Annotated in this window: 54 protein-coding genes and 1 riboswitch (2 of these 55 cut by a window edge); of the genes, 17 read left to right on the top strand and 37 right to left on the bottom strand. The window is 38.6% G+C overall.

Translation table 11 applies throughout. The features are described from left to right. The 3 genes in view from A379_RS00540 to A379_RS00530 are tightly spaced (each overlapping or abutting the next) and all read right to left on the bottom strand, a layout consistent with a single transcriptional unit that may run on beyond the window. Positions 1 to 263: the 5' portion of an ABC transporter permease gene (locus tag A379_RS00540; protein WP_040724904.1), read on the bottom strand. It extends 538 nt beyond the left edge of the window; the window shows 263 of its 801 coding nt (coding positions 1-263); the start codon lies at positions 261 to 263; the stop codon falls past the left edge of the window. After that, positions 263 to 1,186: a nickel ABC transporter permease gene (gene nikB / locus A379_RS00535; RefSeq protein ID WP_106381673.1), complete on the bottom strand. Its 924-nt coding sequence runs from the start codon at positions 1,184 to 1,186 to the stop codon at positions 263 to 265. The genes A379_RS00540 and nikB overlap by 1 nt, the downstream gene beginning before the upstream one ends. Then, positions 1,183 to 1,710 (bottom strand): L,D-transpeptidase, encoded by a 528-nt coding sequence (locus A379_RS00530; protein ID WP_232744789.1) that lies wholly within the window; start codon positions 1,708 to 1,710, stop codon positions 1,183 to 1,185. Before A379_RS00530 ends, nikB begins: the two co-directional genes overlap by 4 nt. A 231-nt stretch (positions 1,711 to 1,941) precedes the next feature. Then, positions 1,942 to 2,018, top strand: a riboswitch (cyclic di-GMP riboswitch). A gap of 119 nt (positions 2,019 to 2,137) precedes the next feature. Between A379_RS00530 and A379_RS00525 the strand changes: the two genes are divergently transcribed. Next, complete coding sequence (locus A379_RS00525) at positions 2,138 to 2,833, top strand: DUF2202 domain-containing protein (RefSeq protein WP_106381672.1); 696 nt, start codon at positions 2,138 to 2,140, stop codon at positions 2,831 to 2,833. Positions 2,834 to 2,946: 113 nt separating this feature from the next. Here A379_RS00525 and A379_RS00520 read toward each other — a convergent pair whose 3' ends face one another. The 5 genes from A379_RS00520 to A379_RS00500 form a co-directional block, all read right to left on the bottom strand. Further along, positions 2,947 to 4,491 (bottom strand): ABC transporter substrate-binding protein, encoded by a 1,545-nt coding sequence (locus tag A379_RS00520; protein ID WP_040724902.1) that lies wholly within the window; start codon positions 4,489 to 4,491, stop codon positions 2,947 to 2,949. Positions 4,492 to 4,544: 53 nt separating this feature from the next. Beyond that, positions 4,545 to 5,924, bottom strand: coding sequence for a TolC family outer membrane protein (locus A379_RS00515; RefSeq protein WP_232744788.1), 1,380 nt, complete (start codon positions 5,922 to 5,924; stop codon positions 4,545 to 4,547). After that, positions 5,911 to 6,408, bottom strand: a complete 498-nt coding sequence (locus tag A379_RS00510; RefSeq protein ID WP_040724900.1) for a CYTH domain-containing protein — start codon at positions 6,406 to 6,408, stop codon at positions 5,911 to 5,913. Before A379_RS00510 ends, A379_RS00515 begins: the two co-directional genes overlap by 14 nt. A gap of 65 nt (positions 6,409 to 6,473) precedes the next feature. Then, entirely contained in the window at positions 6,474 to 7,367 is an 894-nt protein-coding gene (cysM, locus tag A379_RS00505; RefSeq protein WP_040724899.1) for a cysteine synthase CysM, read from the bottom strand. A 44-nt stretch (positions 7,368 to 7,411) separates the two neighbouring features. Next, a complete protein-coding gene (locus A379_RS00500) occupies positions 7,412 to 8,236 on the bottom strand; it encodes a prenyltransferase (RefSeq protein ID WP_157832328.1) in 825 nt (274 codons plus the stop codon). A 294-nt stretch (positions 8,237 to 8,530) separates the two neighbouring features. Here A379_RS00500 and A379_RS00495 point away from each other — a divergent pair, with 294 nt between their 5' ends. Continuing rightward, positions 8,531 to 11,176 (top strand): methyl-accepting chemotaxis protein, encoded by a 2,646-nt coding sequence (locus tag A379_RS00495; RefSeq protein WP_051144839.1) that lies wholly within the window; start codon positions 8,531 to 8,533, stop codon positions 11,174 to 11,176. Positions 11,177 to 11,239: 63 nt separating this feature from the next. On the opposite strand, the gene A379_RS00490 is transcribed toward A379_RS00495, so the two are convergent. From A379_RS00490 to A379_RS00470, 5 genes are all read right to left on the bottom strand, one after another. After that, the gene (locus A379_RS00490; protein WP_157832327.1) at positions 11,240 to 12,154 is read right to left on the bottom strand and encodes a hypothetical protein; all 915 of its coding nucleotides are present in this window, start codon (positions 12,152 to 12,154) and stop codon (positions 11,240 to 11,242) included. Positions 12,155 to 12,185: 31 nt separating this feature from the next. Continuing rightward, positions 12,186 to 12,851 (bottom strand): glutathione S-transferase family protein, encoded by a 666-nt coding sequence (locus A379_RS00485; protein ID WP_040724898.1) that lies wholly within the window; start codon positions 12,849 to 12,851, stop codon positions 12,186 to 12,188. A gap of 250 nt (positions 12,852 to 13,101) precedes the next feature. Then, entirely contained in the window at positions 13,102 to 13,359 is a 258-nt protein-coding gene (locus A379_RS00480) for a YfhL family 4Fe-4S dicluster ferredoxin (protein ID WP_040724896.1), read from the bottom strand. Positions 13,360 to 13,368: 9 nt separating this feature from the next. Continuing rightward, positions 13,369 to 14,892 (bottom strand): tRNA 5-hydroxyuridine modification protein YegQ, encoded by a 1,524-nt coding sequence (yegQ, locus tag A379_RS00475; RefSeq protein ID WP_040724895.1) that lies wholly within the window; start codon positions 14,890 to 14,892, stop codon positions 13,369 to 13,371. Positions 14,893 to 14,980: 88 nt separating this feature from the next. Further along, positions 14,981 to 15,487, bottom strand: a complete 507-nt coding sequence (locus A379_RS00470) for a DNA-deoxyinosine glycosylase (RefSeq protein ID WP_040724894.1) — start codon at positions 15,485 to 15,487, stop codon at positions 14,981 to 14,983. A 162-nt stretch (positions 15,488 to 15,649) separates the two neighbouring features. Here A379_RS00470 and A379_RS12475 point away from each other — a divergent pair, with 162 nt between their 5' ends. Next, positions 15,650 to 18,376, top strand: a complete 2,727-nt coding sequence (locus A379_RS12475; protein ID WP_051144835.1) for an EAL domain-containing protein — start codon at positions 15,650 to 15,652, stop codon at positions 18,374 to 18,376. Positions 18,377 to 18,476: 100 nt separating this feature from the next. On the opposite strand, the gene rimO is transcribed toward A379_RS12475, so the two are convergent. Continuing rightward, positions 18,477 to 19,850, bottom strand: coding sequence for a 30S ribosomal protein S12 methylthiotransferase RimO (gene rimO, locus A379_RS00460; RefSeq protein ID WP_040724891.1), 1,374 nt, complete (start codon positions 19,848 to 19,850; stop codon positions 18,477 to 18,479). 140 nt (positions 19,851 to 19,990) lie between these two features. Then, positions 19,991 to 20,242: a hypothetical protein gene (locus A379_RS00455; protein ID WP_040724889.1), complete on the bottom strand. Its 252-nt coding sequence runs from the start codon at positions 20,240 to 20,242 to the stop codon at positions 19,991 to 19,993. Between the two features lie 173 nt (positions 20,243 to 20,415). Here A379_RS00455 and A379_RS00450 point away from each other — a divergent pair, with 173 nt between their 5' ends. From A379_RS00450 to A379_RS00435, 4 genes are all read left to right on the top strand, one after another. Beyond that, the gene (locus A379_RS00450) at positions 20,416 to 21,456 is read left to right on the top strand and encodes a Fe(3+) ABC transporter substrate-binding protein (protein ID WP_040724887.1); all 1,041 of its coding nucleotides are present in this window, start codon (positions 20,416 to 20,418) and stop codon (positions 21,454 to 21,456) included. A 69-nt stretch (positions 21,457 to 21,525) separates the two neighbouring features. Continuing rightward, positions 21,526 to 23,154 carry an iron ABC transporter permease gene (locus A379_RS00445; protein WP_040724885.1) on the top strand — a complete coding sequence of 543 codons (1,629 nt, stop codon included), beginning with the start codon at positions 21,526 to 21,528 and terminating at the stop codon, positions 23,152 to 23,154. Beyond that, positions 23,147 to 24,217, top strand: a complete 1,071-nt coding sequence (locus tag A379_RS00440; RefSeq protein WP_040724883.1) for an ABC transporter ATP-binding protein — start codon at positions 23,147 to 23,149, stop codon at positions 24,215 to 24,217. The genes A379_RS00445 and A379_RS00440 overlap by 8 nt, the downstream gene beginning before the upstream one ends. Positions 24,218 to 24,552: 335 nt before the next feature. Continuing rightward, positions 24,553 to 25,662 (top strand): carbohydrate porin, encoded by a 1,110-nt coding sequence (locus A379_RS00435; protein ID WP_040724882.1) that lies wholly within the window; start codon positions 24,553 to 24,555, stop codon positions 25,660 to 25,662. Positions 25,663 to 25,755: 93 nt separating this feature from the next. Here the strand turns inward: A379_RS00435 and A379_RS00430 are convergent, their stop codons facing one another. Then, a complete protein-coding gene (locus A379_RS00430) occupies positions 25,756 to 26,178 on the bottom strand; it encodes a CopD family protein (RefSeq protein WP_040724879.1) in 423 nt (140 codons plus the stop codon). 300 nt (positions 26,179 to 26,478) lie between these two features. On the opposite strand from A379_RS00430, the gene A379_RS00425 reads away from it, so the two are divergent. Beyond that, entirely contained in the window at positions 26,479 to 26,958 is a 480-nt protein-coding gene (locus tag A379_RS00425) for a peptidylprolyl isomerase (RefSeq protein WP_040724878.1), read from the top strand. Between the two features lie 134 nt (positions 26,959 to 27,092). Next, positions 27,093 to 28,178, top strand: a complete 1,086-nt coding sequence (gene apbC / locus A379_RS00420; RefSeq protein WP_081696291.1) for an iron-sulfur cluster carrier protein ApbC — start codon at positions 27,093 to 27,095, stop codon at positions 28,176 to 28,178. Between the two features lie 105 nt (positions 28,179 to 28,283). Here the strand turns inward: apbC and hybE are convergent, their stop codons facing one another. The 9 genes from hybE to A379_RS00375 all read right to left on the bottom strand — a co-directional run bounded on the left by hybE (position 28,284) and on the right by A379_RS00375 (position 37,820). Next, positions 28,284 to 28,964: a [NiFe]-hydrogenase assembly chaperone HybE gene (hybE, locus tag A379_RS00415; protein WP_040724877.1), complete on the bottom strand. Its 681-nt coding sequence runs from the start codon at positions 28,962 to 28,964 to the stop codon at positions 28,284 to 28,286. 2 nt (positions 28,965 to 28,966) lie between these two features. Further along, the gene (locus tag A379_RS00410) at positions 28,967 to 29,479 is read right to left on the bottom strand and encodes a molecular chaperone (RefSeq protein ID WP_051144833.1); all 513 of its coding nucleotides are present in this window, start codon (positions 29,477 to 29,479) and stop codon (positions 28,967 to 28,969) included. Positions 29,480 to 29,651: 172 nt separating this feature from the next. Next, on the bottom strand, positions 29,652 to 30,581 hold the full coding sequence (gene nrfD, locus A379_RS00405; protein ID WP_040724874.1) for an NrfD/PsrC family molybdoenzyme membrane anchor subunit: 930 nt from the start codon (positions 30,579 to 30,581) through the stop codon (positions 29,652 to 29,654). A gap of 3 nt (positions 30,582 to 30,584) precedes the next feature. Continuing rightward, a complete protein-coding gene (locus tag A379_RS00400) occupies positions 30,585 to 31,430 on the bottom strand; it encodes a 4Fe-4S dicluster domain-containing protein (protein WP_081696290.1) in 846 nt (281 codons plus the stop codon). Positions 31,431 to 31,442: 12 nt separating this feature from the next. Next, on the bottom strand, positions 31,443 to 34,256 hold the full coding sequence (locus tag A379_RS00395) for a molybdopterin-dependent oxidoreductase (protein ID WP_040724872.1): 2,814 nt from the start codon (positions 34,254 to 34,256) through the stop codon (positions 31,443 to 31,445). Between the two features lie 277 nt (positions 34,257 to 34,533). Then, positions 34,534 to 35,292, bottom strand: a complete 759-nt coding sequence (locus A379_RS00390; RefSeq protein WP_051144831.1) for a hypothetical protein — start codon at positions 35,290 to 35,292, stop codon at positions 34,534 to 34,536. A gap of 238 nt (positions 35,293 to 35,530) precedes the next feature. Next, on the bottom strand, positions 35,531 to 35,974 hold the full coding sequence (locus tag A379_RS00385; protein ID WP_040724868.1) for a YcgN family cysteine cluster protein: 444 nt from the start codon (positions 35,972 to 35,974) through the stop codon (positions 35,531 to 35,533). 55 nt (positions 35,975 to 36,029) lie between these two features. Next, complete coding sequence (locus A379_RS00380) at positions 36,030 to 36,707, bottom strand: TIGR01621 family pseudouridine synthase (RefSeq protein ID WP_040724866.1); 678 nt, start codon at positions 36,705 to 36,707, stop codon at positions 36,030 to 36,032. Between the two features lie 33 nt (positions 36,708 to 36,740). Next, the gene (locus A379_RS00375; RefSeq protein ID WP_040724865.1) at positions 36,741 to 37,820 is read right to left on the bottom strand and encodes a DNA alkylation repair protein; all 1,080 of its coding nucleotides are present in this window, start codon (positions 37,818 to 37,820) and stop codon (positions 36,741 to 36,743) included. Between the two features lie 167 nt (positions 37,821 to 37,987). Between A379_RS00375 and A379_RS00370 the strand changes: the two genes are divergently transcribed. After that, the gene (locus A379_RS00370) at positions 37,988 to 38,434 is read left to right on the top strand and encodes a hypothetical protein (protein ID WP_051144829.1); all 447 of its coding nucleotides are present in this window, start codon (positions 37,988 to 37,990) and stop codon (positions 38,432 to 38,434) included. Between the two features lie 180 nt (positions 38,435 to 38,614). Here A379_RS00370 and A379_RS00365 read toward each other — a convergent pair whose 3' ends face one another. Then, on the bottom strand, positions 38,615 to 39,520 hold the full coding sequence (locus tag A379_RS00365; protein WP_040724864.1) for a LysR family transcriptional regulator: 906 nt from the start codon (positions 39,518 to 39,520) through the stop codon (positions 38,615 to 38,617). Between the two features lie 165 nt (positions 39,521 to 39,685). Here A379_RS00365 and A379_RS00360 point away from each other — a divergent pair, with 165 nt between their 5' ends. The 3 genes from A379_RS00360 (at position 39,686) to A379_RS00350 (ending at position 43,778) form a co-directional block, all read left to right on the top strand. Beyond that, positions 39,686 to 40,552 carry a pirin family protein gene (locus A379_RS00360; RefSeq protein WP_040724861.1) on the top strand — a complete coding sequence of 289 codons (867 nt, stop codon included), beginning with the start codon at positions 39,686 to 39,688 and terminating at the stop codon, positions 40,550 to 40,552. Positions 40,553 to 40,704: 152 nt separating this feature from the next. Beyond that, positions 40,705 to 42,555 carry a cyclic nucleotide-binding domain-containing protein gene (locus tag A379_RS12470; RefSeq protein WP_051144827.1) on the top strand — a complete coding sequence of 617 codons (1,851 nt, stop codon included), beginning with the start codon at positions 40,705 to 40,707 and terminating at the stop codon, positions 42,553 to 42,555. Next, positions 42,552 to 43,778 (top strand): GNAT family N-acetyltransferase, encoded by a 1,227-nt coding sequence (locus A379_RS00350; RefSeq protein ID WP_051144825.1) that lies wholly within the window; start codon positions 42,552 to 42,554, stop codon positions 43,776 to 43,778. The genes A379_RS12470 and A379_RS00350 overlap by 4 nt, the downstream gene beginning before the upstream one ends. A gap of 76 nt (positions 43,779 to 43,854) precedes the next feature. Here the strand turns inward: A379_RS00350 and A379_RS00345 are convergent, their stop codons facing one another. From A379_RS00345 to A379_RS00335, 3 genes are all read right to left on the bottom strand, one after another. After that, the gene (locus A379_RS00345) at positions 43,855 to 44,355 is read right to left on the bottom strand and encodes a heme-binding protein (RefSeq protein ID WP_040724859.1); all 501 of its coding nucleotides are present in this window, start codon (positions 44,353 to 44,355) and stop codon (positions 43,855 to 43,857) included. Positions 44,356 to 44,382: 27 nt separating this feature from the next. After that, positions 44,383 to 44,709 carry a DUF4156 domain-containing protein gene (locus A379_RS00340; protein WP_051144823.1) on the bottom strand — a complete coding sequence of 109 codons (327 nt, stop codon included), beginning with the start codon at positions 44,707 to 44,709 and terminating at the stop codon, positions 44,383 to 44,385. A 153-nt stretch (positions 44,710 to 44,862) separates the two neighbouring features. Next, positions 44,863 to 45,723 (bottom strand): hypothetical protein, encoded by an 861-nt coding sequence (locus A379_RS00335; protein ID WP_040724858.1) that lies wholly within the window; start codon positions 45,721 to 45,723, stop codon positions 44,863 to 44,865. Positions 45,724 to 46,043: 320 nt separating this feature from the next. On the opposite strand from A379_RS00335, the gene A379_RS00330 reads away from it, so the two are divergent. After that, a complete protein-coding gene (locus tag A379_RS00330) occupies positions 46,044 to 47,135 on the top strand; it encodes an alkene reductase (RefSeq protein WP_040724856.1) in 1,092 nt (363 codons plus the stop codon). A 98-nt stretch (positions 47,136 to 47,233) separates the two neighbouring features. Here the strand turns inward: A379_RS00330 and A379_RS00325 are convergent, their stop codons facing one another. Further along, positions 47,234 to 47,872, bottom strand: coding sequence for a hypothetical protein (locus A379_RS00325; protein WP_040724853.1), 639 nt, complete (start codon positions 47,870 to 47,872; stop codon positions 47,234 to 47,236). A gap of 66 nt (positions 47,873 to 47,938) precedes the next feature. Next, entirely contained in the window at positions 47,939 to 48,676 is a 738-nt protein-coding gene (locus tag A379_RS00320; RefSeq protein WP_051144821.1) for an MBL fold metallo-hydrolase, read from the bottom strand. A gap of 153 nt (positions 48,677 to 48,829) precedes the next feature. On the opposite strand from A379_RS00320, the gene A379_RS00315 reads away from it, so the two are divergent. Further along, on the top strand, positions 48,830 to 49,441 hold the full coding sequence (locus A379_RS00315; protein WP_040724851.1) for a DUF938 domain-containing protein: 612 nt from the start codon (positions 48,830 to 48,832) through the stop codon (positions 49,439 to 49,441). Between the two features lie 66 nt (positions 49,442 to 49,507). Here A379_RS00315 and A379_RS00310 read toward each other — a convergent pair whose 3' ends face one another. Beyond that, positions 49,508 to 50,194 carry a dUTP diphosphatase gene (locus tag A379_RS00310; protein ID WP_040724850.1) on the bottom strand — a complete coding sequence of 229 codons (687 nt, stop codon included), beginning with the start codon at positions 50,192 to 50,194 and terminating at the stop codon, positions 49,508 to 49,510. A gap of 133 nt (positions 50,195 to 50,327) precedes the next feature. Then, entirely contained in the window at positions 50,328 to 51,161 is an 834-nt protein-coding gene (locus A379_RS00305; protein ID WP_040724848.1) for a mechanosensitive ion channel family protein, read from the bottom strand. A 541-nt stretch (positions 51,162 to 51,702) separates the two neighbouring features. On the opposite strand from A379_RS00305, the gene A379_RS00300 reads away from it, so the two are divergent. Continuing rightward, positions 51,703 to 52,566: a delta-class carbonic anhydrase gene (locus A379_RS00300; RefSeq protein WP_040724847.1), complete on the top strand. Its 864-nt coding sequence runs from the start codon at positions 51,703 to 51,705 to the stop codon at positions 52,564 to 52,566. A gap of 124 nt (positions 52,567 to 52,690) precedes the next feature. Here the strand turns inward: A379_RS00300 and A379_RS00295 are convergent, their stop codons facing one another. Beyond that, positions 52,691 to 53,602, bottom strand: coding sequence for an alpha/beta hydrolase (locus A379_RS00295; RefSeq protein WP_040724843.1), 912 nt, complete (start codon positions 53,600 to 53,602; stop codon positions 52,691 to 52,693). A gap of 429 nt (positions 53,603 to 54,031) precedes the next feature. Between A379_RS00295 and A379_RS00290 the strand changes: the two genes are divergently transcribed. Then, positions 54,032 to 54,682: a peroxiredoxin gene (locus tag A379_RS00290; RefSeq protein WP_040724841.1), complete on the top strand. Its 651-nt coding sequence runs from the start codon at positions 54,032 to 54,034 to the stop codon at positions 54,680 to 54,682. Positions 54,683 to 54,825: 143 nt separating this feature from the next. Here the strand turns inward: A379_RS00290 and A379_RS00285 are convergent, their stop codons facing one another. The 3 genes from A379_RS00285 to A379_RS00275 form a co-directional block, all read right to left on the bottom strand. Next, positions 54,826 to 55,275: a DUF302 domain-containing protein gene (locus A379_RS00285; RefSeq protein ID WP_040724839.1), complete on the bottom strand. Its 450-nt coding sequence runs from the start codon at positions 55,273 to 55,275 to the stop codon at positions 54,826 to 54,828. A 52-nt stretch (positions 55,276 to 55,327) separates the two neighbouring features. Next, a complete protein-coding gene (gene amt, locus A379_RS00280) occupies positions 55,328 to 57,160 on the bottom strand; it encodes an ammonium transporter (RefSeq protein ID WP_040724837.1) in 1,833 nt (610 codons plus the stop codon). A gap of 216 nt (positions 57,161 to 57,376) precedes the next feature. Further along, on the bottom strand, positions 57,377 to 57,671 hold the 3' end of the coding sequence (locus A379_RS00275) for an oxygen-insensitive NAD(P)H-dependent nitroreductase NfsB (RefSeq protein WP_040724834.1). Its footprint extends 365 nt past the window's final position; only the last 295 of its 660 coding nucleotides appear in the window; its start codon lies off the right edge, out of view; it ends in the stop codon at positions 57,377 to 57,379.

Raw genomic sequence — 57,671 nt, 5'->3', positions numbered from 1 at the left:
CCACTTAACACGCCAATAGAGGTACCAATAATGGCCGAGAAAAACACAACCCCTATTGCCACAAACAGTGAGGTTTGTGCGCCTAAAATCACTCGCTCTAAAACAGGACGACCAAGCTCATCAGCACCTAACCAGGCCTGGTAAGTTGGTGAAGATAAAAACAAATCCAGTTGTACATTATTGGCACCATCACCAATAAAAAAGCCAGCTATTGCCATAGCCAACCAAGTAAAAACAATAAAGTAGCTAAAGATTCTTAACATTAAGTGGCCACTCTTATTCTTGGGTCTAACCAAGCATAAACAAGCTCAGTTAGTCCGTTGATGGTAATGTAAGCAACGCTAATAATTAAGATACAACCTTGTACTACAGGGTAATCACGACGCTGAATCGATTCAACCAGCAATTGCCCTAAACCAGGCCAGTCAAAAACTACCTCGGTAATTACAGCCCCACCCAGTAAAGTGCCTAACTGAAGCCCTAAAATCGTTACCACAGGCAGTAAGGCATTCAATAGAGCATGCTTGCCATAAACTACGGATGAAGGTAAACCTTTAGCTTGTGCGGTACGAATATAGTCTTCGTGCATCACTTCCAATAAAGAAGCCCTTAACATTCGTGCAAGAATGGCCGCCAAAGCCGTACCCAAAGTAATGGCTGGTAATACCCATGAAAACGGTTGTTCGGCACCACTCACTGGCAACCAAGCTAAACCAAGTGAAAACAGTAAAATCAACATGGGTCCTAACCAAAAATTTGGAATAGAAACACCTATTAACGAGACAGTCATAGAGAGATGGTCTGGCCATTTTCCTGCTCTTAAAGCTGCCCATAACCCAAGAGGAAATGCGATTAGTACAGCCACCAACAGAGCCATCACCGCCAGTTGCAAAGTCATAGGAAAACGTTCGGCAATTAATTCAGATACAGGTTGTTGAAAAAATAACGATTGCCCTAAATCCAAACTTACCAGGCCTGTTAAGTAATGGATGTATTGTGTCCAAATCGGTAAATGCAATCCTAACTGTTCTCTCAATGCCGTTTCATCAGCTGGACTTGCCCAGTCGCCCAACATCACCGCAACGGGGTCACCAGGTACCAGGTGAATTAAAAAGAACACCAATGTCCCAACAATCCATGAGACAAAGAGTACTGAACCGAGCAAACGTAAAATATAAGAAATCAACAGACAATCTCCACAGGAGTGTACACATCAACCAAATCAAATAACGCCACAAGGTCTTTATTATGCATTCGAATACAACCATGCGACAAAGGAATCCCCATAGGCTCACTTTCTGGCGTACCATGAATATAAATATAACGTTGCATGGTATCTACATCTCTTAAACGGTTCACACCGATTTCCGTGCCTGAAAGCCATAAAATACGCGTTAAAATCCAATCTCGATTAGGTTGAGCTTGAGCTAAATCTTCAGAATAGATTTCACCTGTAGGCCTTCTGCCAACAAAGACCGTGTTTAAAGGTTGATCTTGACCTATTTTGGCGCGAATAATATGTCGCCCTAAAGGGGTTCTACCCGAATTTTTATTACAACCCACACCATTCAATGCCGTGCTAATTGAATAGCTTTTTAACGGATTTTCTATTGAAGGAGAACCTATTGAAGAATCTAAATCATTCGCTAAAGGTTTTGCAAAAACCTCTAACATTTGCTTAGAAATGGATATTCGAAGGGAGTAAGACAACTGTAATCACTAGATGAGTTATAAACGTTCCCTATTCTACCTTTCATTCACCGTGCTTTAAAAGACTTTAAATGAAATTTAAAAGGTTTTACTAATCGTCATGAATAAAAACATTCTATGTAAAAATATCACATTTCACCCATTCGGGTGATGTTTCCCATACACACAAAAACCTAAACTACAACCAACTCAACAAACAACCATTTTTAAATACATGTTGAGCTAATTAACTATATGTTGTGCCAAACTTGTTGTGAAGCAAGGACGGAAAGCCAAGGGTCTTTATTAAAAGATAGCCGGTTGCCAAATAGTTAGAGAAATCAAAATTTCAATGTATTCTCTTTCTTAGTCCCTTCCCTCATTTTTGACTCTTAATTTCAGTATCAAATTATCAAAACTGATAACCACGATATTAAGGAAAGTAAAAATGAAAACTCCAATGATTAAAACCGCTCTAGTCTCTTTTGCAATTTTAGCTGTAAGTAGCCCATATGCTGTAGCAGGTAAATGGAACCAACAAAAATCGACTACAACGACTGAACAAACCACTACGGTATCCGCACTATCTAGCTTTGAAGAAACCAGCTTGAAATTTATGCGTGAAGAAGAGAAATTAGCACGTGATGTTTACCTTTCTCTTTATGATGTTTGGGGAGTACCAATCTTTCAGAACATTGCAAACTCAGAACAAACCCATACCAATGCAGTAGCGAATTTACTTCAAAAATATGGTGTTGCAGACCCTGTTACCAATGATGCAATTGGTGAATATACTGATCCTGCTTTTACAGAACTTTATGCGGCTTTAGTGAAGGCTGGTTCAGAAAGTTACGAGGCCGCTCTAAAAGTTGGAACAGAAATTGAAGAGTTGGATATTGCAGATTTAAACAGTCAATTAAACGTAATTAAAAAACAAGATATTATTAATGTATATAACAACTTACTAAAGGGTTCTAGAAATCACTTGAGAAGTTTTTATAGCCTAGTGATTAATGGCGGATTTGAATATACACCAACCCATATTAGCCAAGAAGAGTTCGATGCAATTGTCAATTCTGAATCTGAAACGGGTAACATCAATACCACAACAAGTGGCAAAGAAAAAGGTAGACGTGGACGCTAACCTCTAAATAACCGCTAAGCACACACTTCTCATTGCTACCTCCTTATGGCCGTAAACTTTAACGGTCAAAAGGAGGAATTTGCATCCGCTTTTAAAAAGTTTATCATTTTTAACTAAGCAAGTTTATGGCAGCTTACAATCCCATCTAATCGACCATCTGCATAAAGTTTATAGCCCGTTATATTTCTTCGCGCAACCGTATATTGGTCTTCATACCATAATGGCATTGTCGCTAAAGTGGCATGTAAATGATGTTGTAACTCTTTATACAGCTCTGCCTGTTTTTCAAGACTTTGAGTTTGGCCTGCTGAACGAATAAGTTGATTAGCAGTTTTATCTCTATAACGCCCCCTATTCGCGCCTTTTGGAGGTATCGCATCAGAATCAAAAACGTACTGAAAAATATCGGGACTTTTAATTCCTACCCAAGCCAAACTATAGAGTTGAAAACGACCTTTTTTAATATCACTGTAAAAGGTTCCCCAATCATAACTTTGGATATTTAAGTGAATACCAATCTTTTTGAGCTGAGATTGATAGATAGTCGCTAATCGAATACGAGTTGGATCATTTGAGGTTTTGTAACTCAATTCAATCATTGGTTCATTGTCTTGGTTATAAGTTACCAGGCCTGGTGGAAGTGATTTAAAATCTAATGAATGCAACAAGCGTTTGGCTTTTTGCGGATTATACTCATAGGCAGGCATATCCTCTACACCACACCAATGCTCTGGAACTAATAACCCACCAGCCAAACGTGCATGACCAGAAAACATGGCATTAATAACAGATTGTCTATCAATACCATGTGCAATTGCCTCACGTAATGCCTGTTGCGCTAATAGCGGATCTTCAAAATTAAAACCGATATAACCGAAATTTGTTCCAGCATGCCAATCCACTTTTAATTCAGGCTGCTTTTGACAATACTGAACCAACTCAGGTGAAAGGTCATTCTGAACAATATCCAGCTCACCTTTCTTCAATTTAAGAACACGAACCGTTGCATCTTTAACAGGAATAAAGGCCAACTCAACATTGTCTTTACGCCGTTTTAAGACTAATTTTTGCTCTGAAAGTGATACAAATTCACAGTCACCTGAACCAATTGGTTGCTTCTGAAATTCATGCTCCTGTTCAATAAAAGATTTAGGTAAAATCCCAATCACCAATCGCCCAACAAACAGCGCATCCGCCTTATCTAAAATAAACTCAATTTGCGTTTCATTTAATGCCGTGACACTAACAATGCCTTTTAAAGACCCTCTGTGCGCAGAACCAAAATCAGGATCTAAAAGACTTTGATAAGTGGCAACCACATCAGCAGACGTTAAAGGTTCCCCATGCGGAAAAATAGTAGGCTCTTTTATCGTAAACACATAACGAGTATCTGAGGTTTGTTGCCAAGTGGCCAAATCGGGAATCGCTTCAAATCTCTCATTAAAATCAATTAATTGGCGATAAAGTAAACGATTAATTCGACTCGATAGCGCATCCGTTGCCTTTCGGGGATCTAACATCCTAGGACGGGAAGTCACCCCTACTAAAATTTGTTGAGCAGAGGTTGAAGGTTGACAGGCAGATAGACTTATGACACCCAGCGACATAAAACTGGTTTTAACAAATTGGCGTCGACCAATATCGGTAGTTACATTCAAGTCAAATAACTCCAACAAATAGGGTTAACTTACCTATTTGTTTCATAGAATGATTAATTTTTGGCTTGTAGAAGCGGCTCATACTTTAGGATATCATCAATGGTTAAATCACCTAAACTGGCCTCTAGATTGAGTTGACTTAACACTTGATTATGTATTGCTTCGATTAAGTTTCTATGCGCACTATTTTGATTGGTTCGTGCAGTTAAAACCTCAAGCATACTTTTTAAACCGACCTTATAACCCTCTTCGGCAGACTCTAAAAAAGCATCATTTGATTTCACCGCTTCACGCAGTGCAGCAACCAACTTTTGACCGCGTTCTAAATTTCGTTTTTGGGTTCTTACATTAAGTCGAGCCGTTTCTTGCGCGTCTCGCAACGCTTGCTGAGAAGCAATGGTTTTGTATTTAGCAGCGGCTACTTGCGAACTTGTTGAGCCACCTGAATACAAGGGTAAAGACAAAGTTACACCAACCGATGTTTTGTTATTATCGTTATAGCTAGTGGCGTAAGCAGAATTGTAATCTGAGTAGGCGGTATCGCTATAGCTAGCTTGAAATGCAACAGTTGGCCAATATCCTGCTCGTTGTACCTCAATTTCTTCCGTGGCGGTAGACAGTTGCGATTGCGCCTGTTTAACCAGTAAGTTTTCCGTTTCAGCACGTTTCTCTAATTGCGATGTGGCACGCTTATCTATTGGCAAATCAACATCAGGTAACAGTTGCTTCAATTGACCGCTTTCAAAAAGAGTTACCGATTTACCTGTTAGTTTAGAAAGCACTTCCAATGCGACATCTAGGCCATTTTCAGCATTAATGGTTTCCGATTTTGATAGATCATAACTTGATTTGGCTTGTAATACATCGACCTTACTCGATAACCCAAGTTCAGCAGAAGCTTGCGCCGTTTCATACTGTGTATAGTCAGCCACTTCTTTGCTTTTTGCCAATCTCACCGTTTCTTGAGCCAGTAGTACATCAAAATAGGCCTGGCTAACCCGTAAAATTAAATCTTGTTGTGCGTTTTTTAAGGTAGAGTCCGCTGCCTCTACAAGATATTTTGATTGCTCATAACGTGCCCAATACTCATGTTTATAGAGGGATTGATTTAGCGTAAGCGATAAACCGCGTGAAGCGACATCCGCTGAATCAAGTGTACTGTCGTTAACAAAATAACTGCCATCGGCTTGTATTTGTGGCAATAGTGAAGCGCGTGCGGTATCTAAACCCTGCATATCAGCCTGATACTGTGATTGTGCTTGTGCAAGTAAAGCATCATGTTGTAACGCCATCTGATAGACATCTTGCAACCCTAAGCTATTGGCATAACTTAGGGTTGAAGTAAGTGCACATATTGAACCCACAACCATTGCTTGAGTTAATTTTTTTTGTGTATTAAACATCGCCCCAATACTTACTTTATTGCTTTTCATCTTCGCTCCAATCACTATATGGTCGTTTGCTTAAACTAATATTATAAAAACGCACTTCTTCAGTCACTTCTCTACCTGCCCACTCTGGAATAGTGACCTCTTCGTCTTCAGAATCCATTTCAACTTCGCCAATTACCAGGCCTGCATTATCACCCAAAAATTCATCAATTTCCCAGGTGTGTTGATCCACTTTAACGAGATAACGAACCTTTTCAATAACGGGTCCTACGGCAAGGGTTGCTAGCATCTTTTGTCCATCTGAATGAGGTATATCATACTCATATTCATCTCGACTTAAACCAATCTCTAAACTCTTGATATTTATATTAGCCTTATCGCCTTCAATACGAACTCTCACTGAACTTTTACCCATTTTATCTGCAATATCATTTAAGTAACCTTGAGCAAAATGGGTTTTTTTATGGGCTAATGCTTTCCAACTTTGGTTTTTCATTAAGAACTTTCGCTCTATCTCTCTTGCCATCAATCGTACCTAATTCTTCTTATTTTTGTTTACTACAACAGTATAAATATTATTTATTTTTTCTTTTAGACGTTGTAAACACCTGTAGAAAGATAGCGATCTCCGCGATCACATACTATCGTTACTATCACAGCATTTTCTACCTCTTGTGCAATTTGTAAGGCGGCGGCTAGTGCGCCACCAGAAGAGACGCCACCAAAAACCCCTTCTTTGGTCGCTAAATCACGCATCGTATTTTCAGCCAAATTCTGCGACATATCAATGATGCGATCGACACGGGTAGATTCATATATTTTAGGCATATATTCTGCAGGCCAGCGTCTTATACCTGGAATAGCGGCACCATCTTCAGGTTGCACACCCACAATTTGTACGTTGTTATTTTGCTCCTTCAAGAACATGGACGTTCCCATAATGGTTCCCGTTGTCCCCATCGCACTTACAAAATGAGTGACTTTGCCTTGTGTATCACGCCAAATCTCAGGCCCCGTCGAATGATAATGAGCAAGAGGGTTATCGGGATTAGCAAACTGATCTAAAACGATTCCTTCACCATTTTCAGTCATTCGGCTTGCTAAATCTCGAGCGCCTTCCATCCCCTCTTCTTTGGTGACTTCAATCAATTCTGCCCCATAAGCGGCCATTGAGGCTTTACGCTCCATACTCATATTGTTTGGCATAATCAGCTTCATTTTATAACCCATCATTGCCGCAGCCATGGCTAAAGCAATACCCGTATTACCACTGGTCGCTTCTATAAGCGTATCGCCAGGTTTTATATCGCCCCTCAGCTCAGCCTGCTTAATCATATTAATAGCAGGTCGATCTTTAACTGAACCTGCAGGGTTATTACCTTCCAACTTAGCGAGTACAACACTATTGGTCTTAGTGTTTACCATTCTCTGCAGTTTGACCAACGGGGTATTTCCCACAAAGTCCATTAAGGTTTTATATTCCATCTACTTCCCTGTTATTTCTATATTGTGCAAATAACGCTGTTATTTTAATAGGCCAACCACAGCGTAAAACCAATAAGAGCTGGCGTAACGATGTTTATTATGACATTCATTGCCAGAGCAGGCATAAGTTTATCAATTTGTTCATAGTATTTAAAAGCGATCCAAACCATAGGCAGCACCAGAATAAATGTCAAACTGGCTAAAGCAATCACAGCGGGCAAATCAAAATAGAAAATAGAAGCGATTAAGGTCATAAATGCCAATAACTCAAACAACGCAAAGACATACATCGCATTTTTTACACCTATTTCCATTAATAAGTTATAACGACCAACCATTCTATCCGCTGTTAAATCAGGAACTTGATTAAGGAGCAGAAGGTTATTCACTAAAAAAAACGGTACCATTGATAAAGCGAATGTTAGCCATGAAAACGAACCTGTCAGTACAAAGTAGCTCGCTAACACCATTATTGGCCCAAAAGCCAGGCCTGGTGAAACCAAACATAACCAAGGTTTTTTGGTGATATTTTTTGTATAAAACACAATCATTGCCAGGCCTGTAAGGCCTAGTGGCACAATTTGCCAACCTACCTTATAAACAACCAAAACGCCAATCAGTATCAATAAACTCATCACCACTTTAAATGCATTTAAAACACTCGCTTCGGCCAGAGGATTCGCTTGCAATGAACCACTACCACCACTAAAAGGCGTTTTTGGAGTCATAAAATCTAACCCTGATTGATTATCCTGATATTCATTTAATAAATTAACCGCGGCATGGGCTAACACCGCACCACTCAAAGTGAGCGTAAACATAAGCCAAGACCAATCTTGAGCTTGATAATGTGCAATGGACGCGCTCATAAAAACAATTGAAAAACTCAAAATAAGAAAATTTGGGCGTGTCGCAAAAAAAATGGTTTTAAAATGGGTCAATGGCTCTCCTCTATGCATGCTTGGCATTTATCCTGCTCACATGCTTGTTAAGTTTGGGTAGTGTTGTACTTCTTGAATCTGCGAATCATTTGCATAAGCAACTCATTATAAATAAGAAATTATGCCAAGAGTAATAAGAAACTTTAACAGTTGCACGACTGCGTTTTAAAGTAAACAATACCCAATATTAAATTATCAATTAGATGCCTAAGGATTTCTATCATGCTCGCCAACTCTTCACTCAAAACCAAAGTATTATTATCAGCGACGATTATTGGGGTGGTTGCAGCGATGATATTAGGTATTGTTATCTACTATAGTTCGATTGCCCCAATTAAAAATGAAGAGAAAAACCGCGTTATCAATGAGATGACCAACTACATAAATGGGCAAATAAATCTAAAAATTCAGGCTGGGATACTTGGTTCAACCGCTCTTTCAATTGAAAAAAGCTTTATTGAAGCGCTTGAGGTTGAAGAACGCGAAAAAATTATTCCTATCGTTTCAAATATACGCGATCAGTTTAAAAATCAAACAGATTATAAAAACATTCAAACCCAAATCATCACTGCAGATGGTCGAGCAATGATGAAATCTTGGAAGATTGACAGTTATGGCCAAGACCTTTCTAACAGCCCTCTTATAAAAAATGCGATGAAAAGCAAGCAAAGTACAGGGTCATTAGCAATAGGCGATTTAGGGGTTTCTATTATTGCCATATCTCCTGTTATTTCAGAGGGTGAAATGCTAGGTATGATTACCATGATTCAGGGACTCGCCTCCGTTCGTAAAAATTTTACTGCCGAGAAAAATGGTCAGTGGCTAATGCTGGTTGATAGAAGCTATGTAAAAGAGCGTTATGGTGATATGCCTATTATTGATAAGAATACCGTTTTCAATAACAAGTATATCGTTGCTAATGACAGATGGTTTCCCAAAGAGGTTGTTGACTTCACTAAAAATGCATTTAAACCGACAGACGGCAAACAACAAGCTGTCTACCCTGCTAGCGATAAAATGATTATTGATATACCAGCACTCGATGAAGTGGGTAACGTATTTGGTCGCCACCTCTTCATTATTGACCGAGCTCAGTATGAAGCTCCTATAAATGCTGCCGTAGATACAGCATTGGTATCACTTGGGGGAATTATACTCGCGATTATTCTACTCACATTTAGTATAGTAATTATTGTGAGCCGCTTGGTCATTACCCCACTTCAAGGGGTACAAAATAACATGGCTAAAGTAGTACAAACAGGCGACTTTAGTATTCGTAATCAAATATCCTCAAATGATGAAGTGGGTAAAACATCAGAAGCCATTAACCAATTGCTTGAACAGATGGGTGAAGCTTTAAAAGAGGCTAACCACACGGTACACGCCCTATCTCAAGGCGATTTTACAACCCGTATTCATGGAAACTACCACGGGGATTTAGAAAAATTAAAAACGGGCGTTAATTCAAGCGCGGAAATCATTTCAGCCGTTATGGAAAATCTATCCCAAGCGATGATTGATATGAGAGATGGGAACTATAATGCACAAATTAGCACCCAAAACTCAACGGGCAGCTTTAAAGAGATGCTTGAAAATGCACAACAAGCTTTCAGTGAAACAAACCAAGTTATCTCCGAAATTAACTTTGTTATGATGGATATGCAGCAAGGTAAATTTGATGGTCAGGTGAACATTGAAGCTCGAGGTGATTTAAACACACTCAAAACACACATCAATGAATCATTGCATAGTCTTAACTCTGCCATAAAAGATATTTCACATGTTGTTATCGCATTAAGCGATGGTGATTTAACACAAACGATTGGTAATCAATATCAAGGCGACCTTCTTCAACTTAAAGACGCTACTAACCAATCTATTGATAGACTAGCGAGCATTGTTTCAGATGCTGTTCAGTCAGGTATCATCGTTAACAATGAGGCCAATAGTTTATCTGAGGATGCAACCGTATTAAGTGAAAAGGTACAACAACAGGCGGCGGCAATTGAAGAAACCTCAGCCACGATGGAAGAGATGAATGCAGCGGTACAAAACAACACAGAAAATGCGTTACAAGCCTCTGAAGTCGTTGAAAAAGTGCAGGTTGAATCAGAGCAAGCAAGTGAAGTCATGAGCCGAACAATTGAAGCAATGAACAGCATTCAAGATTCAAGTAATGAGATTGCTGAAATAGTTAGCCTAATCGATAGCATTGCTTTTCAAACCAATCTATTAGCGCTAAATGCGGCTGTTGAAGCTGCACGTGCTGGTGAGCATGGCCGAGGGTTTGCCGTTGTTGCTGGAGAGGTTAGAGCTTTAGCCCAGAAATCGGCTGATGCGGCCAAAGACATAAAAAACCTAATTGACTCAAGCGTTCAACGAATTGACCAAGGAACTAAGTTGGCTAGTGAGTCTGGCGAAGTCATTCGCGAGATTACCCAATCCATTCATGAAGTGGCCAGCATGATTCATCAAATCAATAGCGCCTCTCAAGAACAAGCAGAGGGTGTTTCACAGGTTCATCATGCTATCAGTGATATCGATTCTGCAACTCAAGCCAATGCAAGCCTTGTTGATAAAACGACTTTGTCTGCCAATAACATGAGACAGCAAGCAAGTGATTTAAATAAAAACATGTCTTTCTTTAAAACAAATATCAAGCCTGTTAGCTCTGTCGCTGCGCACACAACCAATAGTAGACCTATTCCAGCAACAGTAACGGCTAATAAACCCAACAATTCAACTGTTGAGAAAAAGGTGTCACCAACGGGTGTAATGTCTTCATCTGCAACGCCAGTTCAAAAACCAGTCACAACAAAAACCGTTCAGGAAACCAAAGATAATCGTGATGAATGGGCTGAGTTTTAAACGTTACTAAATTATTTTGATCTAAAAAAATAGTCTCATTAAGAGACTATTTTATTCAAATATTTAAGTGTTATTGATATAACCATCCAAGCGTTCAAACCACCCTTCAAGCCACCTTTTTTCACCTCGCTTTTTAGGTGACAATTTCACCCTTAACGATAAACGAGATTTGGCTGATTGAACAAAATGCTCTAATAAACGCTTTTGTTCAATTTCATTCATATTGAGTTTATGAGCTAAACCAGTCACATCCATCTCTTCTAACACCGAAAACAATCCCCACTGTTCTCCGTTATATTGCTCTTTTGAGCTACCAATCCCTTTAAAATTAGCGTAATCTACAACGGCAAAACGCCCTTCTTTAAAACCAAATAATTGATTAATGAGATTTTGAATCTTATCGGCTTTCGCTGGCTGTTTTTTGTGTATCTCTTTTAATGATAGATTTGTCCTCTGCATAAACTGCCTAACAATAAATTTAGCTTGTAAGCCCTTTGTTTCAAGCAACCAGTTTCTTAACTCAGTCATTTTAGAAGATGACCAGGCCTGGTCAAATTCAGTTTTAGAGCGCCATGGTGCATTAAAAGGCGTTAACTTAATTAGCCATAATGGAGGTTTGTTCGTTTGGGAGACAAACTCAACCATATCTGGAAATGTCTCCTGAAAATCGGCTTGGTAATGCCCCGTATACCAAATAAAGTGACCAATACCTAAAGAAGGAAACTCTTCTCCCTTTCCCCAGTAGGTTAAATACTTAGGATTAGAAGCGCACTCATTTTGATAAATCCGCTCGCCAATCCATTCCATCTCTTTTTGACTCAGCGTAAATTGCTCATACTTGGCAAAATTAAGTGCTGTTAAGTCTTTCGTATCACTAGCAAAGCTCTTTTGCAGTGGCATTAACAACGATAAACCAAGCGCCAAGAGATAGAGGTACGGTAAGCGGTTATTATGGGGTAAATCCCTAAATACAAACATGCTCTATATTATCTGCAGTGTTATTAAAAACTTAGTCTTTCATTAACGTGGCTAGGTAGCCATCCATCTGTTTGAGCATGCCTTTATACATAGCTGGCAGTTCAGGGACAACAGATTCTTGAACACATTTCATTGCCAACAAGTTTTTAGACCAATTTGCCAGTTTGGGTGTCTTAGCCAATAAATTCACGCCTGTTAGGGTATTGATAAAATCCATTCGCATAAACATTGGTGCATAAGCCGCATCGATCATATTAAACGTTTCACCATTAAAATAGCTTCCACCTGAATGCACCGCTTCTAACTGAGAGAGCTTTTGTAAAATAACAACCCGTTTTTCATTAGAAACGGCTTCATCTTTACTGGTAACCATTGGGTGTAAAGCCATTAAAATATCGCCACCAAAACTAACCCATGCACGATTTTTAGCTTTTACTAATACGTCATCTGGTTGTAATGAAGGGGGCGTGATTTCATCAACATATTCTTGAATTACCGATGATTCAAACAGCACCTCATCACCCACTTTTAAAACAGGTACCTGGCCTAATGGTGAAACCTCTTTAAACCACTCAGGAGGGTTATTTAAATCGATGTAAGTAATATCAAAATCAATATTTTTTTGTTTCAAAACAATAACAGCACGCTGTACAAATGGACACAATTTGAAACTGATTAATTCTAATTTTGATGACATAGTTTTTCCTTGAAATTAGCAGTATGAAGGTTATTTATTATTGATTAGCTTAATGACATAAGTCATATAAGAAATTCATCTTACCCTCTATGAGTTTTCAGGTAAACCGTTCTATTGAACTTATAATTTGAGCTTGATAACAATCAAAAATCATTGTTTATTAAACTGAGTGAGATAGGTTTAGTAATGCAGGGTTGTAAAGAAAAATGCCATACAGAACGCATGGCACTTATTGGTTTTATCAGAATGGTTAAATTTTATCGTTCTTAACCAATTCGGTAAACTTCTCATAAAGCGTATCATGATCTTCAACACGCTCTGGATCTGTAATGATGCAATCTAATGGACAAACGCTAATACAAGTGGGTTGATCATAAAAACCAACACACTCGGTACATAAATCTGGATTAATCTCATAGATTTTATCCCCCATATAAATCGCTTTATTAGGGCATTCAGGCTCACACATATCACAATTAATGCAGCCCTTAATAATCTTTAATGCCATTTTAAAACCTTAGCTTGCTGTTTTAGCTTTAGCGCGGTTTTCCGTGTCAATCGCTTCTTGTTGCTCTTTGACTTTTTTAGCCGCCGCATCACGCTTAACATCACCACCCCAAGACTCATTACGCATCACTAAGCAGAATTTAAGCACCGATTCATCTAAATCTTTAAATGGGTTAGGAATTCTAACCAACCAACCAGAGCCCTTCGCACAATCAACCACTTCATCGTGATGCGTTTGCATATGGTCAAGCACCATAGATACATTACCTGCTGGGCTCATAATCTCAATCGAATCGCCTACACAGAATTTGTTTTTAACATCAACTTCTAAGAATGATTTACCATCACGCTCAATCACCCCTGTCACTTCACCCACAAAACGCTGGCGTTCCGATTTAGAAACCCCATACTCATAGTTTTGGTATTCAGAGTGCACATGGCGACGTAAAAAACCTTCTGTATAACCTCGACTGGCTAAACTTTCTAAATCAGTTAATAACGTTTTGTCAAACTCTTTACCTTCCAGCGCATCATCTATCGCTTTACGGTAAACCTGCGCCGTTCTAGCAACATAGTAGTGTGATTTAGTACGCCCTTCGATTTTAAGAGAGTGAACCCCCATATCAACCAATTCAGGAATCAGTTCAACGGCACGTAAGTCTTTTGAGTTCATGATATAAGTACCATGCTCGTCTTCAAACGCTGGCATTAATTCACCTGGACGCCCTTCTTCTTCAAGCAACATGGCCACTTCTGTAGTTTCGCCAATTCCTAAAGTAGGTTCTGGAGAGTAATTTGTTACTTCAGGAGCAGCACGCTCAGTACTACCCGTTAAGTCTGTGATATTAGCCACTTCAATACGTGGTGTCCCGACAACATCCCCCGTTTCGTCTTCTTTGGCTTCATAGGTGTTGTAGTTCCAACGGCACGCATTGGTACAAGTCCCCTGATTTGCATCACGTTTATTGATGTAGCCTGATAGTAAACAACGTCCAGAATAGGCAATACATAATGCGCCGTGTACAAAGACTTCAAGTTCCATCTCTGGTACTTTTTCACGGATTTCACGGATTTCTGCAATCGATAATTCACGAGATAACACCACACGGCGTACCCCATTTTGATACCAAAACTTAACCGTAGCCCAGTTCACCGCATTCGACTGAACGGATAAATGAATCTCTTGTTCTGGAAATTTCTCATGTACCATGGCAATTAAACCAGGATCAGACATAATCAAAGCATCTGGCTTCATAGCAATAACGGGTTCAATGTCTTTCATGTAGGTATTTACTTTAGAGTTGTGTGCGGCAATGTTACTCACCACATAAAACTTTTTACCTAACTCATGGGCACGGGCAATACCCTTTGCTAAATTCTCTTCATCAAACTCATTATTTCTTACACGTAAGCTATAGCGTGGTTGACCTGCGTAAACGGCATCTGCTCCATAAGCAAAGGCGTATTCCATGTTTTTAAAGGTACCGGCTGGTGATAACAGCTCAGATACAACTTTTTGATTTTCTGCTTCCAAGGCAAATCTCCAAAATAATAAGTTGATGAATGAATAAAGTATTGAATCAATAATACAAATAAATGATAAATTGATTAGAGGCGGTATTTTATACTAAATGAGATAGTTTTTCTTGCCAAAACAACTGTTTATCTTTAATAGATATAGCAGCATTAGCTGGGCTTGTTGAAGGTAGTGCAATATATTCTATATCTGTAGGTATGTTTTGCTGTTTGAGTACATATCGATTAAACAATTGCTGGGATTTTTTTCCATTAAAAACAACGGTTTTAACATTTGGATAACGTTTTAATAAAGATTCAAAGTCATTAGCAACGGGTTGTGTAATGGCGCTATCCAAACTACCAGGCCTGGTACAACTCTGTAACACATCCCATAACACCAGTCGTTTTGCCTTAACTAAATTGATTTTTTCAAGTTGAGACTCAACGGGCTTATTGGTTAAGTTTTGCATAATCAACCAAAACGTATTTCGTGGATGCGCATAATAAAAAGCCTGGTGAAGAGATGCTACACTCGGCATAGTACCTAAAATCATCCAAGTGGGGTCTTCAGAAATAATGGCATTAAAAGACTCGCAATAGCTTTCATTCACTTTATTTTTAGACTCCTACTCTAAGCTTGAAACAGATTAGCTAATTATTATATTCAAAATATAAGCTTTATTCACACATAGAAACTAAGGTAATATAAGCAAAAGTTACCAGATAATTTCTGTTACAAACCTGTTTAAACCGTCAATAGATAAGGCAATTCAATGGTGAACAAACAAAACTGGTTAATTTATCTATTACTTATAATTGAGTTACTACTCCCTAGTCTTGTACAAGCTACAGAGAAAGTTTCCATCGGTATTCTTGCATTTCGTCCTAAGCCAATTATTGAAGCTAAGTGGCAACCTTTAATTGATTATTTAAATCAAACCATTCCAAATATCGAATTTGAGCTAAAACCATTTAACTATGGTGAGCTTGAAGAAGCCATAAAACATAAAAGTATTGATTTTGTTTTCACCAACTCTTCTCACTACATTCAATTATCGCATAATGCCAAACTTTCCGCTCCTTTGGCGACCTTAATCAATAAAAAAAGTGGGCATGCCGTAAAAAGCTTTGCGGGAACCATTCTGGTTAAAAATAATAATAAAAACATTCAAACCCTAAAAGACCTAAAGGGCAAAACCATTGCTACACCTTCCACAAAATCCTTTGGTGGTTATCAAATGCAAGCCTATGAACTCTTAAAAACTGATTTAAGAGTTCCTGAGCAAATTCAGATTAAAACCACCAAAATGCCCCATGATAATGCCGTTACTGCATTACTTAATGGTCAAGTCGATGCCGCCTTCGTTCGTAGTGGTGTTTTAGAGGGCATGGAAGAACAAGGAAAGTTAAATCCTAATGACTTAAAGGTACTAAACCTTCAGGAAGGGAGTGATTTTCCTTTTTTACACTCAACTCGCCTCTATCCCGAATGGCCATTTGCCACCATGCCCTATGTTGGGGAAGCCCTAGCAGGAAAGGTGGCTGGAGCCCTCTTAGCTCTACCTCATAATGGCGTGGTAGCTCAAGCAATCAATATACAGGGCTTTAGAATCCCAGCAGATTATGAACCCGTTAGAGAGGTATTAAGAACCTTAAAAGTTTACCCATATGACAATATTCAGGAAATTACATTTCATGACTTATGGTCTCAACATAGAGCAGAAATTGTCAGCTTAGCCTTACTCATCACCACAATCATAAGCCTGGTTTTATTAGTATTTGCTACGAATCGACGCTTACATGACAGCCATCAAAAACTTGAAAAAAGTAATGAATCTTTAAAGATTGCTGCTGTTGCTTTTGACACACAAGAAGCGATTTTTATTACCGATAGCAAGCAAAACATCATTAAGGTAAATAACGCTTATACCCGTTTAACAGGCTACTCGCCACAAGAAGCCATTGGTCAAACACCAAGACTCATTAAATCAGGAAAGCACAATACTGAATTCTACAGAGTATTATGGGAACACTTAAATACTCACGGCTATTGGCAGGGCGAAATTTGGAACAAAAGAAAAAATGGGGACTTGTTCCCAGTTGGTCAAACAATAACCGCCATTAAAGATGAAAACGATGAAGTAACCCACTATGTATCTACTTTTGATGACATTACCGCCCTAAAAGAAAATGAAGAGCGAATCAAAAAACTGGCATTTTATGATCCTTTAACTGGGCTAGCCAACCGCCGTTTATTAAATGATCATCTTAAACAAGCGCTTGCCTACAGTAGCCGAAATAACAGTTATTTTGCCCTTCTATTCATAGACCTCGATCACTTTAAAAATCTTAATGATACGCTTGGACATGACGTGGGTGATTTACTGCTTATTCAAATTGGAGAACGCTTAATTCAAGCTGTAAGAGAGGGGGATACCGTATCAAGAACGGGGGGTGATGAATTTGTTATTCTTCTCGAAGATCTAGGTTTTAACAATAATGAGGCTGCTCACCACGCAAAGGTCGCTGCAGATAAGATTCTTAAACATCTCTCGCAGCCGTTTATGAATAAAGGAAGTGAACATCCAATTAGTGCCAGCATAGGCATAAGTCTCTTTACCGACCACAAAGAAAGCGTGGAAGAGATGATGATACGTTCCGATTTAGCCATGTATCAAGCCAAATCGGATGGACGTAACGCCGTTCGGTTTTTTGATCCAAGCATGCAAGAAGCGATTGTAATACGAAGTCAAATTGAGAGTGAGCTGCGCCACGCCATTAAATTTCACGAGTTTGTCGTTTTCTATCAACCTAAAGTCGACATTAACGGAAAAACCATTAGTTATGAGGCGCTCTTGCGTTGGCAACATCCACAAAAAGGCTTATTACCCCCCAATGATTTTATTCAAATAGCTGAAGAATCAGGATTAATTGTGGAAATTGGAGAGTGGGTTATTCAAAAAGCCTGTAAACAACTTTCAACCTGGTGCAAAGATGAAAAAACGAAACATTTAACTATTGCGGTAAACATCAATGAACAACAGATTAGCCGTTCAGATTTTGTCGATGTCGTTTTTCATGCTATCGATGGCGCACAATGCCCAGCCAATCGATTAGAGTTTGAAATCACTGAAAGTTTATTAATGAAAAAAATGGATGATACTGTTAATAAGATAAATAAACTTAAAGAGTTTGGTATTACCTTTGCCATTGACGACTTTGGCACGGGCTACTCTTCATTAAACTACTTAAAACAATTGCCTATAGATTGGTTAAAAATTGACCGTTCATTTGTTCAAGATATGCTCAACGATGCAAATGACGAGGCGATTGTAAGAACCATTTTAGCGCTCGCCAAAACACTTGGCTTAAATGCAGTTGCCGAAGGTGTTGAAACAGAAGCTCAACGAGACTATTTAATTGATTTAGGCTGCCCTGTTCTTCAAGGTTTTTTATTTGATAAACCAAAACCGATTGAAGAGTTCTCCACTCACTCTTAATCTTCTATTGAAAACAGCAAAAATAAAACGCCTTAGAGTTTGACTTAAAACTCTAAGGCGTTTTATTCAAGATAAACCTAAACTAAATTAATTTTGCTTATTATCCAAGCTCAATATATGAACTCTCTTGCGTGACAAACTCATCAATAGGCTTTGCCCATAAATCATATTCATCAGCACCGATAATTTCTACCGTAACAAACTGACCAGGCACAAGATGAAAAGCGTCATCGATAAAGACCATACCATCAATTTCTGGCGCATCGGCCATAGAACGAGCTACCGCCCCTTTATCATCTATTTCATCCACCAAGACCTTCATGACCTTGCCAACTTTAGCTTGCATTTTTTCTGCACTGATACGCTGTTGCAACTGCATAAAACGGTCATAACGCTCTTGCTTAATCTCATCAGGTACTTGTTCAGCAATCTCATTAGCCACCGCCCCCGTTACAGGCGAATATTGAAAACACCCTACTCGATCAAGCTGCGCTTCTTCTAAAAAGCTTAATAAGTCCTGAAACTCCTCTTCTGTTTCACCAGGGAAACCAACAATAAAGGTAGAACGAATCGTTAAATCAGGTACGGCTTCACGCCATCTTTTAATACGTTCGAGTGTTTTCTCAACGGTACCAGGACGTTTCATCGCTTTTAATACACGTGGATTAGCGTGCTGTAATGGCATATCTAAATAAGGCAAAATCTTACCTTCTGCCATCAGCGGAATCACCTCTTCAACATTTGGATAGGGGTAAACATAGTGCAAACGAACCCAAAAATTATCTACACCACCTAACTCACCCAAGGCTTCTGATAAACCAACCATTGAGGTTTTAGTTGGGCGACCTTCGGCAAACTCTGTTTTGTATTTAACATCAACCCCATAAGCGGCTGTGTCTTGAGAAACCACTAATAGTTCTTTAACGCCCGCTTCTTTTAATCGTTTGGCTTCATTAATCACATCGGCCACTGGGCGACTTACTAAATCACCACGCATTGACGGAATAATGCAGAATGTACAACGGTGATTACAGCCTTCAGATATTTTTAAATACGCAAAATGTTTGGGAGTTAATTTAATACCTTGAGCAGGCACTAAATCTACAAACGGGTTATGTGCTGGCGGTGCAATAACCTCATGCACGGCAGACAACACCTCTTCATAAGCCGCTGGGCCTGAAACCGCCAAAACTTTAGGATGTACTTGAGTAATTTCTTCCGCTCTAGCCCCTAAACAGCCAGTTACAATCACCTTGCCGTTCTCTTGTAAGGCTTCGCCTATTGTGTCTAGAGATTCTTGCACAGCACTGTCTATAAAACCGCAAGTATTTACAATCACCGTATCGGCATCTTGATAACTATTAGTGAGCTGATAACCTTCAGTACGAAGCTGAGTTAATATGCGTTCGCTATCAACGGTTGCTTTAGGGCAACCTAAACTAATAACACCAACGGTTGGTTGTGACTTAGACATGTATATAACTCCAAAAATGAATGCGCATTATTTTAACGTAAACAAGTACATTATTCTTAACGTTATTGCTATTAAAACGCGTACTAAGTAAGCGTTACATTTTTAAAGTTTATTCGTCCTATTAAATAATGAATACCAACTTAATTAAGCTGAAACGCTATTTTTTTTGATTTTAACTGGCTAATCGTTACTGGGTCAGTATGTGTTTGACAGCTTTTTAAGCAATACTCTCTAGCATCACATTGAGCACAATGCTCAGGCTTACATAGATCAAGACAAAGTTTTTTTAAGTCAGCCTTGCTTGCTTCATCTAAACAATTGACTTGACTTGGTGTTAACACCCCTTGATTAAACAACTTAGCCATAACAGCTAAACTCAACTCTACTTTCATAATGTCTCCTACGCCTTAATACCCCAATAATTTATTTCACTGTAAATATTAACCATTATCATTTACATTTAGATTATAAACGATTAGACTTTGATGTAAATATTATTTAAACAACGGTTAAGGCTATTAGACATAACAATAGTCCTTTAGCTATTATTTTAGGAAATGACGCTATGAAATTATTCAACACAAAACTGTTATCAAGCTTAATCTTAAGTAGTGCAATGGTTTTTCCAGTTGGGTACTCAACCTCTGCTAATGCAGAAGAAGTGAACGTTTACTCTGCCCGTAAAACTCAACTGATTAAACCTTTATTGGATGCATTCACCCGTGAGACAGGAATAAAAGTTAACCTAATAACCAGTAAAGCGGATGCTTTAGTCAAAAAACTTGAGTCTGAAGGTCGTCGTTCTCCAGCGGATATTTTTATTACTACTGACGCAGGTCGCCTACACCGCGCGAAAGAGCTTGGCTTATTGCAAGCCGCTATTTCTGAGGACGCCTTAAATAAAGTGCCTGCCAATCTAAAAGATATAGATAACCAATGGCTTGGTCTCACCACAAGAGCGCGTGTGATTGTTTATAAAAAAGACAAAGTAAATCCATCCGAGCTTTCTACCTATGAAGCGCTAGCCGAGCCTAAATGGAAAAACCGTATCTGTATTCGCTCTTCAGATAATATTTACAATCAATCTTTAGTTGCATCAATGATAACCAACATTGGCGAACAAAAAACTCAACAATGGGCAAATCAGTTTGTAGAAAATTTTGCCCGTAAACCCAAAGGCGGAGATCGTGATCAAGTTAAAGCGGTGGCAGCAGGTAATTGCGATATTGCCATTGTGAATACTTACTACCTCGGACAAATGCTTAATGGTAACGACCCTGAACAAGTAAAAGCGGCACAACAAGTCGCTGTATTTTGGCCAAATCAAAACGATAGAGGTACCCATATTAATGTAAGCGGTATTGCCATTACTAACTCCGCTAAAAATGTGGATAATGCCAATAAACTCATTACTTTTTTACTCACTAAACCAGCTCAGGATTGGTATGCACAAAGTAATAATGAATACCCTGTAGTGGCTAATGTTGAAGCCAGCGATACATTAAAGTCTTGGGGAAAATTTAAAAGCGATAGTTTAAATATGTCGCAACTTGGTATTAATAATCCAAAAGCGGTTCGTTTAATGGATAGAGCCAACTGGCGATAATAGCTAATTACCTGTTAGCATCATAAATTATCGCCTAAAAATAAAGTTAGGAATTTACAAAACCGATACATGAAAAACACCCCACGCATTTGGTTGCTATCTTCATTTGTTATTGCCTTATTAATGACCACACCTATTTGGGTGTTGGTCACTTTCCTTTTTGAACCTGGCAATGAAAACTGGCAACATCTCATTAACACATTGTTACCAGACTATATACTCAACTCAATTCTTTTAATGCTCGGGGTGAGTGTGGGTACGCTACTATTAGGTGTACCAACCGCTTGGCTAATCAGTCATTATGAGTTTTGGGGGCGTAAATGGTTGCAGTGGGCACTGTTATTGCCTTTGGCTATGCCCGCCTACATTACCGCTTATACCTACACCGGGGTTTTAGAGTTTGAAGGGCCTGTGCAAAGCCTATTACGTGAAATAGTTAACCCAAACGTTTCAAGCTGGTTTCCAGAAATTCGCTCACTGGGCGGTGCTATTTTGCTATTTTCTTTTGTTTTGTACCCCTATGTTTACCTGTTAAGTCGTAGTGCCTTTGGCTCACAAAGTCAACAAGCCTTAGACGTCAGTAAAACTTTGGGCGTATCGCCATTTAAAAGCTTTTGGTTAATTGCCATACCCATGGCCAGGCCTGCTATTATTGCGGGCGTTACCTTAGCACTCATGGAAACATTAGCCGATTTTGGCGCCGTTCAACACTTTGGGGTAGATACCTTTACCACCGGCATTTACCGAACTTGGTCTGGCTTGGGTGACACCACAACTGCAGCTCAACTCTCTTTAATACTCTTGATTTTTGTTGCAACACTTATTGCCATAGAACGCTGGTCAAGAAAACAACAACGCTATTTTACAAGTGACAACCATTCACAAACACACACTTTAGTTAAGTTGCCAAGCCGTAAAGCTAACATGGCGTTTGCTATTTGTTTTTTTCCAATCTTAATTGGTTTTTTAATTCCCTCTTTACAACTGTTGTATTGGTCAATGACCACCGCGGAAAGTAATCTTAATAGTGACTTTTTTAACCTAATATTCAACAGTCTGTCTTTAGCATTGATTACTGCCCTGGTGACACTGGTTATCGCCTTATTGCTTGCTTACTCAAAACGGTTATCACCCTCAAAATGGATTAAACAAAGCGTACAATTATCACACTTTGGTTACGCCATTCCAGGCACCGTTTTAGCCATTGCCATCCTAATTCCGCTAGCAGGCCTGGATAAATTAATTGATGATTTCTTTTATAATCACTATCAAATATCAACAGGCCTTATTTTTTCAGGCACTCTATTTGCATTAGTTATGGCTTACACTATTCGCTTTTTATCGGTGGCCTTACAATCAATAGAATCGGGATTACAGCAAATTAAACCCAGCATGGACGATTCCGCGAAAACACTAGGTGCATCAAACTGGCAACGGCTTAAACAAATTCATATTCCACTTTTGCAAAGCAGTTTACTTACCGCATTAATTTTGGTGTTTGTCGAGGTTTTAAAAGAACTACCCACCACCCTAATATTACGCCCTTTTAATTTTGACACCTTAGCCATTAGAGCCTACGAAATGGCTGCCGATGAACGCTTGGCTGATGCAGGCTTACCCGCATTGCTTATTGTTTTAACCAGTTTAATACCCGTTATATTTTTAAGTAAACTTATGGAAAAAAACCAACATGCCTGAACTTACTTTGCTTCAAGTTAAAGCTAGCCATAGCAATCAAACCGTTATAAAAGGGGTTGATTTACTTTTAAAAGATAAAGAGATTGGTTGTTTATTAGGGCCTAGCGGTTGCGGTAAAACCACCCTTTTAAGAGCCATAGCGGGTTTACACAATATTAATGATGGAGAAATTCACTTAGGAGAAAACTGCTTATCTTCTTCTACTCAAAATATAGTTACAGAAAAACGTCAAATAGGCATGGTTTTTCAAGATTACGCCCTGTTTCCACATATGACCATTTATGAAAACATTGCATTTGGTTTAAAAAGCACCAGCAATAAAGAAAAACAGGCACGCATTCAACAACTGTTAGAACTAATCGATTTACCCGATGTCGCTAAACGCTATCCACACCAGCTGTCAGGTGGCCAACAACAACGCATTGCGTTAGCCAGAGCCTTGGCACCCAAACCGAGTTTATTATTAATGGATGAACCCTTTTCAGGGCTTGATATTGAACTTAGAGAATCACTTGCCCGTGAAGTAAGAGAGATTCTTAAAGCCGAAGGCATTAGCGCCTTAATGGTTACCCATAACCAAAACGAAGCCTTTGCCATTGCCGATTCAGTTGGTGTAATGAAGGATGGTAAACTTTTACAGTGGGACACTGCTTATAAACTCTATCACGAACCCAAACACCCTTTTATTGCCGACTTTATTGGCCAAGGCTCACTCATTAGTGGTGCGGTATGCGATTGCCAAGCGGTACATACCGAACTTGGTTTATTAAAAGCCCGTTTACCTTTTGGCGTTCAAACTGGCGAACAAGTCTCGGTTTTAGTACGTCCAGATGATATTTTGCATGACGATAGCAGTGACTGGCAACTTGAAGTCATTAGCCGAGCCTTTAGAGGTTCTCACTTTTTATTTACCTTAAAATTACCTAGTGGCGAAAAAGTATTGTGTATGAGCCAGTCACATCACGATCATCCAGTTGGTTCAAAAATTGGCATAAAACTCGAAATGGATCACGCAGTGGTTTTTCAATTACAAAAAACAGATGAACAATTTGTAAATATTTAATATATGAAAACCTCTTAATTTACAACAGGTTATATTGCTTTACATAAGTCTTAGTGCCTTTTTATCAATACAAAACTCATTAAAATATCTTGTTTTAAAACAATAAAAAATCTTTGCCATTTACCAGGCCTGCTCTTTGATAAACCTATATCCAAGCCTCTAAATATTAATGCAAATAAAAACAATTCTTATTAAGATTGACTTTAAGTAATTTAATTTATTACAATACAAAGCAATCCAGTTGGCAGAACTTTTAAAACAATAAAGACCTGATCTAGCTACCGCTTAGAAAATGAAATACTCAAAATGAACTTTGCCTACAAGTAAATGAAGCCATGAATCAATCTACTAAAAATCGAATTATCAAACCCTCAATTTTGCATGCCGCCCTACTCTGCTTACCAGCGGTTTCTGCTGCAAATGATATTAGTTATGAGGCCAGTGTTAACCTAATTCATCAGCAGGCTAACACCTCTAAACTCAAGGCCAATACCTCTTTATCGGCTGATTTGGTTATTTTAAAACCGACTGAAAAGGGTGAATGGCAGTTGCATATTGAAGCGTCAAACAGCCCTATAAAAGAAGGCGTCGCTAACTTAATACAAGACAGCAACTCAGACTCAGGTTCTTCTTTAGACAACCGTGATGAAGGCCGTATACAGATTTCTGAACTCAATTATCGACATAATTTTACTAAACAGCTAAATGTCACTTTAGGTTTGGTTGATGCCACTGCTTTTTTAGACAGTAGTGAAATTATGAATGATGAAAATCATAATTTTATTAGTGCGTCTTTGGTGAATAACTCAGTAATCGATTTTCCCGATTATGTTTTGGGGGGCGCAGTTGAATATGCCATCAGTCAAACTACATCGGCTCGATTGTTTGTGTCATCGACTCACGGAATTGCAGACAATAACTCTAGAAATTACGCCAGTTTATTTGAAGTGAATGAGGATGAAAAAGGCCTATTTAGTGCCATGGAGTTTCAGTATAAAAAAGACAATTTCTTCTTTAATACTGGTGCTTGGCTGCACAATGGTAAACATGAGGCTTTAAATGACCCGCAAGAAAATGATTTATCTAACTATGGTGGTTATTTAACGAGTGGTTATCAATTTAAACAACATCAATTTGAAACACGTTTTGGTGTCGCTAACGCAGAGGTTTCATCGGCAAAACAGTTTTTTTCTGCGGCCTATCAGCTTAATACCAATGCTTGGAACTTAGGTGTTGGATATAGTTCAACTCAATTCTCACATTACCTAACCACAGCCCAAAAATCCTCTGAAACCATTGAAACGTATCTGCACATTCCTATCAATGCACACTGGCACATTACACCATCAATACAATGGTTTAAACACCCTGTTTACGAATCGCAAACGATTCAATTAGAGTCAACCGTAATGACAGGTAATGTTCGATTAAACTATACGTTTTAACTGTTTTAACTTTATTGATTCTCAAAACAAAAACAAAAAAGCCGTTTTACCAGGCCTGGTAAAACGGCTTTTGATAGACTGATAAATGGTAATTTAGAAAGGTTTAATCACGACCAAAACTAAAATAACAAAAGTTAGTACCAAAGGTATTTCATTTGCCCAACGGTAATAAACACCGCTGTGATTTAAGTGCCCTTCTTGCATCTCTTGCATGCGTTTTTTGGTCCACATATGATAGGCCAGCATTAATAATACAAACACAATTTTGGCGTGTAGCCATCCCATACCTTGAGCTATTGGAAAATACGCCAACCATAACCAAATCCCCGTTCCAATCGCTAACATCATCATAATGGTCATAAACTTATAAAGTTTTTTAGCCATAATCGCTAAACGGTCAACATCTTGCCCCGCTTCTTTGCCCTCAACAAAATGTACAAAAATACGCGGTAAATAGAAGATACCCGCCATCCAAGACATCATAAATAAGATATGAAATGTTTTTAACCACAACATAAAATTTGCTCCAATAAAATAATAAAGAATTCTAAACGTCCATCATAATACCCGTTTTAAAAAAAATAGTCCGTCCAAGTATTAAAAAAGACAGTATTACTCAAATATTCAGAATATTGAACCCCTAACCTGATTACTTTTATATGCAATAAATTCCCCTAAAAAGTGTACAAATCAAATTGAAAAGGTATCATAGCTAACACGTATTTCATTCAATCTACTATAAATTTCTATTAGGCTTTTAACCTTCCGTTATATTTAGCTTAATCCATTTATGTTTAAAAAATCAGGACCCTCTCAATGAGCATTCAAAAAGACAAAGTTGCACTAATCGAATATACACTGACCAATCAGCATGGTGAAGAACTAGACGCTTCAAACGGTAACCCACTAGCTTATTTGCACGGCCACCACAATTTAATTCCAGGCCTAGAAGCAGAATTAGAAGGTAAATCTGTTGGCGATAAGTTCAAAGCGACTATTCCAGCAGATCAAGCCTACGGCGAACGTGTTGATGCTTTGGTGCAAACGGTTCCTAGCTCCATGTTTCAAGGTGTAGAAGAATTAGAAATTGGGATGCGTTTTGAAGCGCAATCTGAGCAAGGCATGCACTCGGTTGAAATCACTCATATTGAAGATGAACAAGTCACTGTTGATGGTAACCATCCTCTAGCAGGTGAAGCTTTAACATTTGACGTTGAAGTGGTTGGACTGCGTGACTCGACTGAAGAAGAAATTGAGCATGGACATGCTCATGGTGAAGGTGGTCACCACCACTAAGGTTACCCAGCCTTATAAATCTTCATAGCCCCTTAATAGGGGCTTTTTTATTAAAGGGTATTAAAAATACTTTATTTTCAATCAACGCTAAGCCGAGTAAAATTATTTTCTATTTTGATTAAAAAAGTTGGATTATGGATAATCACACCCTTGCCCAGTTAGGATCTATTAACGAGCCTTATGTTGGTAAAACACTCAATGAATTGAATGCTATCTCTTTTAAAAACAATCACATAACCATTACCCTACCTTATCCTGCAAAAGGCAATGAACGCACACTTAAAAAGACGATTCAACAAGAACTGAACAGTGCTAATTTAAATATTGAATTTAACTATCAAATCAAACCTTCGCCAAAAATTTCTAAAGAACAACCTGGCCTGGTAAATGTTAAAAACATTATTGCTATCTCTTCAGCAAAAGGCGGTGTAGGTAAATCCACGGTTACTGCAAATCTGGCTTTAGCTTTACAAGCCGAAGGGGCTAGAGTTGGTGTTTTAGATGCCGACCTTTACGGCCCTAGCCAAGCCAAGATGTTTGGCATTGATCATCACAGACCCAAAATCAACGGCGATATAATCAAACCGATTTTGGCTCATGGAATACAAATCGCCACCATTGCCAACCATCTTACTCGCGAAGACACCCCATTGATTTGGCGTGGTGCTCAACTTGACTCAGCCCTAAAAACCTTACTTTTTAGTACTGAGTGGCCAGAATTGGACTACTTATTGATTGATATGCCGCCAGGTACGGGTGATGTGCAATTGACGATTGCTCAACAAATACCCGTTTCGGGTGCGGTTGTGGTCTCCACACCACAAGAAATTGCTCTTCTCGACGCCAAAAAAGGTTTAAAAATGTTTCACCAGGTAGAGATTCCTGTTTTAGGGGTAGTTGAAAACATGAATATGTTTATTTGCCCAAAATGCGGACACGAAGAGCATATCTTTGGCCACGATGGCGCTCAACTAATGTCTTTGCAGTACATGGTAAATTTTTTAGGTTCTTTACCGCTAGATAAACGTATTCAAGAAGAGACTGACAACGGTAATCCAACCGTTGCTGCAGAGCCAGAATCCAAGATTGCATTAAGCTTTAGAGAAATTGCCCGTAAAGTCGCCTCAGCACTCTATATACAAGATGCACAAGCTCCAGCTGTTCCACAAACTGAAGAGCAGTTAAAAAGCGCAACCAAAACGATTCAATGGAATATTTAATTTTAAGAGAGTTCTTAACAAATCATTCAATTCAATCGCATCACAAAAACAAAAACGCACTGCAATTTTCAGGGCGTTTTACTTTGTTAAAAAACGTTCAAGAAATCACGTCATCCACTTAGATAAAAAACCTCTGCGGTCCAATATTTCATTCTCATCAATCGGCTTCGATTTATCTTCAATCTCTTTAAGAGAAGCCTCTTTGGCTAACGCTTCTTGTTCTATTTTTTCATAGTGTGCTTTTCTAAAAGCAATTACTTGAGACCAAGCGCCAAAAGCGCTTTCGTTGTCGGCGTATTTATCCATAATCTGCACTAGAGGTTGAAGTAAATAGTGCCCTAATTTGGGATGATAATTCAAATTACCTTTTTGTGAACTACCGCCAATATCAAAGGTTTTTAATGAACCAATCACCACATAGTCTTGGTTTTGCCTCCGTTCAGCTAACCACTCAGTTTCTATCTCTAAATTAGGCTGTTGTAACACGGGGATATAAATTGTACATAACATCCACGGCGTTAATAAAAAACCTGTCACCCAACCATCTACAAATTTAAAACCTCTAAGTTCAACTTGTAGATTATGATTCACACCCAACCACTCTTCTTCAAAGTTTTTGTGATAGGTGTTTTTAAAGACATCAACAATCAAATCATGGGTTTCTTGCAAAGTTTGGGTTTGAATCAATTGCCAGTCAGAGTTACCAGGCCTGGTAACTTTTTCAACCCTATTTTCTAACACTTTACCTTCTGCTAATTCAGAGGTGTGTGACGATTTATGCTTCATAATCACATCTCAAATAACGCTTCAAGACGTCTTGCATAATCTCGGTAAAACTCTAAATCTGCATGAATACGAATCGCTTTTGCCAGCTTGGGCACCCAAGTGTGTAGATGTTCTAAAATCTCAACCAAAAATGCTTGTTGGTCACTGTAGTTTTCTAAAACAAATGCTAAAAACGCCAGCTCAGAGCCAAGGTAATCAGCTGGTAGTTCCGCATCTGGTTGGTATTGCACTTTATTATATAAAGCTTGAATGGTATGGGTGGTATCACCCATCATACGCCCTTCTGTCCATACCGATTCAAATGGCGCACATTCCGTTTTAGGGTGTCCAGAAACAAACAGGCGAGTGTGCTCCATTTGCCATCTTTCTAAAGGCGTTGACTCAATCTCTTTTAACGATTCTTTAGACAACCAAGTCAGTTGAGGTGCTAGCTCTTGGATTGCTTCCATAGACTCTTCACAGGGTTCACCAAGCAAACCAGAGAGAACAATTAGCTCTTGGATTTTTTCAGACATAAACAATCCTTGTTTGTAAGTAAAAGCTCACTATTAAATGCGCTTTATTATTTTCCTTTATTAAATTTTGTTAAATATTCTAGCGATAAAAAGAAAAAACTTAACAAAATACCTAGTACATAAAACAAAAGCACTCTAAATGAGTGCTTTTGTTAAAGGTGAATCTTGAGGCTTATTTAGGATAAGGCAATTCCCAAATACCTGCTAGTAACATGTAATGACGAAGGATGTAACCTCCCATCAATACAAGCAGTGCAGAAACTAACACTAGAAAACCGTTAGTAGGAATTTTATGCGTTACCATTGCCAAGTTAATGATAAAGGGCACAATTAAACCTGCCACAAAAAATCCATAAGTCCAGACTGGATCGCTCCAAAGCAGCTCATGAGAGGCTTGTCCATTCAAACTACCGTTTAATAGGTAAAAGAAAAAACCAGCCACAATAATGATTTCAGAACCGATTAACCAAGTATCAATTAGCTCAAAACGATGACGTAACTCATAGTCATCGGCTCGTACAATGACATACTGAATAATCAACAAGCTAGCTAAAGCTGTTGAGACCGCTGAAACCGTAAACAGTACAGGGATACCAGGGTTATGCCAAAGTTCCACCGCTGGAAATGATTGCAGTAGCATCCCCGTATAAACCGCTGTAAATACTGACATAAAGACAGTACCCCAAGCCATTACACCCGCGTATTTGCTACCAAACCATTTAAAGAACTTCAGTAGCTGACACCAGCCTAAAAAACGAGGTGTTGGAATATGTGGAAGTGTATAAATCAGACCCCAAATCATACCAAAGATGATTGACCAGGTACCCCAGGCGATCCAAGCATCAGGCTTAACAAACACACCTAATAACACACGCCAAACGGCTAAATGGTCTAATAGATGGTAAAACAGCATGGCCGAACCAACAGACAACATAACAAAACCCGTTAAGTTACCCCAAATCATTAATAAGGTATTGTCCTGACCAAACATTTTTAAACGATGAACTAATGTTGAAATGGCCATGACCATTGCACCCATACCACCTAAAAAGAGGTAAACCGCCACTAACCAGTTCCATTGCTCTTGACCAAAATAGAACATACTTTACGCCTCCACTCTTAATAAGTCTGTAATTTGAGCATTGTCTGCAGAATTAGCCACTGCACTTTGTGCAAACGGGCTATTCGCATCAAATCCATCAAAAGCCGCATGGTGTTCTGCATGGTCCGGCTCACCACCTGCTTTACGCTCAAACGTTGTGCCATTTTCACCCCCCATTGGGTGTAGACCCGCTTCAGAGTTTTGACCATTAAAGGTGCCACGTTCAAAATGAACCGTTTGCTTTTTAACGGGAATGTAATACACATTCGGCTTAGTGCCTAAATGCGCCATTAAAGGTTCAGCAATACCAGAATTAATAATTTGAGTAACTGGGTCATTCGGGTTATCTAAGTCTGCAAACTGCCTTGAATTACCTACACAAGTTTCAACACACGCTGGTAAACGATTGTCTTCAACACGGTCACGGCAGAAATTACATTTATCCACACCTGGACGTGTTTTCTTCAGTGTTTCTTCACCAAATACCACTTTTTTCTGAGTATTATCATCGTAATCTAATGCATACCGAGCATCATATGGGCAAGCTAAAGTACAGGCCTGGCAACCCATACACATATCGTCATCCACATCCACAATACCGTTATCCATTTTGTAAGTTGCACCTGTTGGGCAAACCGTGACACAAGGCGGGTTATCGCAGTGGTTACACAAACGTGGAAAGAAAACACGTGCCGCATCGGCATCGGTTTTACCTTTTGAAACATCATGTACCTGAGTACGCCATTTATCAGACCAAAACGGAGTTTGGTTTTCGACCGCACAAGCCGCCATACAAGCGTTACAGCCAGTACAGGTATTTAGGTCAATTAACATTGCATAATGAGCCATCCGTGATCTCCTTTAGACTGAAGCTATTTTTTCTACTTTGATCGTGAATTCTTGCGAACGGAAACCAGCTACAACAGGGTCTATTTTGTAACCAATGATTTTATTAATCGCACTACCGAAATTAACGGCACGACTTAATGCGGCATTCTCAGTACCAAAAGATGAATACATAAAGACCGACTCTGGCTGAACTTGGTTAGTCACATAGGCTTTACCATCCACATTCAAGCTCTCATCTTCTAGGTTTGTTAATTTAATGGCATCGCCCGTTTTAATTCCCAGCTTATCGGCGCGTGCTGGGTTAATCCAAATCCCCGTGTAAATGTCCTCTTTAAAAACGTTAATAGCCGCTAAAACAGGGTTATTCGCATTGGTAGAACCGTGTGATACCGTGGGTGATTTACCATAAGTAAAGTAAAACTCACCTTCATCTAACATACGGTCTTGATTGACTTTTTCACCTAAAATACCCGATGGGAAGTGCATCGCCAACACACCAAAGTTGGGTGCGCGCGTTGTACTCTTACCGCGAATATTTTCAAACAAACTTGAGTAAAATTCTAAGCGGCCCGAACGTGTCGGTACTGGCATTTTTTGTGGCATAGCTGCTTCCTCAAGCAACTCGTCCATGGTTTTAATATAGTAAACGCCTTTTTCACGCAAAACTTTTTCAAAATTTTCGGGTGTTTCACCCACTTCGTGAGCCGCATGTTCCATGCTCACACGACGATAAGCTGCCGCAATCGGATCAGGCGTACCTTTAGCTTGTTCTTCCGCCACATATTTTTTTGCTTTAGAAGCTGACAGGCCTGCTAGGTTGTCAATGGTTTGGTAATACGCCTCAACGCCTTCTTTTCCAGAAATGATCTCTGTCATTCTAAACATAACATCGGTGACTTCATGGGTATCGTAAATTGGGTCAATTGCTTTAAAACGGGTTGTTAGACCTAAATCTTGGTTTACACCATTACCATAAATACCAGGTTCATCACGCTCTAAATAAGTTGAATTAGGTAAGATAACGTCGGCATAAGCGGTGGTATCAGACGGTAAAACATCCATACAAACCACACATTCAACGTTGTCGTGGTTTAACATATCTTTCCAATATGAATCTGGAAAGTAATGGTGAACGGGGTTTGCACCATTAATAAAGAACGCCTTAGTAAGGTATTGTTCCCCTTTGTATTCCACTTCACCACGCACCGATTCAAACAGGCCTGTATCGGCCATTACGGGTAAAGCAACCCATGGTTTACCAGAGGCTTTTTGCTGTTCTGCAAAGGCATAAGCCCAAGCTGGCTTACCATGATTAAAGTTTTTAGGGTTACTGAATACATCAACCACCATCTCTGCAAATGGCATCCCCCCTGTGGTTGCCAATGGATGAGCTTGTTGAACACCCGCTTTACGAGCCTTATTTGTGGTATGAACTTTATGACGCACTTCAGCCGCATTAATCCAGCCTCCTTTGCTATCAATCCCACCAATTAGGGTTTGTAACATCGCTTGAGTACGGCGTAACATCTGAACGTTGTTGTAACGCGCACCCATCCAGCCTGGATCAATGATTGCAGGTTTAATGTGCGAATATTCATAAGCGATACGAATAATATCTTCTGCAGGAATTGTGGTTGTTTTAGAAGCAAACTCAGGCGTGACATGTTTGATTTCATCTAACTGGGCTTCAAAAACCGTTTGCACTGACTGACCATTTAGTTGTAACCCCTCAGGCAGCCTTAAAGTTGGAATGACGCGTTTACCGTTAATGTCTAGGTCATTGGCATTGTCGTGTGCTTTAACTTGCTGAACCGCACCAGAAAGCTCATCGAAAACCGAAAAATTACCTTGAGCATCACGAAGAATCTGCCATTCACCTTCGCCATCTTTTTCAATTAAGAATGGTAGGTTTGTATGTTTAATGCAGAACTCTTTGTCGTAGTAGTCTTTAGACATGATTTCATTCATTAATGCCATCGTGAAATCTAAATCGGTACCAGGACGAATACGAACCCATTCATCGGCCTTGGCCGCGGTTTCAGATAAACGAGGGTCAAGAACAACCACTTTGGCGCCACGCTGAATCCCTTCTGCCGCACGCACTACACGTGCAGTAGAAACCGCTCCCATTGAGCCGTTATTAGCGATATACATGATGTAACGCGCATTATCAAAGTCAGGAAGAATTTCATCGTGAATATTAAAATTCCCCGTTACCGCATCCGTCCCTAAGTGCCCCGTTGTTACACAGTGTTGCATTGGAGAAGCCACAATATTTGGAATTTGGTTTGCCATTGAGAAAGCAACGGCCCAATTCATATAGAACACGCAGTTTGTCCAACCACCTACAGTAGTCCACTCCCAAGGTTTTACATTTTGAGTGTGTTTTGCAATATAGTCATAAGCTTCGTCCCATGAAGCTTTACGGAAGGCCATTTCACCGCGCTTAGAACCTTGTACACGAATCATGGGTGTCTTTAGACGATCTGTATCATAAGTTTGGAACAAACCCGACTGACCGCGAGCACAAGCTCGACCGCGATTTAAGGTTGAGTGAGGGTTCCCCTCTAACTTAACGATGCGACTGGTTTCACCATCGGTCATAGTGCGGATCTCGATATTGCACAAAGATGAACAGAAATTACAAATCGTATAATCCAGCTTCTCTTTCATCTCTTTACGTTTGCTGTCGGCAAACATTAAGTCGTCCCATGATGGAAGATGTGCGCAAGCCAATTTAGAACTTGCTAAAACACCCGCTGTGGTGGTTGCCGCAGCGCCTTGAATAAAAGTTCGTCTAGTGAGTTTTGGAAATGACCATGCCATAAAACTTTTCCCTGTTTTTGACTAAAATTGCTTTTTAACAGTTGAGAGTATAAGCAGAGGCTAATAACAAGAAAAATCACTTATATTAATAAGGGAAAATAAAATTTATGTATAAATAAACCCAGTAAATGAGTGGGTATTTAGGTAAGGGGCGTCAAACCAAGTCTTAAAAGAGAAATAAAAAAGCCCAGAATAAAATCCCAGGCTTTAACCAAGCTAATACTTAATATTTAAAGTTAAACTAATGAGCTAAAAATTGATTTAGATTAAGAGGTAATTAGGCTTTCTTCCATGTATTCTCTTCAGAAGTCTGGCCTTTCCAAGGCATAATCCACATTTGATAGAGCGACGTAAACAGCATAATGCCAGCCGCTACGCTATAACCAAACCCACCCACAATCACAAAATAGGCAAATGCGGGGTTCATTTTGGTGAGCCACCATGAGGCGATATCTAAAATCAAGAATGCAAATGGAATAAAAATAATAGTTGCTTTCACCCAAGGTCTAAAACCAACAGCCATTGAGAAGATTAAACCGACAAAAAAGAAGATAAATGAGATACCAAACAAGTGAATATGTGAAACACGCGTTAAAGATCCAATTTCAGCACCATGGTCAACCGCTGCTATCTCTTTCATTGATTGGTAGTCAGTAACATTTGGCAAGGTTGGCATATGTGCATGACACATGGCACATTTAGCATCCACTATCGGTTTAATCGTTGCCGTCCAAGCCGCTTCATCAGCTCCGTCGCGTGCCCATTTAATCATGGTTAGATTCTCTTCAGGAGTAGCCTTATCTTTCATAGAACCATTTAACTTACTTTCAAGCTTAGAACCGTTTCGATTACCGTAATAACTGTAAACAATATCATCAACGGATAGACCAAACTTACCGTCAGCCATCCCGTGGGTTAACATGATTTGAGCACCAGCCATCATAAGCCCTAAACCAACAACAAAAATATACCCTGTAAACAATGCCTTCATCGACAATGATAAACTTGGTAAGTTTAACCAAGAACTGTCTTTCATAATAACTCCATTTATTTTTATATGGTTTTTTAGACGTTTTAAATATTACGCCTAACCTACCGAAATACATAAGCAATTTTTTTTATTCTTGTTAAACAAAATTGTTAATGATGAGGTGGGTCTATTACGGTCGTTAATCCTTACTTAGAACCAACCAAAAACGCTGGTTATTAAGGTGTTTACGTTTTACCAAACTCAGTCTTAGGCTTAAAAAAGTATATTCATGCGGCATGTTAAATTAAGGCTTTTCAATAAGAAATTCTTCATAATCAAGCCCTTCTCTATCAACCACAACAGGAATTGCAAGCAGTCCAATGCCTGCATGAGTAACCGAATATCGATTGCCAGAAACTAATGGATGCCAATCTGCCAAACCCTGACCTCGATAAATCATTCGATAAGCGCAAGAGTCTGGTAACCAATCAAATTCAGCCACTCGCTCTCTGGTTAATTGCACACAAGTCGGTACATTAATTGAACGGTTTGCATAATCTTTACACTGCCCTGTTTCTAAATCCGAATAGGGGCAAACCACACTGGTATAAACAATCTCGTCGGTTTCATCGTCTTGTAACTTGGTTAAGCAACATAAGCCACATCCATCGCAAAGAGATTCCCACTCATCTTGACTCATTTCATCTAAGGTCTTTGTTTCCCAAAAAGGACGTTTTTTATCACTCATTTTTATCTCTAATATACTTTAAAAAACTTAACTAATAAACTGATTTTATAAACATTTAACTTTTTATTAAATCCCAAGGGTTTTGCCATTTTTGCAATATTTCTTGGCATTTATTTTGCATAAAACGCACGCCTGAACTTGGTGAAGAGACAAACGCAAACTGTTGTTCATTCAAAGTAAAACGTATGGCATAAGCGTGTAAATAACCACGTTCTTCAGCCTCTGCTTTTAGACTATCGGCATAACGTTTATCACCACAAATAGGTGCCGATAAACTCTTCATTGCCACTCGTAACTGGTGGGTTTTACCCGTTTTGGGTTTCAGTAAAAACAGCCTTTCTCCAGGTTGAACCAATTCACTGATAAACTGGGTTACCGCTGGATTTTCAAGCGATTGAGTTAATTTCCATGAGCCTCGTCTTGCAGGAACCATATCGCCTTTTATCCAGCCCTGCTTCTTTTTAGGCTTTTGATCTGAAATAGCAATGTAAAATTTCTCAATCTGATGCGATTCAAACAGAACTTGAAAAGTCTGGGCGCTCTGTTTATTTAACGCTAAAACTAATAGACCAGAGGTCATTTTATCTAAACGATGAACGGGGTAAAGATGATCCACTCCCAATTGCTGTTGTACTAAAACAACCAGGCCTGGTAACTCTTCAGTATGAAAATTTAACCCTGCGGGCTTATTTATTACAACAAAATCACTGTTTTGAAAAACCACTGGAATCATGGACTTGCCTATTAAATTAAATGGAGAGAAAGCTTAATTTTGCAGTTCAAATTGGTCTGTTTTGAGTATTTGACCATTCACGATTAACTCTATTTTATGCAGGCCTGGTAGATAGTTACGAGTACTGATTATTTTAAAGTTATGGGTTAAATAAAAAGCCTTAGTCTTCATCGGATAATCTGATTCGCTTATTTTAAAGACTTTTCTATAAGGCGTGTGCTGCTTTCTTAAAAAAGACAACGCATATTCTATTCTGACTTTACCTAAAGCTTGCTCTGCGACCAACTCAAACTCGCCATGCAGTTTATCGCCAAGATTCACTTTATCAGCCAGATGCCAGCTTTTTACCCTGATATGATCACTTGAAGCATAGCCTATTAACGCTAAAGCTCTAACATCCCCTTGCTTAAGCAGAGTTCTTAATCCATGTTTTACTATCCAATAAGTCGCTTGAGAGGGATTGATTAACCAGTTTTGGCAAAGAGCTAGCACCCATTCAGGTTGTGTTTTAGATAAATCATTTAACAAGTTCGCAACACTTTTTTGCACATAACGACTTTCATCGTTTTTTAGGTTTTCTAATATGGGCAAAACCCACTGTGGTTCTTCTTCAATCCAAGATAGATGTCTTGCCCAAGGCAGTCTCGGCCTAATACCTTCACTCGCTAAACGTCGTAAATGATGATTATCACTTTTTGACCATATCAACATCTGTTGTTTGGTTTTCTCTGGTTTTTTTTGCAAAAACGGCCTAATTCCAAATTCACTGGTACTGCTTTGTGTAAATAAGGCTAAGGCGTGCATAGAGGTTTCAAAATCCTCAATGCCATATAGCTCAACGTAGTCCGCAAACACAAAATGAAATAATCCTGAAAACTCAGTGGACACTAATTGCAGTACTTCTATTGCGTCTTTATAAGGTAAACACCAACTTTCATGCAGGCTTTGCGATACTTGTCTAATACGTTGTTTTAAAGAAAGCTCAGGCCAATTTGCTGTCATGCATCTCGTTACAAACATGGATGAATTAAATTCAGAGTGCTGTGCATCAATACAAACTGCCAATTTATTGATACATTCAAAACAGATTTCATCTTTCAATAATTTAGACATTTTTTCTTCTACTTCAATGACTTAAAAATAATATTTCTCAAAAAACAAAGTTGGCACAGCGCTTGATATAAGGGTTACTGTTAATAAAGAATTTCGTGCTAAGTGTCAATAAAATGTCATTTAGTGCAACCCAAAACGGGAAGATGAAAGGCTAAAGGGAGAGATTAATGTCCACACTCAATACCACTCAAAAACTACAAACATGTTTAGATTTTATTGATCAGCGTTTAGAAACGACTTCTGAACAAACCATTCAAATCGCTGAAATGATTATTGAAGATATTAAAAACCTGACCGAAGGTTATCAAAACGCAATTGCTAACGGTAATCTACAAACACATTCAGAGCTGGTTCGTGCCACTCAAATGAACTGGGTTAACCAACTACATGAAATTATTCTGGAACAGACCAACCGTGATTTAAACGGGCAAGTTATTATCGCACTCAAAAAGTTTGTAGACAGCCTAAATGAGAACCAAGTTAAGTACCACTCTTTTGATTTACCTAGTGCCGTAGCCAGTCAGCAAGCTGATGAACATGAATACCTCACACAAGCTGAAATTGATATTTTAATGGGTCAGCAAAACCTATTTGCAGACACACTTAAACATTAGTTTCACACAAGTTAATATCAATCCGTTCAAAACGTATCTCATATTAACTTCAACAAATTCATTGCCATGAAAACTAAAGCTCTCTTTTACGGGAGCTTTTTTCATTTCACTTCTTCAAAAATTTTTCAAAACTTAAAGACAAATTAAAACAATAAAGACTTAACATGATTTGTAAGAAAATCACAGCTCGTCCCACTGCGGTTTATCTGAAAAATACTCAACTAAATAATCTATAAAACTCCGAGCAGCGGGCGATAAATAACGGTTTTGTTGATAGACGGCATAGCCATAAAATTCTGGTATTTGATACGCTTCAAGCACACGTACAAGTTCACCGCTTTGAAGCTCTTGCCAACAAACAAAAGTCGGCATAACAATCATTCCATGCCCTGCAACCGCCATAGACTTTAGGAATCCACCATTATTTGAGCGAAAACGACCTTTGGTAACCAAGGTTTCTATTACACCACTTGGATTTAATAGCTGAAAATCACTGTTATTAAGAAGGCTATATTGTAAAAAATTAGCCTCGGCTAAATCCGCCAGGTTTTGGGGGGTACCATATTTTTCTAAATAGCTTGGGCTGGCACAAATCACTAAACGAATCGGTACAATCTTTCTCGCCTGTATGCTACTGTCATGCAATTCACCAATGCGAAACGCCACATCAATTCCCTCTTCAACCAGGTTAACCTCATTGTCAGACAGATCCACTTTCATTGAGAGTCTGGGGTGTTTTTTTAAAAAACCATCAATCACAGGACTCATGTGTTGCAAACCAAATGATAGAGGTAAGGAGATACTCAATTGCCCTTCTAAATCGCCACTTTTTTGCAAAATAGAGTTATCCAGATTCTTAAACTCATCCACTAAACCGATGGCACGCTGATAATAAATCCGCCCTTCGTTAGTCAAATTAAATTTTCGAGTGGTACGCTGAATCAACTTGATTTTAAGACGTCCCTCCAACTCAGATAAACGACGACTCACCGCAGATTTAGCAATATTAAGCTGTTCTGCTGCTCGACTAATCCCCCCCGCTTCAACAACACGAATAAATACCTGAATATCTTCTATTTGCCCCATGCTCACAGCCTCTGATTTATAATTATAAAAGCCATTCTAAAGAATTTTTAAACAGTTCAAAACCTCTTTGTTCTAATTTTTAGAACGGTTTTTTAAAAAATGTCAGGTTTATGAGCATAACCGTTCTCGATAAGATAAACACATCACCCAAAAGAGGACATTAAAATGAGTACATCTTACGCTAAAGTCATAAACAAAACATTCGGTATACCAGCCTCTGATGGCGCAGGTGTTAGTCTAAGACGTATTATTGGTAGCCCTGGTCTCAAGATGTTAGACCCATTTTTAATGCTCGATTATTTTGAGTCTGATACCCCCAATGATTATCTCGCAGGGTTTCCTTCGCACCCTCACAGAGGCTTTGAAACCGTGACCTATTTATTAGCAGGCAAAATGCGTCATAAAGACAACCAAGGCCACGAAGGCGTGATTCAACCAGGAGGTGTGCAGTGGATGACCGCAGGTAAAGGCATTATTCATTCTGAAATGCCCGAACAAGAAAATGGACTTTTACAAGGTTTTCAACTTTGGGTTAATTTGCCCTCTTATGCCAAAATGGTTGAGCCAAACTATCAAGAGTTTAGCCCCAAAGAGATTCCAATTGAAACACGAGGTGATAACACTCAGCTTAAAGTCATTACTGGAAAAACCTCTGAAGGCACTATTGGACCTGTCATCAATAACTACATCCAACCAACCATGCTGCACATTCAGTTAAAAAATGAAAATGCACAATTTATCGAGCCCATGAAACACTTAGCCAATAGCTTTATTTATGTTATTTCAGGTGCACTGTCTTTAGATGCAAACGATTCTGTAATTGGTGAAATGAATAAGGTAAAAACTCGTGAATTAGCGGTTCTTTCACATGCTGAACAACTACAAGTAACCGCTTTAGAGAAAAATACCCAATTTTTATTGGTGAGCGCACAACCGATTAATGAGCCAATTGCACGAGGTGGCCCTTTTGTTATGAATACGCAAGAAGAGATAGAACAAGCATTCTCTGATTATCGGCATGGACTTTTTTAAAAACAAGCATTCATATTCAGCCTATTTAAGTTACCAGGCCTGGTTGTTTTTTTGTGCAATACTGCCATACTTTAAGCCTACATACTCTATTATTACCGTAAAAGTATATTTTTACGGTAAAACCAAAATCGTAACTGAATAGGAATCTTTTTGTGAACTTAGACACTATCGTCTATTTTGCTTTTTTCATTGGCATTATCAGTGCTCTATCCCTACCATTAGGAGCGCTTACCACCCTTTTTTGGAAACCTGGTGACCGAACAATAGCTTGGCTAATGGCATTTGGTGCAGGGGCTTTGCTTTCGGCCGTTACCATTGATCTGTTTTCGCCCGCAATTCAATCAGGCCTGTTTATTTACGCAGCAATGGGCTCATTGATTGGTAGCCTTAGCTACCTAATGCTTAACCATCAACTTAACCAACAAGGTGGTTTCTTACGTAAAACTGCAACCACGATTCAATACTTTAGAAATCGACAAAAGAAACATCACCATCAATTTATTTACTCATTGAACCGTTTACCTTTTTTTGATGCGCTTCCTAAAAACGAACTTCAGATGTTGCTTCAAAAAGTAAAAATTGTTCACTACTCCGCAGAGCAGATGATTTACCACCATAGTGATATTCAGAATCAGTTTTACATTATTCAAAAAGGTCAAATTAAGCTTCGAGATCCAAACCATCTATTAAAAACGTTTATTGAGTTAGACACCTCAGACACTTTTGGGCGCATGGCTTTTTTTACCAGTCAGCCCAATGCCACTTTAGCTCAAGCCAAAACCGACGTCACTTTATGGCAAATCAGCCGTGATTCATTTAACGAATTACTTAAACAGACGGAGGTTTTACCTAAAATTTTGATTCAATATTACCAAGAATCAACTGAAATTCGTCGCTATCTAAAAGAACGTCACCAAATGAGTGATGAACAGCTTGAAGCGCATGTTAAATTTATCATAGAGCTCATACAAAATGAGCAGCGACTACCTGAAACACGTAACCCCAGAGACACATTTGAAGAAGCCTTAAACCGTTTATCATCCACCCATCGTTTTGACCTATTCTCAAACTGCGATTCAAGTGTACTGCCTCTCATTGCCAATAAACTTCAGCTGAGAAGCTTACGTTCAGGCCAAACATTATTTAATAATCGCAGTGAAGCAGACCGTTTATATCTGCTTGAATCTGGTTCAATCGAGCTATTAGATCCGCTCAAAAAAAGAGAGGATTTTGAATGTTTACAACCTGGAGATTTTTTTGGTGGAATGGCTTTTGTTGTTGGCGGAAAACATGCTTCAACCGCCCTTGCTAAGACCGATGTCACTTTTTGGGTATTGAATAAGTTTGATTTTATCGAGCTATTAGCGAATGTCACACCCATGCACGCTAAACTACAATCCTTTTTGAAAACCCGCAATATTCAGGATTATCTAACTCAAGAACAGAGCCTACCAGAGAATAAAGCACAGCAATGGATAAACCGCACCGTTAAACACCTCTTACCTGGTCAACTGCCTTCTTTGAATGAATTCACTCAACACGTTTACCAACACAAAGCGGCTTATATGGCTATCTGGCTTGGAATCTTTTTAGATGGGATACCTGAATCACTGATGATTGGCTCTCACCTCACTGATGGGCACACTTTAAGCATGAGTCTTATTGCTGGGTTATTTTTATCCAACTATCCCGAAGCGTTATCCAGTTCAGCATCTATGCGAGAGCAAGGCATACCATTTAAAAAGGTCTTATTTGCCTGGACTTTGCTTATGCTATTAACGGGCATTGGTGCAGGGCTAGGGAGCGTACTTTTAGAAGGTAGTTCACCTGCAACATTTGCTTTTATTGGGGGCATTGCCGCAGGTGCCATGTTAACTGTTATTGCCGAAACCATGCTTCCAGAAGCGTATTTAAAGGGAGGGTCAATCATTGGATTTGTTACCTTGTTAGGCTTTTTAAGCGCCGTTCTCTTTAAAGTCTTTGATTCAGGTTTGGCATTATGACTCACGCTAAAACCGCCAATCCTCCTCAAGCTATTTTGGAAAAAAACCACTATCAGATTAAAATTCATAGTGAGATTTCGCAAATTCCAGCAAAACAATGGAATGCGCTAGTAGAAGCCAATCACCCTTTTATCAAGTACGAATTTTTACACGCCTTAGAAAAGCATGGTTGCGTGAGTGAAAAATATGGATGGATACCACATCATATTGGCTTATATAACCAAAATCATCAGCTTATAGCGGCCCTACCTCTTTATGAAAAACACAATAATTACGGCGAATTTGTCTTTGACCAGGCCTGGGAACAAGCCTGGAACAGTATTGGCTTACCTTACTATCCAAAGTTAGTTTCAACCACTCCTTACACCCCCGTATTAGGCCAACGCTTTTTGATTGATGAAACATTAGACCTTGACCAACAAAAACACGTTTTTCATCAACTCTTTACCGCAGCCACTGAATTTTGTGAACAACAAAACATGAGTGGTACACACTTTTTATTTACCAAACCCCAACACCAGGCCTGGTTAAATTCATTTAGCCAAAATAGTGAACCCAACCTTTATATTCGGAACGATTGTCAATTTCACTGGCACAATCAAAATTACCAAAAATTTGATGATTTTTTAGCTCAACTCAAACCTAAAAAACGTAAAAACATCAAGCAAGAACGCCAAGCTATTGCTAAATTAGGTATTACTTTTAGAGTCTTAAACGGCCATCAAGCCACTCAAAAAGATTGGCAAGATTTTGATTTTTTCTATCAAAAAACCTTTATAGAAAAATGGAGTACGCCAACGTTAAATATTGGTTTTTTTAAAGAGATTGGTAAATCACTGGCCGATAATATCGTTCTAGTGCTAGCCGATTACCAAGATGAATGTATTGCGGGCGCTTTGATGTTTCAGTCTGATACACATCTATATGGCCGACACTGGGGAGCCGCTAAAGAGGTCAAACACCTGCATTTTGAAAGCTGTTTTTACCAGGGAATTGAGTATGCCATAAAGCAGGGGCTACAGGTTTTTGAACCTGGTGCAGGTGGTGAGCATAAGATTGCCCGAGGCTTTTCACCCGTGAAAATGCAATCCGCCCACTGGTTAACCGTTAACCCTTTTGAACAAGGCATTCTTAATTTTATTAAACAGGAACAACAGATGATTGAAGAGTACGTTTTAGACTGTGAAACACACTCACCTTATAAATCAAAAGAGCCCAATTAAGGACTCTTTTATATCAACGATTAGAGGTATTTTCTAAAACTTAAACCTAACTTAATAGTGAGTTTTAAGGCAAGTATTAGAAAGCCAATCGGTCTTCAAATTTTTCTAAGGCTTTCATCACACAAGCCTCATCTTTTTCACCGCCTGGCGCGCCACTTACGCCGATAGCCCCAATGCGTGCTCCCCCACTAATAATGGGGACACCACCCACCATCATCAACACACCATTAACATGGTTTAACTCTGGACGAATATCACCACGTTTCGCTCTAAACTCACCAGATTTTAAGCCCGACATAACGGTTGCATTAGCTTTCTCTTCAGCAATCTGTAAGGTAAATTTAGAGGCAAAATCATCACGTAATGCCACACGTTGATTGCCGTGTTTATCCACCACAACCGCACTGACTGAAAAGCCTTGTTCTCGACAAGCTAAAATGGATTCTGTGGCTAAATCACGAGCCAATTCCATACCAATATTTTTCTCTTCTAAAACATCTTCAGCATGCGAACTTGAAAAAGCTAAACCGCACAATAAACCTAAACTTAATAAGCTTTTCTTTTTTAGTAAACTCATAACTTCATCCTTGATTTTTCATATAGATTATTTATTTAAACAACGATAAATGGCAAATTCCATACGGCCATTTTGAATTGGGCTCAGTGCCACAATGGTATCACCACGCATATTAACCGCTTCATTTTTAGCAATTAAAACTAAATCTTCACGTAACGCAGCGGTATCTCTTTGGTAAATTCCCACTGAATCCAATGCGGATGAAGTTGTCGTACCCAGTTTAGTGCAATTCGACACATCAGATGCTTGTAAAAGCGCCACATTATAAGCGCCTGGTAAAGGCTGAACCCAGCTGCAAGCCGACAAGAATAATCCAGAAGAGAGACTTAAAGTGAAGAGTGTTTTTTTAATCATTACGAGACCTTTGCAGAAGTTAGCTGCGAAAAAAAATGATAGCGACACTATAAACCAAATCTGTTTAAGCTTAAAGATTAAGTTGAAAGATTAAGTCGTTAATAAAATGACTTAAAATAAATCAGATTATTTATAAACTCGGATTATTTTTCTTTATTTATGTGTTTTTGTAGCACTCACTTTAGTGTAATACGCTAAAGAGAGAATAATCAGTGCAATACCAATGATTAAATAGAGTGCATACAACATTTGCGATGGATCGTGCAATGCCATTTTAAAGACCACCATTAACGCCTCAATAGATAACGCAATAATAATAGCCGTTAAAAATTTAGAGAGTAATCGAGCCTCATCTTTTTTATCTGAATAGGCTTTATATACAACCTCTCGCTCTAATAATGTTTTGGCTAAATCAAATATAGCCAGCCCCATGGTTAAGGCAATGATCGGTTTAAAAACACTCTCTAAGGTATATTCAGCTGGGTTGAGAAGTTGCAAAAAGTAATCATAAAAAGCGTAGCCAATAGACATAACTGAAAAGAACATTAAAGAGATGCCAATTCCAAAATAAAAGGTTTTGGTAATAAAGTTAAAAGTTGGATGCCTTTCAACCAGACCAAAACGAGACAGTAAACTACTTAAATTAAAATCAAAAAAGAAATACTGGTTATTTGAAAAAACCATCATCGTAATACACGACTCGCCTGTGGCAGAACTCATATAAGCATCACTAATAGAGACGCCATCTTCTTTTTCAATCATTTGAGCAGCAAGGTAACTTCTATTTTTACCGCGCGCGGTGGTCAATAACTTGCCTTTAAAAATATTCGGTGATGTCTGTTTAAAATGCTCATCACTCACATAAATCAGCTCTAAGCTCGGAAATATCGAAAAAAAGCCTTTAATCGTATCCACCTCACTGGTCATGCATTGAGCATTGTTACGAACGGTTTCGACTAAAAATTTTTCTATACTGGTTTTGTGTTCGTGATAAATACTAATAAATTCTTGCATAATAATCTCCTAAGTTACTGATATACAGCGACCTAAGAGCCAAAATCATATTCATATTTAAATTCAAACAGTTACTAAAAGTGATTGAATTTTACATTGAATTTTACATTGATTTTCACCCAATTATCACGTCTGTAAGCTCCCTACTTTGGTGCAACTTTAACATTAAAAATTACAACTTAAAGCCGTGATATTTGCTTAGAACGGAACACTGTTTTCTGTAAGTAAACCTGATTGATTTTTATATGTCATGTTAATATCGAAAATACAATTTCTTCTCAAGATTGCAATCACATATAAGCATACAAAGAGGTTTCGTTATGCCAACAAAATCAGCAAATCATTTCCCACATTTATTTACGCCATTACAGCTGGGGGCGATTGAGATACCAAATCGCATTATTATGGCACCGCTTACCCGTGCTAGAGCGAGTGAAGGCCACCTGGCCAATGAGTTAATGGCTGAACATTATGCACAACGTGCAAGCGGAGGTTTGCTTATTGCAGAAGCGACTATGGCAATGGAAGGTTGTAGTGCCTTCTGGAAAGAGCCTGGTATCTATTCGCAAACCCAAATAGAAGGCTGGAAAAAAGTGACCGATGCGGTTCACGCCAAAGGCGGTCGTATCTTCTTACAAGTTTGGCATGGCGGACGAGCGTGCCACCCTGCTCTTAACAATGGTACAGAGGCCGTTGCTCCTAGTGCGATTGCCATTGAAGATGAAGTACACACTCCAGAGGGAAAACTGCCATACAGTGTTCCTAAAGCCCTCACCTTGGAAGAGATTCCTGCCATTATTGAAGGCTTTAAGCAAGCAGCAATCAATGCCAAAAACGCTGGTTTTGATGGCGTAGAAGTGCATGGGGCGAATGGTTACCTTCTTGACCAGTTTCTACGTGATGGCAGTAATAAACGTACCGATGAGTATGGCGGTACTTTAGAAAATCGTGCGCGTTTATTATTTGAAGTACTTGACGCAACCATTGAGGTTTGGGGCGCAGACAGAGTAGGTTTAAGAATTTCACCTGTTAACAGCTATAACAGTATGCGAGATAGTGACCCAGTTGCCTTAACAGAATGGTTATGTACAAAATTGAATGACTACAATTTAGCCTATCTACACATTATGCGCAGTGATTTCTTTGGTGTGCAAAAAGAGGATGTACTTTCTGTTGCGGTTGCCAACTATCAAGGTAATTTAATTGGCAATATGGGATATGACGCAACAGAAGCCGAAGCCGCTATTGCCAATGGCGATTTAGCTGCTGTGGCTTTTGGCGTAAGCTTTTTAGCCAACCCAGATTTACCCGAACGTATTCAAGCAGGTACCAAATTAAATGAAGCCAATCCTGATTTGTTCTACACATCGGGTGCTGAAGGGTATACCGATTACCCCTATATGAATCCATAAGTTATTTACCAAAAGCAAGAACCACCAGGCCTGGTGGTTCTATTTACATTTACTCTCTTCACATTACTCACTTTACACTATCTTACGCTCTTTATAGATTAAGCCCTCAAGGGTTTAACATTAAGCAACGATACAAACAGTGAGATAACAATCGTACCAAACACAAAACAGAATACGCCATGACTCGTAGAGACCCACCAAGTGAATAAATCACCAGGCGTAAAAGCCCCACTCATGGTAAATTGCAGATTAATCGCATGTACTAAGCCCGCAATAGGATAGTCACCCGTAAAAAAAGCGGGAGCATCTTCAAACACCCCTGTAATTTGATACACCGTCGCATATAAAAACATGGCGGTTAAAAAATTCACCATCGCCAGGACAATCACTCGTCCAGTGGCTGAAACCATAGAACCTTCTGTTATTTTACAAATTCCAAACAAAATCACACCTAACTCTTTGTTAGCAATACCAAAAATTCGCAATAACAGAATAATGACGACCCAATCAGCAAAGCTATAAAAAGTAGAAACCATAAACAAAACAAACGATGCCGCTAACCAACCCACAATATAAAATTCAGATAAAAACAGACGTTTACTGCGTAGCGCTTGCCAACCTTCAGACTCAACTTCAAAGCTAAATTCTTTTTGTTTAAGGTAGTTATCTATCCAAAAATAGGGTGATAATCGGTAAAAAAAAGAAATCATCTGTTTCACTAATTCGGCGATATTCATAAAAAACCTACTGAGTTATTTTGAGAGTTATTTTTAAGTCGTCTCTGTTTACAATTTAAAACCAAATTAAAACTCGATTTTCTGGTTTGCGATTAACAACGGTAAACCAGCGTACTCTTTTTCATGTTCTTGTATTTGTTGTGCAGATAGACCGTGTCCTAAAATATAAGCATTGGGTTTTAGCCAAGCTTTCACTTCAGCAAAACTGGCGTGCCAGGCATTTTTTTTAGGTCGTGCATCTAAAATAAACCGCTCCGCTTCTGCTAGCTTTTTATAAAGAGGCTGATTAAATTGACTATCCGCCGTGTAACTCAAACGCATTTTGCCGCCTTCATCAAAAAGGGAAAAACCAAAACTCAACTCAGAGTGAACCCCTGGGTAGAACTCAAGGCTTAGCCCATGTTCAAGAACGACTCTTTGCTGTGGTTTAACGCCAACCCAGTGAGCTAACTCATTTGCACTCATTTGTTGAAGGTGTTCAGCAATGCGGTGCTGTTTTAATCGTTCAGCAACCTGCTCTGCGGCAATCACATTGATTTTATTGTTCTGAGCCAGTTCAACCCGTAATACCACAGGTAAATCCCCCGCATGGTCTGAATGATTGTGGGTAATAATGATATTTTTAGGAAAACCACCAAACATCTGAACCACCTTATTGCCCACACCTAAACCTAAATCAACCAGGCAAAAGGGCTGGTTATTTTTTAACAGCATAAAACTACTACTGGTCAAGCCATCATAAACCGAAGAAGCACCCGCTCCGCTACCAATCACTTGTAACTGAAATGTATGAGATATTTGCAATCGTTTACCTTTTTATTTATGAAAACTGCGTAGTGCGATTTTACTGCATTCAGTCATTAAAAATAACGAACTTTTAAGTTAGGTTGAATAATAGGCTTTAAAATAACCAGGCCTGGTAAGATTTATCAACTCACAAATAATGGACATGACTCAATGACACTTAATGCGCTTCAAACCAAACCTTTTGCCACATCGAGCGAAGAAAACAAACAGGTCATTCTTGAGGCGATTCAACCTTTACTTAAAGAGCAAAAAACCGTATTAGAAATTGCCAGTGGCACAGGTCAACATGCGGTATTTTTTGCAGAACAGATGCCACACCTAATTTGGCAAACTTCTGACTTGGCAGGTTCTCATTCAGGTATTTGTCAATGGATTCATGACGCTCAACTGAACAATGTACTTGCTCCGATTGAGTTAAATGTATCTGAAAGTGCTTGGCCACAAACCGACTATGATGTCATTTATAGCGCAAACAGCTTTCATATTATGAATAAACAGAATGTCGGTGATTTTTTTAGTCATATTAGCTCTGTTTTAAAGTCACCAGGCCTGGTAATCATCTATGGGCCATTTAATTACAATGGTAAATTTACCAGTGACAGTAATGCACGTTTTAACGATTGGTTAACATCCAATAACCCCAAAAGCGGCATTAAAGACTTTGAATGGTGTAATAAACTGGCTAAACAAGCAGGCCTGGTGCTTTTAAAAGACATTGAAATGCCACAAAACAATCGAATATTAGTGTGGCAAAAACAGTAAACAAGACAATAAAAAAACCTATACAAGTATTTGCAAACATTTGTTTAGGGTAAAAATCTCAATGAATTATTTAAGCTGAGTGTAATTTTCTTTAAGAGCCATATATAACTCGTCGCCAGAAAACACAGCCATTTCAGCAATGACTTCAAACATCACCACGTTATCTTCTTTCCCATTCCACTCTTTGATATAAGTGCCCTCTTTATAACCGTGATCTTGTCTGAATTTATTTAAGACGTTTTTTGCCATATAGATTTGATACAAAGCTTCAAAGTTTAATTCTGCGACTTTACAAGAATCAAAAAATGCGACCGCCAAACGAGAAAGATATTTGGAGGTGATTTCTACAGCTTCTAGAGCAATACGCATCATCTCTTCATGGACTTTTACCTGTTCAATAACAGATAAATCATTATGAATAAACTGAGCGTTTTGAGTCTGTATGAATGCCGAATTTAACGCATTAAAAGCTTCTTCTGAATCGAGGTTTTCAAGTGCTAAACTAAGGAGAAAATGCCAAATATCCACTAATTCAACACGCACATTTTCCATATCCGTTTTAGCGTCCACCGCTTTCCAATGTTTCCATGGATAGCTATCAACCAGCTCCGCCGTCTCCATCACAATACAACGACGCCAATCAATGGTTTTACCTAATGCTGTCTGACCAGAACGCCAATCTGCGCCATTCGTCATTTCGTTTAAGCTATTCTGCATAGTAAGCATTTCATTGATTGCATTTTCAATTATCATGGTTATTCTCTTAAATTATTTTTGTCAAAATTTGATGCAAATCATAGCATATAAACAATAAAAAACCCGCTTATCAAAACGATAAGCGGGCTGTATAGTTAGCTCAAAGAATGGTGATTTGATTCACTAAAGATTATTCATCACCCTCTTTAACCATAATAACTTTACGGTGCGGGAATGGAATCTCAATATTGGCTGCATCTAGCGCTTTTTTAATTTGTTCTGGTACTGAAAACAGCACATTAAAGTAGTCTTCTCCTTTACAGAAAGGACGCACAATAAAATCAACCGAGCTGTCATTTAAAGTAGATACTTCTACAAAAGGTGCAGGTGTTTTAAGAATGGCAGGATGACTCTCTAATACACTGTTAATCACTTTACGAACTTCATCGGTATTCTCTTTATAAGCCACACCAAAAGTCATATCCACACCTCGAATATCATGATGTGAATGGTTCACAATCTGGCTACCCCAAATTTGGCTATTTGGAATAATGATTTGTTGATTATCAAACGTTTGCAAAATCGTTGTAAACAGATCAATTTCAGTTACATTACCAAATTGGCCTGCTACATCCACAAAATCTCCAACCTTATAAGGTCTAAACATCAATAACATTACGCCTGCAGCTAAGTTGGTTAAGGTACCTTGTAAAGCTAACCCCACGGCCAAACCAGCAGCACCCAATAAGGCAATAATAGAAGCTGTTTGGATACCAAAGCGGTTTAGAACCGCAATCACAACAAACGCTAAAATAATGTATTTGGCAACATTTCCTAAAAACCTAAACAAAGTATCATCAAGATTTTGGTATTTATTGCTGGTATTGCTAATCAGGTTTTTAGCTTTGTTTGCAATAAACAAGCCTATCACCAAAATAGCAATCGCAAACAACACATTGGTTGTTCCTTCTAATAGAACGGGTAGATATTGATCTATGTTTAGACTGTCTAATAACTCTTGCATATATTAATCCTCTCTTTTTTAAAAATTAAACGTTAAACTTGGTATTTAAAAAACGCTAAATAGTCTATTCAGGACTTTAAAAGTTTAAACATCCACTTCTGCCCATCATAGTATGTCAGCCATATTGACTGCGTCAACAGTGTCAAAAATTGTTTCAAATTAATATAAAAAACTACTATAAAATTCAGCCTTTTAATTATTCAATCAAACCTACCAGGCCTGGTAATACACGTGTTTATCTGTCGTTCTTAAAGCTAATATTTTTTTGATTCGTTTTTACCGATTCATTTTCTTATTAAATTGAGAGAAAAACTTCGTTTAACATTACTCATAAAAAATAAGAATAGTCGATAACCCATAAACGGAGGTTATGATTGAAATAAACAAGTATTAAGCGCAATTCGTGCGTATTTTTATATACTATGCACAATTCTGAAAAAAGCCAACTTTTATGTACCTGTTTTCGAATTAAGCAATCAAAATCTTATGAGATTATTCTGCATGAGATTATTTATTTTAATAAGTACCGAGGATTACAAAATTGAATACAAAAATTATTGCCGTTGTATCGGCAACTCTACTTTTACAAGCTTGTGCGACAACATCAAATCATCATGAACATCACGGTCCTGTGGCTGATGAAGTGGTTGCTGAGCAGCGTGCAGCCTTAGCTAAAAACACAGATGGTAAAGGTTTTGGTCCTCAATCGCCAAGAGACATTGATTCAGCAACAGGTAGCAATACAATTAAATTCAATGCCGCGCCAGCTTACACCAATATGAACTTATGTAATATTCACTTTCACAAAAATGCTGAGCATAAAGGGGGTGAATTTACTCAATATGCAGGTAATGGTGATGGTCATGGTTATCTAAGCGGTTACGCCTATTCTGGTAAGTTATCTGAAAGCGAAACGAAACAGGTACATTCTGATATTTGCCCTAGTGCTCACGGAAGCCTACACCCTGGTGACACGATTGAAGTGCACTATGTTCACTCAACCGCGAAGGTAAACCCTGGCCCAACATTAGGCTCTTGCTTAAGTGATTCAATTAAAAATCCTCAGTTACGTGTAGAAGCGCAAGTGTATGTTTTAGTGAACGATAAGAATGCGTTAGACTTCAATGAGTTGACTAAACATGGTATAAAAAACGGTGTTCAGCAGGCGTTAAATATTCCATCAAACACTGGTGACCCTGTTAACTATGCTGGCTCAACGACAGGCCCTGGTTACAATGAAAAAGGCTCTCCTTTCCAAGTAACTTGGAGTGTACGTCCTAAGGTAGCTAAGGTTAATATTGAAAGTGTTGCACAATGGTGTAAAGGCAATGTCTTTAAAGAAGACCATGCACACGGGGTAAGAAACTTAGTGATTAACCCAGAATTACTTTCTAAAATTCAATAATGAATCATAACCGTTAACGGTTGACCATTAAAAACCCGCTAAACCAATTAATTTGGTTTGCGGGTTTTTTATTACCAGTCTCAATAAGGAGTATCAACTCCCTATTAAAGGGCGAGCGAGCTTTTTATTCTAAAAACTCAGACACCGCCGTTGCCACATCTTCATTTGCAAAGTCTAAAAAGAAATGCGTTCCATCTTCAATCATTACGGTTTGTACCATGTCAGAACCTTCTAAGGCTTGCATTTTTTCTGGTAAATCGGGTACCGCTGTATCCGCTGTTCCCATAATTACTAAGGTCGGTTTTACTGCTGTTTTAAGTAACGTTGGTGTATCAAATTGTGGTTTAACCTCATAATTATCAACAAAAGCTTCAGCCGTTACTTGGGCTTTTTTACAGTAAATAAAGTCAGTCTCTTTCAGCATAGTTTTACCTTTGCCTTGCGAAACCAACTTTTTGGCGTTATCTAAAATAGGCTGTAACGCTTTACCGTACTTTTCTTCATACTCTTCAGCAGACTGCTGTTCACCTGTAGCGGGTGCAAGTAAAACCACCTTTTTAAATTTATCACTATCACTCTCTACCGCATACCAAGCTGTTTGGTTACCGCCACGCGAGTGCCCCATTAAAGTGACATTATCAGCACCTTGTTTATTTAACCAGTTTAGCCAAAAATCGATTTCTTTCATGGCATCGGTATGTTTATAAGTGTGAGCTACAGCACAATCATATTCGCCATGACGGTCATCTAAACCTAATGATAGGTTAATCGCCAAAGAACTGACGCCTTGTGCTGCCAAATTTTTCTGTAACTGTGCATAGGTAGAACGCTCTTTATGGGTTAAAGTCCCGTGAGTTAATAACACAAGGTTATCACTGTAGGTTTTACCATCCGCCATCATTAAGTTGGCGTTAACCGTTTGATTATTAAATTTTTGTTTAATCTCTTTAACTTCAGCGGCTTGTGAAGAAGTCGATACTGAAAGTAACTGCAGAGCAAGAAAGGATGCCGAAAAAAGGCTCAATATTTTTTTCACAAGACTATCTCCTTATAGATTTTGTGACAAACTAATTGAATGCTGAAAAGAGTTATTTATATTAGGCTTTATCATTAACCCAAGCTCATAACCCTCAAAGAAGCATCATAAGCTCAATAAAATAAAAAGGCTAGATATTAAAGTTATATGAATGCTCAAATAATAGCATTGACCGCCCCCTCCTGCTCGATACAATAAGTAGAGTTAACCAGTCTAATTTGTCTTTGAATATTGAATACCTAGATTTTAAATGCTTTATCCTTATTTAATTAGCCTGATTAACCAATAGTTAAAAACTATTAAAAATCTTTTTATAATTAATTAGATTAATTTAGAAAAATTCTTTACCATAGGTTTCAAGATTAATAAAACTTATATAGATATAAATTATTAATCAGGTAAGTTAAATTTTCATTCAGGAGATACAATATGGAAAATCAAGAACAAATCATTTCATTACCACGTTTAAATGAAGCAGCACCAGCATTTGATGCAGTAACGACTCACGGCCGTAAAACACTAGAAGATTATAAGGGTAAGTGGTTAATTCTTTTCTCTCACCCAGCTGACTTTACGCCAGTTTGTACCACTGAATTTATGGCTTTCCAAGAGCGTAAACCACAATTTGATGCTATGAACTGTGAGCTTTTAGGTCTTTCTATTGACTCTCACCACTCTCACATTGCTTGGGAATTAAATATTAAACAAAACTGGGGTATGGAAATCGAATTCCCAATCATTGCTGATCTAGACATGAAAGTAGCAAGCTCTTACGGAATGGTTCACCCAGGTGCGGCAGATACTTCTGCAGTACGTGCAACTTTTATCATTGACGATAAAGGTGTACTTCGTGCAATGATGTACTACCCAATGAGCAACGGTCGTTCTATGGATGAGTTTGTACGTCTTGTTAAAGCAATGCAAACTTCTGATGAGCATAAAGTAGCTACACCAGCCGCTTGGCAGCCAGGTGAAAAAGTAATCGTTCCTCCTGCAGCAACAGCAGAAGAAGCTAAAGCACGTATGGCATCTGGCGAATATGACTGTGTTGATTTCTACTTCTGTACTAAATCAATCTAAGTCTTATCTAAGATTGAGCCACTAGCTCATTAATCTTAGAATGTTAAAAGCCAAAGTCTTTAATAGACTTTGGCTTTTTTTATTTTTACCTTTCCTTCACACCCATCTGTGTGAGTTTGCTAAGTAAAGAATATTTCACATCATTATTTCACTGCCAACTTAACCATCCCTTGTAAACCTTTTTCCATTTTGGATAAAATCGTTTCACAGCCCTTAATATTGTATTTTTGTTCTAAATAACGTGGATCGCTATATGAGATCCAAACCTGGTCTTTTTCATCTTTCCAAATGAGTGCTTTCAGTGGTAAATCTATTGCCACTTCTTGCTGACATTGCATTAATAAACTCCCAGCCTTAGGATTTCCAAAAATAAGCAAAACTGTTTCACTTAAATTGATCCCTACTTTATGAGCAGCATCGGAATGATTGATACGGTTAAAAATCGTCATACCCTTCTCTTCTAAAACCGCTTGCATCTTATTTACAGTTTCATCAACCGTTAGAGCGCTTTTAACCTTAACCATTCCTTCAACTGCATAGGCAGACGAAACAGATACCAACATCACCAACACAGTAAAAACAAATCTTTTCATTACAACTCCTTAAATAACATTGGCTTTATGGCTAAACCTGTTTTGCATTGTTTTAAGCTAAAACCCAAGTACCTTTTCCACGTTTTTTAGCTACATACATCGCTGAATCAGCATCCTTTATTAAACTATCTATACTCATATTACTATCTTGGTTAAAAATCTTTAAACCGATTGAGCTATCTATTTCAATCATCCGTTGTTCAGATATTTGTACTGGCTGACGAATAGACTCTAAAAGTTTTTCTGCAAAATTAGCGGCTTCAGTTTCATTGTTAAGCTCTAAAATCAAAATTACAAACTCATCGCCCCCAAAGCGAGCGGCCATACCAATTTTTCTAACTAATAACTGCATTCGTTTTGCTACAGCTTTGAGTATTTCATCACCAGCATCATGTCCAAACTGATCATTCGCTTGTTTAAAACCATCTAAATCTACAAAATACAAACCGTGCATTTGAGGTTCTATTTCAAGATGAACAATCGCTTTTTCAAGCTCTGTAAATAATAACTGCCGTTTTGGCAGGCCTGTAAGTTGATCATAATTTGCCCTATAGGCAATTTCTGCAATTAAAGACTGATTTTCATCTGTTAACTTATTAAATGCAGAAGTTACATTATTATAAAACTCAGCAATCAGAGCTGCATCAGCATAAGGTTCCACCATAATTTTTTGACTAAAATCTTTAGACTTTGCTTGCCGATGCATCATCTGCGCCAAGTCAGTCATGGAGTTAGAGGCATTATGTTCACTAATATTTAAACCAATAATTTCATCCGCCTCGCTTGCTCTGAGCCTCATAAAATGCGTGGCCATTTTTAAAAACAGATAAGAGGTTGTAAAGGCGTAAACCCCTACCGTCAATACACCTATTAATTGAACCCCCAGTTGGTGAAAGATTTGATCTTGAGGATAAAAAAATGCAACCGCTAAAGTACCACTTATACCCGCAAAAAGATGAACTGGAATGGCATCAATCGCATCATCAATTTGAAACTTAACCAAAACATAGCGACCAAATTCGTAAGAGAGATATCCCACAATTCCGATAAAAATAGCATCAATGGGTTGCGCGAGGTTTGCTGAAGCCGTAATACAAACTAACCCAGCAAGAATGCCATGCATAATCGTACTGACATCATAGTATCCAAAAACATAGCGACTATAGATTAACCCTGCTATACCACCAATAGAACCTGAAATTAAGGTATTTAAAATAACAATCCCAGTCTTGTGATTCAATGCCAACATACTGCCACCATTAAAACCAATCCAACCAAGCCAGATAAAGAAAATCCCTAAAGCACTTAAAGCAAGATTGGATTTTTCAAAGCCGTTCTTTAATTCAAAACGTCCCAAACGCGGGCCAATTATAATGATGGCCGCCAGTGCCGCCCAACCACCTACAGAGTGAACAACCGTAGAACCAGCAAAATCCACAAACCCCATTTGAGCGAGCCAGCCAGCCTCATTCCAAATCCAGTGTGCCTGAACAGGATAAACCACTAAAGATACCCAAATGGCAATTAAAAGATAAGTTGGATAGCGCGTTCTTTCAGCTATAGCGCCAGAAATAATGGTAACGGCCGTTGATGCAAACATAGCCTGAAAAAGAACAAAAACAATTTCTGACAAACTACCTTCATAGAAAAACAGTTGATTCCAACCTATCCAACCGCTTATAGAGTTCCCGAGCATTATGCTTGCTCCGAAAATAATAAAAACAATAAATGAGATTAGAAAATCACTGGTGTTCTTTATTGCAGTAGATATGGAGTTTTTGGCACGAGTTTGACCCGCTTCTAAGGCAGTAAATCCTGGTTGCATAAAGGCAACTAAAATTGCACTCAACAACACCCAAAGCGTATCTAAAAGCTCTACTTCCATTAGAAACTCCAATTATAATGTAGATATAAAGGCTTATTTCTCACAATAAAGCAAAAAGAATACCTTAATTTATAACTAACCATATAATAGAAGGTTAATACTTAACAGTAACAAATAATCAATAAAAAGAGATGATGATTTAAGGAAAATGGTGCAAAAAGCACCAATATATAGCTAACAATGTACCGTTATGGTCAATAGCTGAACTGGTTCAGCTTAGTGATTTAGAAAAGTAAACACTTCCTCTTCTGGAAGTCTTGATTTTGGCAAAGATGAATTAAAATCCTCTTTATGACGATAGCCTAATGCCACCATTGCGATAGCGGTATAGCCTTTTTCGATTAACTCAAACTCGTTATTTAGCACACTCACATCAACCCCTTCAATTGGCACAGCGTCAATTTCGAGCATACTAGCACCCAATAAAATCGTACCTATGTTCAGATAGACCTGCTTTTCCATCCAACTTTGCGTGTCATTCAAATTCTTTCTGTGTAAGTCAGCATAAAAC

This window comes from Thiomicrorhabdus sp. Kp2 (genome assembly GCF_000478585.1).
GTDB lineage: Bacteria > Pseudomonadota > Gammaproteobacteria > Thiomicrospirales > Thiomicrospiraceae > Thiomicrorhabdus.
This window is presented reverse-complemented; position numbering and strand designations above follow the sequence as displayed.

Bases quoted from the DNA above. Each gene is read 5' to 3' on its own strand.
- A379_RS00525 (WP_106381672.1), top strand. From the start codon at position 2,138: ATGAAAACTCCAATGATTAAAACCGCTCTAGTCTCTTTTGCAATTTTA.
- A379_RS00515 (WP_232744788.1), bottom strand. From the start codon at position 5,924: ATGAAAAGCAATAAAGTAAGTATTGGGGCGATGTTTAATACACAAAAA.
- A379_RS00510 (WP_040724900.1), bottom strand. From the start codon at position 6,408: ATGGCAAGAGAGATAGAGCGAAAGTTCTTAATGAAAAACCAAAGTTGG.
- cysM (WP_040724899.1), bottom strand. From the start codon at position 7,367: ATGGAATATAAAACCTTAATGGACTTTGTGGGAAATACCCCGTTGGTC.
- A379_RS00500 (WP_157832328.1), bottom strand. From the start codon at position 8,236: ATGAGCGCGTCCATTGCACATTATCAAGCTCAAGATTGGTCTTGGCTT.
- A379_RS00495 (WP_051144839.1), top strand. From the start codon at position 8,531: ATGCTCGCCAACTCTTCACTCAAAACCAAAGTATTATTATCAGCGACG.
- A379_RS00490 (WP_157832327.1), bottom strand. From the start codon at position 12,154: ATGTTTGTATTTAGGGATTTACCCCATAATAACCGCTTACCGTACCTC.
- A379_RS00485 (WP_040724898.1), bottom strand. From the start codon at position 12,851: ATGTCATCAAAATTAGAATTAATCAGTTTCAAATTGTGTCCATTTGTA.
- A379_RS00480 (WP_040724896.1), bottom strand. From the start codon at position 13,359: ATGGCATTAAAGATTATTAAGGGCTGCATTAATTGTGATATGTGTGAG.
- A379_RS12475 (WP_051144835.1), top strand. From the start codon at position 15,650: ATGGTGAACAAACAAAACTGGTTAATTTATCTATTACTTATAATTGAG.
- rimO (WP_040724891.1), bottom strand. From the start codon at position 19,850: ATGTCTAAGTCACAACCAACCGTTGGTGTTATTAGTTTAGGTTGCCCT.
- A379_RS00455 (WP_040724889.1), bottom strand. From the start codon at position 20,242: ATGAAAGTAGAGTTGAGTTTAGCTGTTATGGCTAAGTTGTTTAATCAA.
- A379_RS00450 (WP_040724887.1), top strand. From the start codon at position 20,416: ATGAAATTATTCAACACAAAACTGTTATCAAGCTTAATCTTAAGTAGT.
- A379_RS00445 (WP_040724885.1), top strand. From the start codon at position 21,526: ATGAAAAACACCCCACGCATTTGGTTGCTATCTTCATTTGTTATTGCC.
- A379_RS00440 (WP_040724883.1), top strand. From the start codon at position 23,147: ATGCCTGAACTTACTTTGCTTCAAGTTAAAGCTAGCCATAGCAATCAA.
- A379_RS00435 (WP_040724882.1), top strand. From the start codon at position 24,553: ATGAATCAATCTACTAAAAATCGAATTATCAAACCCTCAATTTTGCAT.
- A379_RS00430 (WP_040724879.1), bottom strand. From the start codon at position 26,178: ATGTTGTGGTTAAAAACATTTCATATCTTATTTATGATGTCTTGGATG.
- A379_RS00425 (WP_040724878.1), top strand. From the start codon at position 26,479: ATGAGCATTCAAAAAGACAAAGTTGCACTAATCGAATATACACTGACC.
- apbC (WP_081696291.1), top strand. From the start codon at position 27,093: ATGGATAATCACACCCTTGCCCAGTTAGGATCTATTAACGAGCCTTAT.
- hybE (WP_040724877.1), bottom strand. From the start codon at position 28,964: ATGAAGCATAAATCGTCACACACCTCTGAATTAGCAGAAGGTAAAGTG.
- A379_RS00410 (WP_051144833.1), bottom strand. From the start codon at position 29,479: ATGTCTGAAAAAATCCAAGAGCTAATTGTTCTCTCTGGTTTGCTTGGT.
- nrfD (WP_040724874.1), bottom strand. From the start codon at position 30,581: ATGTTCTATTTTGGTCAAGAGCAATGGAACTGGTTAGTGGCGGTTTAC.
- A379_RS00400 (WP_081696290.1), bottom strand. From the start codon at position 31,430: ATGGCTCATTATGCAATGTTAATTGACCTAAATACCTGTACTGGCTGT.
- A379_RS00395 (WP_040724872.1), bottom strand. From the start codon at position 34,256: ATGGCATGGTCATTTCCAAAACTCACTAGACGAACTTTTATTCAAGGC.
- A379_RS00390 (WP_051144831.1), bottom strand. From the start codon at position 35,292: ATGAAAGACAGTTCTTGGTTAAACTTACCAAGTTTATCATTGTCGATG.
- A379_RS00385 (WP_040724868.1), bottom strand. From the start codon at position 35,974: ATGAGTGATAAAAAACGTCCTTTTTGGGAAACAAAGACCTTAGATGAA.
- A379_RS00380 (WP_040724866.1), bottom strand. From the start codon at position 36,707: ATGATTCCAGTGGTTTTTCAAAACAGTGATTTTGTTGTAATAAATAAG.
- A379_RS00375 (WP_040724865.1), bottom strand. From the start codon at position 37,820: ATGTCTAAATTATTGAAAGATGAAATCTGTTTTGAATGTATCAATAAA.
- A379_RS00370 (WP_051144829.1), top strand. From the start codon at position 37,988: ATGTCCACACTCAATACCACTCAAAAACTACAAACATGTTTAGATTTT.
- A379_RS00365 (WP_040724864.1), bottom strand. From the start codon at position 39,520: ATGGGGCAAATAGAAGATATTCAGGTATTTATTCGTGTTGTTGAAGCG.
- A379_RS00360 (WP_040724861.1), top strand. From the start codon at position 39,686: ATGAGTACATCTTACGCTAAAGTCATAAACAAAACATTCGGTATACCA.
- A379_RS00350 (WP_051144825.1), top strand. From the start codon at position 42,552: ATGACTCACGCTAAAACCGCCAATCCTCCTCAAGCTATTTTGGAAAAA.
- A379_RS00345 (WP_040724859.1), bottom strand. From the start codon at position 44,355: ATGAGTTTACTAAAAAAGAAAAGCTTATTAAGTTTAGGTTTATTGTGC.
- A379_RS00340 (WP_051144823.1), bottom strand. From the start codon at position 44,709: ATGATTAAAAAAACACTCTTCACTTTAAGTCTCTCTTCTGGATTATTC.
- A379_RS00335 (WP_040724858.1), bottom strand. From the start codon at position 45,723: ATGCAAGAATTTATTAGTATTTATCACGAACACAAAACCAGTATAGAA.
- A379_RS00330 (WP_040724856.1), top strand. From the start codon at position 46,044: ATGCCAACAAAATCAGCAAATCATTTCCCACATTTATTTACGCCATTA.
- A379_RS00325 (WP_040724853.1), bottom strand. From the start codon at position 47,872: ATGAATATCGCCGAATTAGTGAAACAGATGATTTCTTTTTTTTACCGA.
- A379_RS00315 (WP_040724851.1), top strand. From the start codon at position 48,830: ATGACACTTAATGCGCTTCAAACCAAACCTTTTGCCACATCGAGCGAA.
- A379_RS00310 (WP_040724850.1), bottom strand. From the start codon at position 50,194: ATGATAATTGAAAATGCAATCAATGAAATGCTTACTATGCAGAATAGC.
- A379_RS00305 (WP_040724848.1), bottom strand. From the start codon at position 51,161: ATGCAAGAGTTATTAGACAGTCTAAACATAGATCAATATCTACCCGTT.
- A379_RS00290 (WP_040724841.1), top strand. From the start codon at position 54,032: ATGGAAAATCAAGAACAAATCATTTCATTACCACGTTTAAATGAAGCA.
- A379_RS00285 (WP_040724839.1), bottom strand. From the start codon at position 55,275: ATGAAAAGATTTGTTTTTACTGTGTTGGTGATGTTGGTATCTGTTTCG.
- amt (WP_040724837.1), bottom strand. From the start codon at position 57,160: ATGGAAGTAGAGCTTTTAGATACGCTTTGGGTGTTGTTGAGTGCAATT.